Genomic DNA, 55,886 nt, shown 5'->3' with positions numbered 1-55,886 from the left:
GGCATGATGATCGGCGCCGTCGTGCGCGGCGAGGAGGTCTTGTTCCCCACGGGCGCGTTCCAGGTGACGCCTGATGATCGCGTCATCGCCATCGTCACCTACGATGCGCTGCGCAAGGCCGAAGACATCCTGGCCGGAGCGTAGGCCACGATGCGCATGCAGGGTCCTGTCCGAACCTGGTCGCCGGCCTATCTGCGTCCGGTGTTCTACCTGATCGGCGGCATGCTGGCGGTGCTCGCCGTGGCAATGCTGTTGCCGGCCGCCGTCGATGCGGCAACCGGCCACCCGCAATGGCGTGCCTTCGCGCTGTCGGCCGCCGTGACACTGGTCTGCGGCGGCTTGCTGCTCTACGGGGCGAAAAGCAACCTGTCCGACGGTTTGACCTTGCGCCAGGCATTCATGCTGACGCCGTTCGCCTGGGTCACGATCGCGCTGTTCAGCGCCCTGCCGCTCTATCTCAGCGATTACGCCCAGTTGCGCGGCGACGTCACCAACGCCTTCTTCGAGGCCATCTCGGGGCTGACGACCACGGGCGCCACGGTGATCGTGGGCCTCGACAAGGCACCACCCGGCGTCCTGCTGTGGCGTGCGCTGCTGCAGTGGATGGGTGGCATCGGCATCATCGCGGTTGCCATCGCCATCCTGCCGGCGCTGGGTGTCGGCGGCATGCAGCTGTTCCGCACCGAATCGTCGGACCGGTCCGAGAAAGTGCTGCCCCGCGCACGTGCCATCGTGTCCACGATCGGTCTCGTCTATGTCGGCTTCACGATCGCCTGCGCCATCGCCTACGCGCTGGCCGGCATGACGCCCTTCGATGCCGTGGCTCATGCGCTGACGACCGTGGCGACCGGCGGCTTCTCGACATCCGACGCCTCGCTGGGCCACTGGCAGAGCCCGGCGATCGAATGGATCGCCGTCGTGTTCATGATCCTGGGCGCCCTGCCCTTTGTCGTCTATGTCGGCCTGGTGCGCGGCAACCGCCAGGCATTGCGCAACAGCCAGGTCTGGACCCTGCTCGCGTTCTGCGCCGCGGTGATCGTCCTGCTGACCGCCTACCTCGCGCTGACAGGCCGCTACGGCATCACCGACGCCGTGCGGCACGCCGCATTCAACGTTGTCTCCGTGGTGACGACGGCGGGCTTTGCCTCGGCCGACTATACGCTGTGGGGCAACGTGGCGATCGGCATCTTCTTCGGCCTGCTTTTCGTCGGCGGCTGCACCGGTTCGACCACAGGCGGCATCAAGATCTTCCGTTTCGAGGTGATGGCCCGCCTGCTGCGCAGCTACTTCCTGCAGCTGATCTATCCGCGCGGTGTCTTCCCGCGCGTGTACGGCGGCAAGCCGCTGTCGGACGAAGTGGTCGGCTCGGTGGTGGTGTTCTTTTCGCTCTATTTCGTCTGCTACGGCGTGCTCACCATCGCGCTGATGGCCTTCGACCTCGACTTCCTCACCAGCGCCAGCGCCGCCGTGGCGACCTTGTCCAATGTCGGGCCGGGACTGGGCCCGATGATCGGCCCGGCCGGCACGTTCGCCGCCATGCCCGACGCCGCCAAATGGCTGCTGTGCTTCGCCATGCTGCTCGGCCGGCTCGAGCTGTTTGCCGTACTGATCCTGTTCGTCCCCAGCTTCTGGCGCGGCTGACGCCAACTTTTTGGCATCATGGCCGGAAGCTTGACGGCACCAGGCTGTTCATCCCTCGCGCGCACTCGCATCGGATGCCACCCCCCATCCCGGCGCCGCACCTGCCACGGCACGCTATCAGGCTGGCCGGGCAGGCGATCGACCAACCCCACGTCGATCGCGCGAGTGTCGCGCGCCGTTGTACGGACAAGGCAGGCGGAGGCAGATGATGGCCATCACGGTCGAGACGATCCACCACGTCGGTATCGGCGTCACCGATCTTGTCCGTGCCCGCGCCTTCTATATCGACACGCTGGGTTTCCGACCACATCACCAGGTTCCGACCTGGCTGATCCTGAACAATGCCAGTGCGTTGCATCTGGTCCCGCTCGCCGCAGGCGGTCCCCCGAGGCACCATCCGGTGCAGCATGTCGCGCTCCAGGTACCGGACCTGCGCTCGACCCTCGCATCGCTGCTGGATTGCGGCTGCACGCCCTTTCAGATCGATTTCGCCGGCAACACCCACGCCGTGACGCAACCTCTTGATCCGCTCGACTTCGGCATCGGAACACTGTTCGTACGCGATCCCGACGGTAACCTGGTCGAATTCCTGCAACTCGGGCACGGCCTGTTCGCCAGTGCCATGGATAGAATTCACTGACCGAGATAGCTCTTGCGCAACGCCGGCGCGTCGGCGAGTTCACTGGCTTTGCCGGCAAGCGTGATCAGGCCGTTTTCCAGCACGTAGGCGCGGTGCGCGATCGCCAGTGATTGCACGACGTTCTGCTCGACCAGCAGGATGGCCAACCCGTCGGCGTTGAGGCGGCCGATCAGGGTGAACATGTCCTCGACCAGCAGCGGTGAGAGGCCTAGCGACGGCTCGTCGAGGATCAGCAGCCGCGGCTCGCTCATCAGGCCGCGGCCGATGGCCAGCATCTGCTGCTCGCCGCCCGATAGCGTCCCGGCCAGCTGATGCCAGCGCTCCTTCAGGCGCGGAAAGATCGCGACCACGCGCTCGAGATTGCCCGTCCGCCCGCTGCCGCCACGGCGGTAGCTGCCCAGTTCCAGGTTGTCGCGCACCGAGAGATTGGGAAAGACACGGCGCCCCTCGGGTACCTGCACCAGGCCGCGCGCGACGATGCGGGCACTGGGCCAGCCGGTGATGTCGGTACCGTCGAACGTGACCCTCCCGGCAAACGGACGCTGCAGGCCGCTCAGCGTGTTGTTCAAGGTCGACTTGCCGGCGCCGTTGCTGCCCAGCAGCGCCACGATCTCGCCGGCGCCCACGCTCACGTCGATGCCGTGCAGGATCTCGACAGGCGCGTAACCCGCACGCAGGCCGGCCACATCAAGCATGCTGCCCACCCAGTCGGGCCGCGGCGCCATGGCCGAGATACGCCTCGACGACGACGGGATCGGCGGCGATCGCCGCCGGCGTGCCCTCGGCGATCACACGGCCCTGGTTGAGCACGTAAACGCGATCGGCCAGGCTGGTGACGGCCTGCATGACGTGCTCGATCAGCAGGATGGTAACGCCATCGGCGCGAATGGCCTTGATCACGTCGACGATCTCGGTGATCTCGGTCGGGTTGAGGCCCGCCATCACCTCGTCCAGCAGCAGCAGGCGCGGGCCGGTTGCGAGCGCACGCGCCAGTTCCAGCCGCTTGCGGCCGGCCACCGTCAGATCGGCGCCGCGCTGATCGAGCTGGCGGCCCATGCCGACCCGCCGTGCGATCGCCTCGGCGCGCGATGCCGCCGCCGTGCGATCGGCGATGCGTGCGTAGGCACCGACCATGATGTTGTCGCGCACGCTGATCTTGGCGAACGGCTGCGTGATCTGGAACGTGCGCACCATGCCGGCGGCGCAGATGCGGTGCGGCGCCTGGCCCGTGATGTCGACGCCGTCGAAGCGCACGACACCGGCGTCGGGCCGGTGGAAGCCGGCGATGGCGGCAAACAGCGTGGTCTTGCCTGCCCCGTTGGGTCCGATCAGCGCGACGATCTCGCCGGCCCGCGCGTCGAGCGACGCATCATCAACCGCCTTCAGACCGCTGAACGCCTTGCTAAGCTGGCGCACCTCAAGCACGTCCCGCCTCCCCGCGCCGGCGCCCGAACAGGCTGGCGAGCCCATCGGGCAGGCGTGCCACGATCAGGATCAACATGGCGCCGTAGACGATCAGACTGAGCGGTTGCACATTCTTCAGGGCCGGCACGACACTGGCCAGCATGCGCGTGATCTCGTTGATCGCGGTCAACGCGCCAGCCCCGATCAACGGGCCGACGATGGTGCCGGCGCCGCCCACCATGCTGACCAGCAGCATTTCGACCGACTTGTCGACGCCGAAGGCAATCCATGGATCGACGTAGAGATACTTCTGGACGTAGAACGCGCCGCCGGCGGCGCCCATCGCACCCGACAGCGCCAGCACCTTCACCTTCTCGGCATAGACGTCGATGCCGAGCGCCCGGGCGGCGTCCTCGTTCTCGCGGATCGCCACCAGCCGCGCACCGAAGCGTGTGCGGGTGAGCCGCCAGGCGATCAGCAGCCCGGCCACGCACAACAGCAGCGCGAGATAATAGACCCAGATCGGGTCCCTGAACTGCAGGTTGGCCATACCCGGATCAGCCTTGATCAGCAGGCCGAGGCCGCCGCGCGTGAAAGGCACCGAGTTGGCGAGGATGCGGAAGACCTCAGCCACCGCCAACGTGATCAGGGCAAAGTACGAGCCCTTGAGGCCGGCGCGAAATGCCAGCGCACCGATCAGCCAGCCGACACCGGCGCCCAGCGCAGCGGCAACAGGCCAGGCGAGCCACGGATTCCAGCCGTAGGTGACCTGCAGGATGGCCATGCCGTAGGCACCGGTGCCGAAGAACACGACATGGCCGAACGACATCTGTCCGGCAAAACCGCCGGAGATGTTCCAGGACTGGCCGATGAACGCGGTGAAGCACACCAGCATCCCGACATTGATCAGGTAGTTCGGCGCCACCGGCAGGCCCGCGGCACCGGCAGCGCGCACCAGCCACGGATAGAGGATGGCGAGCACCAATCCGCCGGCAACGAACACGAGGCCGCGGCGGCTCATCGGCCGACTCCGAACAGGCCGGTGGGTCGCAGCAGCAGGATCAGGATGAAGATCAGCGAGATGCCGATCTGGCCCAGTTGCTCGCCCAGCAGCAGGCCGCCCAGCGACTCGGTGATGCCGATGATCAGCCCGCCCGCCGCGGCGCCCACGAAGCTGCCCATGCCGCCCAGCACCACGGTGGTGAAGGCGATCAGGACGAAGGCATGGCCCGACGTCGGCGAGACGTAGAAGGTCGGCATCAGCAGGCACGCCGCGGCGCCCAGACAGGCGATGCCGATCCCATAGGCGATCGCGAACACATGCTCGACGTCGATGCCGACCAGCCGCGCCCCCTGCCGCTCGCGCGCGACGGCGCGGATCGCCTTGCCGAGCTGCGATCGCGCCATGACCACGCCGAGCACGCCGCACAGTGCGATCGCGGCCAGGAACGATATGATCTTGGGCAGCGGCAGAAAGGCGGCGCCGACCTGCACGATAGTGCCGGCGTAGGCGACGTCGATGGTCTGGCTGTCGCCGGTGAACAGCAGCAGCGCGACGTTGTCGAAGACGATGGCCAGTCCCAGGGTGATCAGCAGGATGTTCTCGTCGCGGCCGTGGCTCAGCCGGCCGATCAGCCCACGATAGAGCACGTAGCCGAAGGCGAAGCTGCCGGCGATCACGATCGGCAACGCGACGTAGGGATCAATGCCCAGCAGCCGCCACAGGAAGAAGACAGCGTACATCGCCAGCATCAGCAGGCTGCCGTGGGCGAAGTTGATGATGTGCAACACGCCGTAGATCAACGTCAACCCGACCGCGACCAGCACATAGATGCCGCCAGCCAACAGGCCGTTCAGCACGCCGGCGAAGATGATCGCGGGATCGAGCACCGGTTCACCCCGAGAAAGAAGAAAAGATTCACCACAGAGGCACAGAGACACAGAGGAACACAGAGAGAAGAGTTCTTCGCGCGCCAAAGGCGCGCAATCTTTTCTCCTCTGTGTTCCTCTGTGTCTCTGTGCCTCTGTGGTGAGTCTTCTTCGACAGGCCTACCGCAGACCCTATTGGCAATCGACGCACCGATCACCCGAACTTCGGCTTGGGGAATACCGCCTTGGCCGAGGCGACGTCGGCGGGGGCGATCACCTCGATGTCGCCCTTCAAGGCCTGCATGATCGCAGCGCGCCCACCCTGGTTCTGGCCATTCACGAACTTCGTCGGCCCGTACGGCATCAGCTCGGCGTTGAAGGTCGAGGACTCGAGCGCGGCGGTGAGCTTCGCCTTGTCGGCCGAGCCGGCGCGCTCGAGGGCGTCGGCCAGCAGCATCACCGACGAATACGCCAGGTACACCTCGAAGGTGAACAGCGCGCCGCCCGCCTCGACCCGCTTCTTCAGCGCCTGCGCCTTGTCCGATTTGGGGTTGAACCAGTGGTTGGTGTCCATCATGTACTGCGCCACGTCGGGCAGCTCCTTGACGAACTTGTAGTTGAAGCCGCCGCCCAGCACCGAGAACAGGCCGGCCAGGTTCACCTTCTGCTGATGGAGCGTGCGCGCCAGCAGCACGTATTCGTTCTGGTAGTTCGACATGATCACCAGATCAGGCGCCATCGAGCGGATACGCAGCGCCACGTTGTCGAAGTTGCGTGTCGGATTGTCGTGCGCGATCAACTCCTTGGCCTCGATGCCCACCGATGGCAGCTTGCCGGCCAGCAGCTTGGCCGTGCCGGTGCCGAATTCGCCGCTCTCGTGCACGATCGCCGCGGTCTTGGCCGGCTTGCCGGCGGCCTCGTTAAGCGCACCCAGGGCCGCGATGCCCTGGTCGACACAGGCGCCGAAGCCGGGCTTGAGCCGGAACACGTTCTTGAGGCCGCGCGTGACCAGCAGGTCCGAGGCGCCGACATCGATCAGGAACGGCGTGTTGTACTTGGCCGCTGCCTGGCTGGCGGCGATCCCCACCGGGCTCTGGAAGCAGCCGATATAGGCGGCCACCCCGGCCTCGTTCATCTTCTCGACTTCGCTGACACCGACCTCGACCTTGGACTGGCTGTCGCCCAGCAGCGCCTCCAGCCTGGCGCCGCCCATCGCCTTGATGCCGCCGGCCTTGTTCACGTCCTCCACCGCCATCGTGGCGCCCAGCCGGCCCTGCTGCCCGTTGTAGGCAACGAAGCCGGTAACGGGATGGATGATACCGACCTTCACCGCGGCAGCCTGCGCGCCACCGATGGCCGGCAGGCCCAGCGCACCGACGGCGGCGGCCGTCCCGGCCATGACGCCGCGACGCGACAGGCGGATCTTGCGAGACATCGACATGCATTTCTCCCCGACATTTTCATTGAGGTTACGATGGTCACGCCGACCCTGTCATCCCAAGCAATACAGCTGTCATCCCGAGCGCAGCGAGGGATCTTTCGATGCAGGCCCACCCGTGCGTCACTTTCAGAAGATCCCTCGCTGCGCTCGGGATGACAGCAGTATCACTGACGAGTGATTCCGGGCACTAGGATGATCGCCGACCCAGCGTATGCTCGCGCTTTTCCAGCCACCAGCCGTATTCCGGGTTCCACAATGCGAAGTCCGGATCGCAGCCCAGCGCCTGCGCCGCGTGCACGGCCCAGAACGGCTCGTAGAGCGCCTGGCGGCCGATGGCGATGAGATCGGCGTCGCCGGCCTGCAGGATCGCCTCGGCCTGCGGCCCGTCGAGGATCAAACCCACGGCCATGCTCATCACGCCAGCCTCGCGCCGTACACGGGCGGCAAACGGCACCTGGAACCCCGGCATGCGCTTGATCGGCGACGCAGTGGCGGCGCCCGTCAGACCGCCCGACGAGCAGTCGACGACATCAACGCCGGCAGCCTTCAATTCCGTCGCCAGCGCCACGGTGTCGTCGAGGTTCCAGCCGTCGGCGCCGTCGAGCGACGAGACGCGGAAGAACAGCGGTTTGTGCGCCGGCCAGGCGGCACGCACGGCGCGCGTCACCTCGAGCGGAAAGCGCATGCGCCCTGCCCGGTCGCCGCCATAGGCATCGTTGCGCGTGTTGCTGACCGGCGACAGGAAGGACGCCAGCAGGTAGCCGTGGGCACCGTGGATTTCCAGCACGTCGAAGCCGGCGGCATCGGCCCGCCGGGCGGCGACGGCGAAACGCGACACCAGGTCGCCGATGTCCGCTGCCGTGAGCTGGCGCGGCCGCAGCCATCCGGGCGCCGCCGGATCGGACGTCGGCCCCACCACCTCCCAGGGATGCCAGCCGCGGGCGGCGTGCGTCTCGTTCAGCACCGCGCCCTCGAACGCTTTCGGTGTCGATCCCTTGCGGCCGGAATGGGTGATCTGCGTCGCCGCCAGCGCGCCTTCCGCCTTGATAAAGGATGCAACGCGTTTCAGACCGTCGATGTGATCATCGCTCCACAGACCGAGGTCGCCCTGCGTCACCCGCCCGCGCGGCTCGACGGCGACGTTCTCGGTGAACACCACGCCGGCCTTGCCCAGGGCGAACTTGCCCAGATGCACCAGATGGTAGTCGTTGGCGAACCCGTCCGTGGCGCGATACTGCACCATGGGCGAGATCACGACGCGGTTGGGTGCGACGACGCTGCGCAACGGCAGCGGCATGAACAACAGAGGCTGGACCAAGAGCGTCATTCCTTCCACGTGATGACACAGGCAAGTCAGCGATACTGACGGCATTTCGCAGTCATTTCGAATCCCCCGTGCGGAAATTGCGCAAAGGCCGCCGCGCTGTCGAATCGCGCTGCGTGACAGATACGACAAAAAAGCGATTTCGTCGTGATCGCAACCGGCTGAACGGCTTTGCTGCACTGACAGAAAAGCGACAGAAAGCGACAGAAAAGGCTGATCGGTCCGTCTTCAGCCAGCGCACGGTGGGCCGGCTGAAGACCCGCAGCGATGACGCGTGACAAAGGCTGGCACCGATGGCCATGGACATCCCTCATGGTGTTGCGTGCCATCTGGGGGCCGCCACGACCGGCCGCTAGCGGTACAAATACGTTTGTTTTTGCCGCAGGGGGTCACAGCCGCCGCGCAAAGCTGAGCTCGTGGCCATCGGGATCGGTCAGGTGGAAATAGCGCTCGCCCCATTCGGCATCGCGGGGTGCCGCGTGCGGCCGGAAGCCGGCGGCGACGGCGCGCGCGTGCAGCGCATCGACGTCGGTGACGTACAGGATGACACGCCCCCACCACGACCAGGTTCGATCGTCAGGCTGGGTGATGAGGTTGAGGTGACCAGCGCCGACGCGCAGACTGGTAAACGACGCGCTCTCGCCGCCGTGGCCGACGTCGAAGCCCAGCGAACGATAAAACTGTACGGCGCGCCGCATATCGTGCGTGGCCAGCGTGATGGCGCTGATAGACTCGATCATCCCGGCCTCCGCGTGAAGATGCTGCGTGAATCATGATAACGACGCCGCCGTCGCGTGCGAAGCGGCTCCATGCTCCGGCTGGCGCACCCCGACGCTGAGGGCTATTGTTCGGCCTCGGACAAGACCTTGCCGTCAACGGTCAAAACTCGAGGAGGCGTCGATGAAGGCGCTTCTGGTTGCGTTCATCTATTTCACGCCGTTCATCGTCATCGGCGTTGTCGTGAAGATGATCATGAAGCAGCGCATGAAAGGGTCCAGCCTCAGCGACATCCAGCAGATGGCAGGGCCCAACCGGCGCCGACGCCGGCTGTTCCTGCTGGGGATCTGGCGCAACGAGGACTGACCCGCGGCGATACGTGGGGGCTGTTCACCCCTCGTATCTGGAATCGCTGGTCTCTGACACATCTGTCATCCCGAGCGCAGCGAGGGATCTTCCGCGAATGGCGCACCGTGCGCCGCTTGCCAAAGATCCCTCGCTCCGCTCGGGATGACAGCCGCGACTCACCTTCCACCGATGGCCGATACTAGCGCCGTGTGCCACTGCGCCGTTGCGCGGCACCGGTTTTCTCACGATCGTCGATCGCCTGGGCGCATCGGGGATTGTCGCTTCGCTCAGGACGACAGCGCCCGAATGATGCTAGACTGCGGAATTGTTCCATTTCCTGGCCTGCTCACAGCATGGAAGACCCCGTCGTCCGACCGACAATCAAACGACGATTCACAATACGGGGACGCATCGGGCGGACGATCGGCGCCATCCTGATCGGCTTGGTCGTCGGCGGCGGCTTCACGGCGATGATCACGCACTTCGGCAAGGACGAGTTGCGGCACCCGCTGGTCGGTACGCTGGTCTGTGGCGGCGACTTGATCGTCGACATCAAATCGGCGGGTCGTGGCAATCGGGTGGCCTGCGTCGACGCTGCCGGCGTTGAAATCGGTCAGGCCAGTCAGTTCGCGGGCCTGAAGCTGATGGCGCCGGCATGGATCATCTTCGCCGGCATTGGCCTGTATCTGCTCTCGCTCAGAGCCCGCAAAAGCGCGCCCTGAGCTGACACCCGCGCGATTTCATCCCACGCCCTTCGAAACAGGCTGCCACTGCATGTCGGGACTCTTCTTCGGACCACGGGAACGGTTGCTCTCGCCGCTTCCTCCGGCGGAATGCGTCGCCCGGTTGCGCACGGTCGTGATCTCGCCCGTGGCGCTCATCGCCAGCGGCACCCTGCAGGACTGGGCATTCACCGGCGCCGTCGACGACGACCGGCTTCACGTCCGCAGATCGCATCGGTTTTCCCGCGCCAACGCACAGAACGCGTTCTACGGACGCATCATCCCCGACCAGGGCGGCACGCGCATCGAGGGCCGCTTCCGCCCGTCGATCGGCGGCCTGGTCTTCCTTGCCCTGTGGACGCTCGTGGTCGGCGGGTTCGGCGTCGCGGTCCTGACGACCGACCTGTTTGCGCCGTCGGATCGGCCGAAAGTCGCGCTGGGCTGCGCCGCCATGGTGCTGGCCGTCCTCGCGTTCCAGTATCTCGGCCGCCGCCTGTCCCGCGCGCACGATGCCGATGTCCTGCGCATGCTGGGCGCGACGACCGAGGCACGGCGCCTCGATTGAAAGGATGTCCACGGCCGCCGATCCCTGCTCAGTCACCGTCGATCAGGCGTCCCAGCAAGCGGGCCAGGGCCTGCGCTTCCGAATCCGATCGAAGCTTGGCGCCGACGTCGCAGCCGCTCCCCTGGGAGCGCGGGCGTCTCGTCCGCTCTTGATCACACGAAATATAACCTTAGGAGTCTCATGCTGAGTCGCGCGCATTGGTCACCGCGCGGACGTTGGCGGGTTGAGACATGTTTGAAGCGTATCTCGAACGGTGGAATCTGGTCGCCGATGGCGAGCCGATCGTGACTCACGGCAGCCTGCTGCTGCCGGTGCGCCGGGGCACCACGCCCGCGATGCTGAAGATCGCGATCGAGGCCGAGGAGAAGTTCGGCGCCAGGCTCATGACATGGTGGAACGGCGATGGTGCCGCGCGCGTGCTGGCGCACGACGATGATGCGCTGCTGCTGGAGCGGGCCCAAGGCTTGCAGTCGCTGGCCGATCTCGCGCGCGATGACCATGATGACGAGGCCTGCCGCATCATCTGCCGCGTCGCGGCTCACCTGCATGCGCCACGCGCGCCGGCGCCACCGGACCTCATTCCCCTCACCCGCTGGTTCCGCGATCTGGCGCCAGCGGCGGCGCAACACGGCGGGCTGCTGGCACGTGCAGCCGACGCCGCGCAGGCACTGCTGAGCGCGCCGCAGGACGAGGTCGTCCTTCACGGCGACATTCATCACGGCAACATCCTGGATTTTGGCGCTCGCGGCTGGCTTGCCATCGATCCCAAGGGCCTGCGCGGCGAACGCGGTTTCGACTACGCCAACCTGTTCTGCAATCCCGATGCGTCAACAGCCTTGGCCCCGGGACGCCTGGCACGCCGGGTCAGCGTCGTCGCTGAGGCCGCCGGCTTGGATCGCCAGCGCCTGCTGCACTGGATCCTGGCATGGGGAGGCCTGTCGGCGGTGTGGATGGTGAATGACGGCATGGCCGACGACGTGGATCTCACCATCGTGGCGGCTGCGGCCGCGGCTCTGGATCAATGAGTCTGCGAGCGTAGGCGTCACCTTCACGCTGACGAGTGGCCTGCGGGGTCGCGTCTCGGCGCGCCGTCAACAAAGCGGCCACGCCTCCGGAAAAAAACAGCCTTTACCTCCGCCAATCTCTCATTATGATATATCATAACATTTCCACGGGAGAGACGGATGGTTTGGGGGCGGTTGGCCGCAGGGGCTGTGGTGTGCATTGTGTTGCCGGCGACCGTGTTCGCGCGTGACCTTACCCTTCGTGACGACAAGGGTCCGGTGGCTGGTGCGCAGGTGTCCATCCGCGGCCAGAGCGGTTCTTATGTCACCGACGCCGCCGGTGTCGCCCGCCTGCCCGACCGGCCGGCCGCCAGTACCGTGCTCGATATCATTACGCCTGCCGGCACCCGGCTGGAGCGCACGATCAGCGCCGGCACCACGATCGTCGACGTCGCCGAACCGCCGCCGCTGATACCCGGGACCTTGCCGCCGCTGCGGGTGACGGCAAGCCCGCTGTCGCGCGGCATCGACGATATCGCGACGCCGGCCACCGTGCTGGCCGGCGACTCGTTGAACCAGCGCCGGCAGTCGAGCCTCGGCGAGACGATCAAGGATGTCCCCGGCGTCGCCTCGACGCAGTTCGGTCCCGGCGCCAGCCGTCCCATCATCCGCGGCATGGACGGCCCGCGCGTGCGCGTGCTGTCGGACGGCGTCGACACACTCGATGCCGCGACCGTCAGTCCCGACCACGCCGTCACCAGCGATCCGTTCCTGGCCAAACAGATCGAGATCCTGAAGGGCCCGGCAACCTTGCTCTATGGCGGCGGTGCGATCGGCGGCGTCGTGAACGTGATCGACAGCCGCATTCCCACATCCGCGCCCACCAAGGGCTACGAAGGCGAAGGCCAGCTGCTGTGGGATCCCAACGCGACGGCGATGACCGGCATGCTGGGCTTCACCGTCGGCGTGCCCAACGTCGCACTGCGGCTGGAGGGCACGCACCGGCTGAGCGACGACTACTTCACCGCCCGGAAGTTCGGCGACCCGCCCTCGCGCCGCGTGCGCAACTCGTTCAACGACACCACGAGCTGGAGCGCCGGCGGGTCGTGGATCGGCGACTGGGGCTATCTCGGCGCCGCCTTCTCGGATCAGAAAAAGGAATACGGCATCCCCAGCGAGGAGACGACGTTCATCCGCATGCACAGCCAGCGCGTCGACGTGCGTGGCGAGCTCCGCGAGCCGTTCACGGGCATCGAGGCCGTGCGCTTCCGGCTGGGCCATGTGAACTACCGCCACAAGGAAATCGAGGACGGCGAGGTCGGCACCACGTTCAAGAACAACGCCACCGACACGCGGCTGGAGATCGTCCACAACCCGATCGGCGGCCTGAAGGGCGTGTTCGGCGTATCGAGCTTCTGGCGCGACTTCAAGGCCCAGGGCGAGGAAGCCTTCATCGCGCCGACCAAGACGCGCAATCACGCGCTGTTCCTGCTCGAACGCTACAGCTGGGACAGCTTCTACATCGAAGGCGGCCTGCGCTACGAATGGCAAAGCATCAATGTCAGGAGCGATCAGCCCGACCGCAAGCATGACGGCCTCTCCGCCTCGCTGGGCGCGATGTGGGACTTTGCGCCGGGCTACACCGTCGGCCTGACCTTCTCCCGCTCGCAGCGCCTGCCGACGGCCGAGGAATTGTTCGCCAGCGGACCCCATGTCGCCACCGGGCAGTTCGAGGTCGGCGATCCGCGCCTGAAGGTCGAAACCGCGCACAATCTCGAACTCAGCCTGCGCAAGAAGACCGGCACCTTCCAGTTCGGCGTCAGCCTCTATCGCAACGCGGTGCGCGACTTCATCTTCGCCGCCGAGACCGGCGATGTGATCGACGACCTGCGCGTGGTGAACTTCCGTCAGCAGAACGCCGTGTTCTATGGCCTCGAAGCCGACGCCAAGTATGCCGTCACCGAGTATCTCGATGCCTCGGTCTTCGGCGACTATGTGCGCGCCAAGCTCAACCGTAGCGGCGGCAACCTGCCCCGCATCCCGCCCGGTCGCCTCGGCGGCCGCCTCGATGCGCGCTGGGAGCAGTGGAAGGCGTACCTGCAGTTCTATCACGTCTTCAAGCAGGGCGACGTGGCGGCGTTCGAGACCAAGACTGGCGGCTACAACATGCTGAACGCCGGCATTTCCTTCACCAGCGCGCTGGGGCCGCTGACGGCGTACGAGTTCTTCGTGCGCGCCAACAACCTGCTGAACGAGAAGGCTATCGTGCACACGTCCTTCATCAAGGACTCCGTCCCCCTGCCCGGCATCAACGTCACCGTCGGCGCCCGCTTCACGTTCTAAGACCGGACGCGGCGATACCCGGCTGTTCGGCCAGTTGCGAAGCGCGGGCTGGTGACGGCTGGGACCGCGCCGCTCCAGCGGCGCATCTCAGGGCGACAGCAGACACTGTCGCCTCTGCACGGAAGGGCCCGCTTATGAGCGCCGCTGGAGCGGCGCGGTCCCAGCCGTCACCAGCAGCATCGCGTCTTGCTCCGACATCCCAGGGTCTCCGCGACGCTCTCGCGGGGAGAGGTTGTTTGCGCGTATCCTGGCATCGGTAGCCCGCCCGGAGGCCGTGATGCTGACGCTCTATTTCTCGCCGGGTTCGAGCTCGATGGCGCCGCACATCGCGCTGCATGAGATCGGCACGCCGTTCGAGCAGCGCGCCGTGTCGTTCGCCCGCCAGGAGCAGCGTGATCCGGCCTTTCTCGCCATCAACCCCGAAGGCAAGGTCCCCGTCCTGCTGATCGATGGGCGGCCGCTGACCGAAGTGGCGGGTATCCTCTACTACCTCGCCCGACGCTTCCCTCAAGCGGCGCTGTTGCCCGTCGACGATCCGCACGCCGAGGCGCAGGTGGTGGCGTGGATGTCATTCATCGCCGCGACCCTGCATCCGTCGCGCCGCCGCGGCCTGGAAGCGGCGAACAAGGCCTGGGCGCTCGCCGAGCTGCGGCTGGCCGGCCGTGATTGGGCTGTCGATCGCTACTCGATCGCCGACATCCACCTCTTCCGCTTGTTCTGGCGCCTGGCCGGATCGCTCAAGCCCGAGCGCGCCGCCTTCCCCGGCCTCTATGCCCACCACGAGCGCATGATGGCGCGGCCGGCCGTCCAGCGCACGATCGCGGTCGAATCAGCCATCGGCTACGAACTGCCGGCCTGACGTCGCCACGGGCGATTGGCGACTTTCCCCTAGCCAAACCTTTCATTCCCATGTATGGTAAATATGTGAGTGTTCGCTCCAGTAGGGGCAGGAGTCGATATGCCACAGATGCCGGCGGCGCGATTGACGGACATGCACGCCTGCCCGATGTCGAACGGGCCGGTGCCGCATGTCGGCGGGCCCGTGATGCCGACATGCGCGATCACCGTCCTGACGGGAAAGCTGCCGCAGGCACGCATCACGGATAAAGCGATCTGCGTGGGCCCACCGGATATCCTGCTGAAGGGCTCGCCGGTGGTCCTCGTCAACAACCTGATGGCGGTGCGAATCCTCGTCGACACGACGTCCCACGGCGGCTTTGTCGTCATGGGCTGCTTCACGGTGCTGATCGGCGACGGCACGTCGGGCGGCCCGGCCTTCGATCCGGCCGCAGCCCAGGCCCAGGCGGATCAACTCTCCAAGGACGCTGAAAAGGCTCAGGCCGAGCAGAAGAAGATCGACGAGGCCAAGAAGAACAGCGCTTGAAGCCTCGGGAACGCAGGCGTCTGCCCGCGGCGACGCAGCACGCCGCATCATGGGCGAGACGCCCGCGCTCCCAGGAGCTTGACGTCGACAACGGCCATCGCGCTATATGGGCGCGTCATGCCGCATGTGCTTCGATGAAGGCCGCCAAGATCGCAGCCCGCTGAGCCGCAACAACCCGTTCGTGTTGTTGCGGCGTTCCGCTTCCAAGGTGCTTTGCCGTCCAGGATGACGAGCGCCGCCGAATCCTTTTCGTGCGGAGTTTTGTCGTGCCTGCTTCCAGGACCTGGACCTATTCCCTGCCCGCGGCGCTGCTGCTGATGGCGCCCTTCGACCTGCTCGCCTCGCTGGGCATGGACGTCTATCTGCCGGTGGTGCCGCGCATGCCGGCGATCCTCGACACGACGCCGGCCGTCGTTCAGCTGACGCTCAGCCTCTATCTGGTCGTGCTCGGCTGCGGCCAGCTTCTGTTCGGCCCACTGTGTGATCGCATCGGCCGCCGTCCGGTTCTGCTGGGCGGCGGCCTGTTGTTCATCGCGACATCCGCCGGCCTTGCGCTCGCGACCTGGGCACCGGCGTTCGTGGCCTTGCGTGTGCTGCAAGCCGCCGGCGCCGCAGCGACACTGGTGGCAACATTCGCCACCGTGCGCGACGTCTACGCGCAACGACCTGAGTCAGTCGTCATCTACGGGTTGCTCGGCTCGATACTGGCCTTCGTGCCGGCGATCGGTCCCGTGCTGGGTGCCGTGATCGACCACGGCCTGGGCTGGCGCGGCATTTTCCTGACGCTGGCACTGCTGGGCGCGGCCGCCGGACTGCAGGCAAGCTGGCGCTGGCCCGAGACACGGCCGACCGGCACCCGTCCACGACTGGCGCGGGTCGGTGCCATTCTGCGTCACGCGCCGTTCTGGACCTATACCGTGGGCTTCAGTGCGGCGATGGGAGCGTTCTTTGTCTACTTCTCCACCGCGCCGCGCCTGCTGATCGACCGTGGGGGCCTGTCGACCCTGACGTTCAGCCTGCTGTTTGCCACCGTGGCGGTGGTGATGATCATCGTCAGCCGCTTCAGCGGCCGTCTGGCGCGACGCTGGGGTGAACGCGGCTGCCTCGTGCGCGGCATGGCCCTGCTGCTGGCCGGCGCGGTGCTGCTCGCGTCGGGGCATGTGGTCGGCATTCCCGCGACCTGGGCTTTGATCGCACCGATGTGGATCGTGGCGGCCGGCATCACCGTCACATGCGCGGTCACGGCGAACGGTGCGCTGCGGGCGTTCGGCGATGTCGCCGGCACCGCGGTCGCACTGCACTATTGCATCGAAGGCGTGATCGTCAGCAGCGCGGGTACGCTTGCCGTGCTGTGGCTACCGGCCGACACGGTCTGGCCGATCGCGGTGTTCTGCGCCGTGGCCGCGACGCTGACACTGCTCCTCGTCCGCTGGCTGCCGCGCTGAACAGGAGGGAGAGCGCCCTCTCCCAACGCAGTTGGGGCGCGGTGGCTGTTTCGGGCACCTCTCCAGCAAAGCTCTGTCGTATTCACACATCGCGCCCATAACCCGAAACGCAGCCGCTCGTCCCCCTCTCCCTCCGGGCAGGGCGATTCGCATATGACGCAAGCCGGTACGATCAGACGCTGGGGGCGCCGCTGCGTCCCATGTTCGATGTTTTGCCAGCGAAGCACGGCCAGATGGGCGAAATCGGGGCCGTCTTGGCGGATGCCATGAGCATGACGCGCCACGGAGTGGCGCGCCCCCAGCGTGTGTTGCTCGGCCTCAGCCAATCCCTTCGAGCCACGTTGCCATGGCGTGGCGCGCTCCCGACGGTGGGACGTCACGCCGCCTGCAGGATCCGCGCCAGCGGCGCGCGCGTGATGGCGCTGGGTTCCTCGTTGACGTCGAAATAGCGGATCGACACATCGCGGCCGCCGCCCTGCGCCAGGCGCGTGGCCAGCACGTCATCGCCCCAGGCCTTGGCGCTGGCCAGATCCTCGAACAGATAGATTCCGCCCCGCGTGTTGCTGACCTTGTCCTCGATCCACACCTTCCACAGCAGGCCCGGCAACCGTGCGATCGCCTTGGCGGACTCGAGCTTGTCCTGCGGGTTGGCGTTGGCCTGCGCCGCGCTGGGCGTGTAGTTCACCTGAAGAATGACCGGCACGATGAACCCCTCCTGTCGTCAATCAGCCAAGCGATACCGTCGTTACGGCAAGGCTGGCAAACAAACTTTTCCGCCGGCCGGCTCAACTGCCTGGACAGAATTGTTATAATGTAACATAATCCATTCGAAACTGAACGATCCAGGAGACTCGGGTGTCCTATCGCGTACGTGTTGGCCGGCGCGTAGTGCTGGCGGCCGGCGTGGCCTTGTTGGCCTCGACGCCGGCGGTGGCGCAGCAGCGGCTCAAGGTCGTGGCATCGTTCTCGATCATCGGCGACATGGTGCGCGAGATCGGCGGTGACCGCATCGAGGTGGCGACGGTGGTCGGCGCCGACCAGGATGCGCACACCTATCAACCGACACCCAGCGACGCCAAGGCGGTGGCGGCGGCCAAGGTGTTGTTCGTCAACGGGCTGGGTTTCGAGGGCTGGATCGACCGCCTGGCGCGCGCGGCCCCCTTCAAGGGCACGCGCGTGGTGTTGACCGATGGCATCGCCAATCCCTTGACCCTGGAATCGGGCGGATCGCACGGCGGGCACAAGCACGCGCATGGCGCATCCGACCCACACACCTGGCAGGACATCACCAATGCCCGCCTCTATGCCCGCAACATCGTGAAGGGACTGGCGGCGGCCGATCCGGCCAATGCGGAGGCCTATCGCCAGCGCGGCGCCGACTACGATCGACGTCTGGGCGAGCTCGATGCCTGGGTGAAGAGCCAGATCGCCACCGTGCCGGCCGACAAGCGCAAGGTGATCACCGGTCACGAAGCCTTCCGCTACTTTGCCCGCGCCTATGGCGTCGCCTTCCACGCGCCGATCGGCGTCAGCACCGACCAGGAGCCATCGGCGCAGCAGATCGCCGGCCTGATCCGGCTGATGAAGAGCACCGGCATCAAGGCGATCTTCATCGAGAACATGAGCAACCCCAAGCTGGTCGAGCAGATCGCGCGCGATGCCGGCGGCGTCGTGGGCCCGGCGCTCTATTCCGACGCCTTGTCCAAACCCGGCGGTCCCGCCGACACCTACGAGAAACTGTTCCGCTTCAATGTCCAGGCACTCGTCGCCGGCATGCAGAAGAATTGACGGGCGTGCTAACATCGCTGGAGCGACGTGAGGCCAACCGAGCTTGTTGCGGGCGTGATGCCGCTGGTGACGGGTCGGACCGCGTCGCTCCAGCGACGCCTCGGCGCGCAGCGCCGTGTCATGAGCGCCGCTGGAGCGGCGCGGTCCCAGCCGTCGCCAGCACTGCTTTCACTGGCCGAGGCACCGCAAGGTCTTCGCTCAGGAGGACGGGACGGATCAACCATGCTCTCAGCAACCGATCGGCAGTTCGTGGAAACGCGACGGGTTGCCCGGCTGGCGACGGCCGATCGCAACGGCGCGCCGCATGTCGTACCGGTCTGCTTCGCGCTGGCCGACGACACGCTCTACATCACGATCGACCAGAAGCCCAAGCGCGACGCCGGCCAACCCTTGAAGCGGCTGCGCAACATCGCCGACAACCCTGAAGTCGCGGTCGTCGTCGACCACTATGACGAGGACTGGACCCAGCTGGGCTGGGTGATGCTGCGCGGGCGCGCCGAGATCCTGGCGGACGGTGCCGAGCACGACCAGGCGCAGGCGCTGCTGCGCACCCGCTACCGGCAGCTCGCCGCGATGCACATCGAGTCGCTGCCGGTGATCGCCGTGCGCATCGCGCGGGTCACGCGCTGGGGCAATCTGGCACCTTGAGCGTCGCGGCCTGGCCGGCCTCCTCGGCGAGGCCATAGATCGCCTGCGTTTCACTGAAGCCCGGCAGCATGAAGTCGCCCACACCCGCCATTTCGGGCTGGCATTCCTGCGCGAACCGGCTCGATGCCAGCACGGTGCGCCCCAGGCTCGAGGCGAGTCTTTCGATGCGCGCCGCCATGTTCACCGCCGGCCCGATGCAGGTGAAATCCAGCCGCTCGCCGCCACCGATATTGCCGTACTGCACCTCGCCCAGGTGCAGGGCCAGCCCGAAACGCGGGCCGTTGGTGCCGCTCTCCCAGCCGTCGAGGTCAGCGATGTTGTCCCGCGCCAGCCGCGCCGCATCGAGCGCGCGCCGGCAGACCGCGTCGGTATCGCGTCCCTCGACGGGGAAGATCGCCAGCAGACCGTCGCCCATGAACTTCAGAACCTCGCCGCCATGCTCGGCGATGGCCGGGATCTGGCAGTCGAAGTAGCGGTTCAGCAGGTCGATGGTGGTCTTGGGCGGCAGCCGGTCGGCCATCATCGTGAAGCCGCGCATGTCCGACAGCCAGATCGCCGCCGCGATCGCCTCCGAATCGCCGCGCCGGATATGGCCGGACAGGATGCGCTCGCCGGCCTGGTGGCCGACATAGGTATCGAGCAGGTTGCCGGCCAGGCGGCGCAACGCACGCACCTCGGCGACCCGTGCCAGCGGCGGCGTCACGCTGTCGATGGCCGCGATATGCGCATCGCTGAAGCCGCCGGGCACGCGCGTGGTCCAGGTCACCGCGTGCACCGAACCATCGGTGAAGATCAAGGGCATCGCCACGTAGTCGGTGACGCCCTCCTCGCGCAGCTCGGCCAGGGTGTTGAGGTCGATCGGACAGGCCGGATCGGCCAGCCGGCGGCGCAGGGCCTGTCCGCTGATGCAGACCCGGGCAACCGGGCTGTCGCGGTAGGTCGGCGTGGCCAGCAGGTCATGCGGCGCTTCGGACACCGTGACGCCGACATCCTGCACCCACAGGAAGCGGCGGCCCATGATCTGTGGATGCAGCGTGCGCACGAAGGCGGCGCCACGCCACAGTGGGACGCCGGCGTCGACCATCCGTTCGCACAACTCGAGCACGACCTGCTGTGCCGTCGCCGCGCTGCGCGCGCCGTCGGCGAGCCAATCGACAATCGTCTTGATGGGGCCGTCGTCCATGGCCTTGATTGTAGGCGCGCCGCTGCCGTCCATGAAAGGCCATTGCCGTCCCGGGCGAGGCGCGATACCGTGTGATTGTGCCGCGAACATGCATTCGGGCGCACCTTCCCACACAGTGACAGGATGTCGATTTGGACGACCGATTCGTCGTGCTGTCCGGCTGTTCGGGCGGCGGAAAATCAACCCTGCTGGCCGAGCTTCGCGCCCGCGGCCACCATACGGTCGAAGAACCCGGGCGCCGCATCGTGAGCGAGGAGCAGGCCACCGGCGGCACTGCCCTGCCCTGGGTCGACCTGGCGGCATTCGCGCGGCGTGCCATCGCGATGGCGTTGGCCGACCGGGACGCCGCCCGGGCCTTGTCGGGATGGGTGTTCTTCGACCGCGGTCTGATCGACGCCGCATCGGCGCTCGAGACCGTCACAGGGGAATCGGCGCTGGCGCCCCTGGGGATACCGCATCGCTATCACCGGCGTGTCTTCATGACGCCGCCATGGCCCGAGATCTACGGAACGGACGCCGAGCGCCGGCATGATTTCGAGGCGGGCCTGGCCGAGTATCATCGGCTGGAGAAAGCGTATCCGGCCTTGGGGTACGAGGTGATCATCCTGCCCAAGATCCCGGTATCCGATCGCGCCGATCTCGTCCTGGCCACGCTTTCGGGCACTGCCGCGTAGCGCCGCAGGCCGTGATCACGGTGTTGCGACTGCAGACTCGAGGGATGTGAGCGACGGTGATCCCGCAACCCGGTATCCTGCTCCCAGGACGACAAACACAAGGAGTCCTGCATGTTTCGTTTGCGGCTTGCCGTCGTCGCCTGTCTGTTGGCACTCGCAACGACAGCATCGTCGTTTGCCCAGACGCCCGCCAAGGCGGTCGCGATTTTCGCCGGCGGCTGCTTCTGGTGCATGGAGCCGCCGTTCGACAAGCTCGACGGCGTCACGGCAACCGTCTCGGGATACACCGGCGGGGTCAAACCCAACCCGACCTACGAGCAGGTCTCGGCCGGCGACTCCGGTCACCTCGAAGTGGTGCGGATCGAGTACGATCCGGCGCGCATCACCTACGCGCGCCTGCTGGAGGTGTTCTGGCGCAACATCGACCCGCTCGATGCGCAGGGCCAGTTCTGCGACAAGGGCGAGCAGTATCTCTCGGCCATCTTCGTCGCCAACGACCAGGAGCGCGCGGCCGCCGAAGCGTCCAAGACTGCGCTCGAGCGCAGCGGCAAGCTGCCCGGCCCCGTCGTCACCCGCATCCTGCCGGCGAGCCCCTTCTATCCGGCCGAGGAATACCACCAGGACTACTACCGCAAGAATCCGCTGAAATATTCCTATTACCGCTGGGGCTGTGGCCGCGACGCACGCCTGGAACGCCTATGGGGCCCGGCGCCGAAGGAGTAGCTGAACACCGCAGCAGGAGCGGGTCACGTTTTGATCAGCCGATCCTGTCGTCCTGAGCGAAGCGAAGGACCCTGCGGTGGATCGAGCGATGACTGTCGGCACTGTTGATCATCAGTGCCGACAGTGTTGATACCGGCACCGCAAGATCCTTCGCTGCGCTCAGGATGACGACGGCGGTCGACCATACTTGATTTACGGTGGCGGTACGCCGAGCTTCTCCGCGATCTTCACCAGGTCGGCCAGCGATTTCGCCTTCATCTTGCGCATCACCTGGCCGCGACGGACCTTCACCGTGATCTCGCTGATGTCGAGAGCAGCGGCGATCTGCTTGTTCATCAAGCCGCTGACGACGCGCGCCATCACGGCGCGCTCGCCCGTGGTCAGGCTGGCGTGACGCGCCTGCAGGTCGGCCGCCAGCGCGGCATCACGGCGCCGGACGCGATCCTTCTCGATGCCGTTCTGGATGGCATCCAGCAGATCCTGGTCGCGAAACGGCTTGGTCAGGAACTCGATGGCGCCCGCCTTCATGGCGCGCACCGACATCGCGATGTCGCCGTGGCCGGTGATGAAGATCACCGGCAGATGAATGTCGGCGTCGGCCATCGCGCGCTGGAAATCGAGTCCGCTCTGGCCCGGCATGCGCACGTCGAGCACCAGGCAGCCCGGCGCATCGATCCGTTCGCTGTGCAGAAACTCCTGCGGTGAGCCGAACAGCCGCGCCTGCAGACCGACCGATCCCAGCAGGTCGGCGAGCGCCGCCCGCACCGACGGATCGTCGTCGATGACGATGACGACCGGCGCCTGCGTGTCGTTCGCCGCGGGGTTCATGCCATCTCCGCCCGGCTGGTCGGCAACGTGAACGCCACGACGGCACCGCCGTCGGCTTGCGGCTCGGCCCATATGCGCCCGCCGTGATCCTCGATGATCGAGCGGCTGATCGCCAGCCCGATACCCATGCCGTCCTTCTTGGTCGTGTAGAAGGCATCGAAAATATGCGGCAGGCCGGCCGGATCCAAACCGGCGCCACGATCGCGCACCGTCACGCGCACCGCCTGGGCGCCGTCGCGCGCCGAGCTGATCACCAGGTCGCGCGGTCGACGGCCGCGGACGGCCGCCATGGCCTCGATGGCGTTCATCACGAGGTTCAGAATGACCTGCTGCACCAGGACACGATCCATGAGGACGGGCGGCAGGTCATCGGCGACGGTCACGCGCGCGGTGATGTCGTGCGTCGCGATCTCGCTGCGCGCCAATACAAGGGCATCCTGGATGGTTTCATTGAGGTTCAGCCACTCCTTGCGCGGCGGGGCCGGCCGCGCCAGGCGTCGCACGCGACCGATGATATCGCTGGCGCGGTTGGCGTCGCCGATCATGCGTTCGACCGCCTGCCGGGCCTTCTCGACGTTGGGCGGCTCGGCCCCTAGCCAGCGCTGGCAGGCGTTGCCGCTGGTCACGATCGCCGCCAGCGGCTGGTTGACCTCGTGCGCGATCGACGCCGTGAGCTCGCCCAGCGTGGTGATCCGCGCGATATGCGCGAGCTGGGCGCGCGCCTCATGCGCGGCAACCTCGGCCGAAGCGATCTTCATCGCCAGGTAGGTGGTGACGCCGATCGCGGCCAGGCTGATCAGGCTGTTGATCAGGCCCGATTTGGGCGCACCGGTCGGCGTCAGGAAATAGCTGATCACCGTGAGCGCCATGCAAGCAGCCGACACCAGGATCACGCCGCGGCGCTGAAAAGCGCCGACCGCGACCAGAACCACCGCGACGTAGAAGACCGCGACAGCCACCTCCAGTTCGGTGACCGTGTCGGCGATGAAAATGCCCAGCGCCAGCACGACGATGACGATGGCCAGGAAGGTCGATGACGCCCGGGGCAGGACACGCGGCTCGGTTTTCATCGATGTCCCGCCTTTCGGCCCCCTATTCCGCCGCCACCAACCGCCAGCGCGCCGAGGTGACAAGCGGCTCCAAACTAAGGCGGCCGACGATCTGTTCCAAGAGACGATCCTGGTTTTCATCGGCGCTCATCGCCGCATTCACCGTCACCCGGTTGCTGTCCTCGATATTGGTGCTTTCCAGTTCCTGGATGTGCAACGTCGTTCCCAGTTCCCGCAGCAGCAAGGCGCGCACGTGGGCCTCGGCCTCGCCATGGCAGACGACGCTGATGACATAGCGGGTCTTCAGCTCGGTCGTGCGCAGCGGCTGGCGTTCGATCAACTGCACCAGGGGGCGCAGCAGCAGGTTGACGCCGACGATGAAAGCCGTCGCCACCGCGGCGTGCGGATAGAAACCGGCGCCGCACAGCGTGCCGACAGCGGCCGAGCACCACAAGGTGGCGGCGGTGTTGAGGCCACGCACGTTCAGCCCTTCCTTGAAGATGATGCCGGCGCCGAGGAAACCGATGCCCGACACGATCTGGGCCGCAACCCGGGTCGGGCTGGCCTCGCCGGGAAACAGGCCGGCGAAGACCACGAAGCTTGCCGCCCCGAGTGCGACCAGCGTGTTGGTCCGCAGCCCGGCCAGGCGCTGCCGCCACTGGCGCTCGAAGCCGATCAGGCCGCCCAGCAGCAGCGCCATGCCCAGGCTCAGGGCGGTGTGGATCAGGTTATCGATGGCCATGATTCTCGCCGCTCCCGGAGACTAGAAGCGAACGGTAAGTCCCAGTGTCATCGACCACGGCGTCACACCGTCGGTGCGCCAGCCCGACAGCAGGTCGACGTCCCACCTGCCGCCACCCGGCGTCCATCGCACACCGATCTGGGCGCCGGGCCGGCCACGGTCACGTCCGAAGACCTCGCCCATCAGCATCACGTCGGCGGCGATGGCGGCTTCAACCTGAGCACCCAGGAACGCTTCGTTGCGCTGCGCGCCGGAGCGGCTGTAGAGCCATCCGGCATTGAAGTTCACCCGCAGCCGCTCGTGCAAGGAGATCGACACCGGCACGATCAGGCTTGCCGTCTCCCAGTGACCGGCCCGCACGCTCCAGGCCGTGGCGCCGGCCAACCCGACACCGAAGCCCGACTCCACGGGCCAGAGGTTGAGCTTCAGCGTCGGGCCCACCAAGGTATCGCTGGTGTGCGCGCCGCGCGCCCAGGTACGCTGCACGGTGGCGCCCACCTCCAGCCGCGGTAGCGCTTCGAAGGTGCAGGCCGGCGAGGCGTTGACCAATCCCGACCTCGGCCCGCCACGCGTGAGCCAGGTCTCGAGGTGGCACAGGCCGGGCGTTTCGACGCCGGCATCATCCACGACATGGGCGCCGCCTGCCGCATGGGCCGGCGACTGCCAGACCGGCAGGGCGAACGACAACAGGAAGGCGACACGAACATCGCTGCGGATGACGCACATAATGGGATCAGGCCGGGTTGTCGAGGCTGAAGAGGTCGGCCGTTTCGTCGAAGGCGTAGAGCTCGCCGTAGCGGCCCCACTGCGTGACGGCCTTGAGGGTCTGGGCGGCGTACTCGGGCGACATGACGTCCTCGAGTTCGTCGCGGAAGCGGCGCGCCGGAGCCGTGTGCGCGGCGCGCTCGTCCAGGACGCGACGGATGTGGGCGGCCAGCGGCACGTGGTTCAGCAGGTGCTGGGCAAAGAGCTGCTTGCGGGCATCCACGTCGGCCCCGGCATAGCGGCGCGCCGCCGGCAGCAGCCGCAGGTCGCCGCCCACAAGCTCGGCGAAGCGCAGCAGTTGCAGCACCTCGGCGATCGGGAACAGGTCGTCGGCCTCGTAATGCAGGTCCTGGGCCAGCTGCGGCAGATCGGCCTGGCCGTTATGCGGTGCCGCAGTGACGGCCTCGATGAGTCCCGCCATTGCATTGGTCGACACACGCGGCAGCGCCATGCCGATGCCGGTACCCGGGAACAGGCCCTCGCGGACCTCCGATGGTGCCTTCTCGGTCATGCGCACGTAGATGTCCTCGACCAGCGCCCGGAAGGCCGGATCCTGACGGTCGCGCGGCCGCAGCAGGTCGACCTTGATCTCGGCCACGACGCGGCCGGGATTGGACGAAAACAGCAGGATGCGGTCACACATCAGCACCGCCTCCTCGATGTTGTGGGTCACCATCAGGATCGACTTGATCGGCATGCGCCCTTCCGACCACAGGTCCAGCAGGTCGGTGCGCAGGGTCTCGGCCGTCAGCACGTCGAGCGCAGAGAACGGTTCGTCCATCAGCAGGATGTCAGGGTCGACCACCAGCGCGCGCGCCAGGCCGACCCGCTGGCGCATGCCGCCCGACAGCTCCTTGGGATAGGCACTCTCGAAGCCGTCCAGTCCGATCAGGTCGATGGCGGCCAGCGCGCGGCGGCGCCGCTCCTCTGGCCGCACGCGCCTGGCCTCGAGCCCGACCTCGACGTTCTGCAGCACCGTGAGCCAGGGAAACAGCGCGAAGCTCTGGAACACCATGCTGACGCGCGCCGGCGGCCCGCCCGGGTCGGGCGGCAGCCAGGCCACGGTGCCTTCGCTCGGCGTGATAAGGCCGGCGATGGAGCGCAGCAGCGTCGACTTGCCCGAGCCGGAGCGGCCCAGCAGGCCCACGATCTCGTTGTCGTTCAGGCTGAGGTCGACATCGTCGAGCACCAGAAGGCTGGTGCCGCCCGGCTTGCCGTAGAGGTGCCGTACATGGCTGACCTTGACGAGACAGCGGTGGTCCTGGGTGGCGATCATGGCGAGGCTCCTGTCAGTCGAGGCGAAGGCGGCGCTCGGCGAAGCGGTAGAGCGGTCGCCACAGGGCGCGGTTGAAGGCGATGACGAAGACCGACATCACGGCGATGCCCAAGGCCACGCGCGGAAAGTCGCCGGCTTGCGTGGCGTTGGCGATGAACGAGCCCAGCCCCGCCGCCTGCAGATGCGTGTCGCCCCACGACACCGCCTCGGCCACGATGCTGGCGTTCCACGATCCACCCGACGCGGTGAGCGCGCCGGTGACGTAGTACGGGAAGATCCCGGGCAGCACGAGCTGGCGCCACCACTGCCAGCCGCGGATACCGAAGATGCGCGCCGCGTCCTTCATGTCGGTGGGCAGCGCGCTGGTGCCGGCGATGACGTTGAACAGGATGTACCATTGCGTGCCCAGCACCATCAGCGGCGACAGCCAGATGTCGGGATCGAGCTGCAGGGTCGCGATGGCGATCACGACGACCGGGAACAGCACGTTGGCGGGAAACGCGGCGAGGAACTGCGCAACCGGCTGCAGGCGCTCGGTCCAGGCTGGCCGCAGCCCGATCCAGACTCCGATCGGCACCCAGATCAGGCTCGCGACCGCGATCAGCAGCGCCACGCGCGCCATGGTGGCGAGCCCCAGGCCGAACGCCGCCAGCACGTCACCCCAGCGCAGGCTGATGGCGATGAAGTTGCCCACCAGCCAGGTCGCACCGATGCAGCCGAGGCCCATCAGACCGATCCAGGCCACGTCCAGCAGGCGTGCCGCGCGTGCCCCCAGGCGCACCCGCGGCGCGCGCGCAATCGGCGGCCAGTCGATCGCCGCCAACGCCCGGCCGGGCCAGGCCAGCACCGACATCAGCAACCGCATCAACCGCGTGCGGCGCACCAGTTCATAGAGCCAGGAGCGCGAGCGCACCGGCGCCGCCGTCTGTTCGACGCGGAATTTGTCGGCCCACGCCACGACGGGGCGGAACACGAGCTGGTCGTACAGCGCGATCACGACCGCCATCGCCGCCACCGCCCAGCCCACGGCCGCGAAATCCTTCGCGTCGATGGCGGTGGCCAGCCACGAGCCGATGCCCGGCAGGCTGACGGTGGTGTCGCCGACGGTGATGGCCTCCGAAGCGACGACGAAGAACCAGCCGCCCGACATCGACATCATGGTGTTCCAGACCAGGCCCGGGGTTGCGAACGGCAGTTCCAGGCGCACGAAGCGCCGCCAGGGCGAGAAGCCGAACTGGCGGCTGACCTCGTCGAGGTCGGCCGGCACCGTGCGCAGCGACTGGTAGAAGCTGAACGCCATGTTCCAGGCCTGGCTGGTGAAGATGGCGAAGATCGACGCGCACTCGACGCCCAGTTGTCGCCCGGGGAACAGGCCCATGAAGAACGTGACGGTGAAGGTCAGGAAGCCCAGCACCGGCACCGACTGCAGGATGTCGAGCGCCGGGATGATCACCAGCTCCGCCTTGCGGCTCTTGGCGGCCAACGTGGCGACGGTGACGGTGAACAGCAGCGATGCCGCCAGCGCCGCGAACATGCGCAACGTGGTGCGCAACGCGTACTCGGGCAGGCGCGCCGGATCGAGCACGATCGGCGCCGTATCGAGCTGCGCCAGCGGTTGCCCCATCTGCATCGCGCCATGCACGACCAGAACGCCGATGGCAGCCAGCAGCAGCAACGCGATCAGATCGGCGCGGTTGGGCACCATGTCGGCACGCACGAAGCGCGTGACCGGGCGTGCACCTCCGTGGTCTCCGGAAAGAAAGGCCATGGCTCACCTCGCCCCCAGCCGCGACCGACGCCAACGACGGGCGTTCCGAGCGGCGTCTGCCGACCAGTATCGGGCATGGTGTTTCGTGGATCGTCCGAGGGCCGGCGCCACCGGACGGCGTGGCCAAGATCTATGGCCGCGCCCGCCGATACGCCACCGCGCATGGGGTCATCGGCGATATACCAAGGTATAGTCCGCCGCCTTATCCAGCGGAGTGGTCATGGCGGTCTTCATCGCGCTGTTGCGCGCCATCAATGTCACCGGCACCGGCACGCTGCCGATGAAGGACCTCAAGGCGGCCTGCGAAGCGGCCGGGCTGAAACAGGTGTCGACCTATATCGCCAGCGGCAACGTCGTGTTCAGCAGCGGCAAATCGGCGGCGGCCGTCAAGGACGTGATCGCCGGCATCCTGCGTGACCGTTTCGGCCTCACCAAGAACCACACCATGATCCGCACGCCCAGCGATCTGGCCAAGGTCATCGCCCGCAATCCGTTCGCCGATGCCGCGGCCGACCATCCCAACTGGGTGCTGGTGAACTTCCTCGAGGCCCGTCCGCCGGCCGGCGCCGCGAGTGCACTGGCCGGCTACAGCGGGCCCGAGCGCCTGCACCTCGACGGCACGCACCTCTACATCGACTACACGCAGGGCGTCGGCCGCTCGAAGGTGACACCGGCCTTCCTGGAAAAGGCGCTGTCGGTGCCATCGACCGGCCGCAACTGGAACACCACGCTGAAGCTGCTGGAGATGGCCCGCGCGATCGAGTCGTAGAGACCGGGTCGCCCGCGACTACCCGCTGCCGTACGGGCGCGTGATGACCTCGAGCAGATGGCCGTCGGGATCCTCGAAATAGACACCGCGGCCGCCGTCATGGTGGTTGATCGCACCGGCCTGCCGCTGACCGGGATCGGCCCAGTGGCGTACACCGCGGTCGCGGATGCGGCCGTAGACCTGGTCGAACTCCTCCTCGCTGATCAGGAACGCATAATGCTGCGAGCGGATCGCGCCGTCGGTCTCGTGGAAATCGAGCGATACGCCGTTGGCCGTCTCGACCACCAGGAACGGCCCGAACGGCGACGGCGCCGGCTGGCCCAGCATGTCGGCCAGGAACGTGGCCGACGCCTGCTTATCGCGGCACCAGACGATGGTGTGGTTCAATTGCACACTCACGAGTGCCTCCCGCCCCGCATGGGGCTCTGGCTCACGCTGCCTAATATAGAAGTTCAAGTGAACTTGAGATCAAGGGGGTAGCCGTGTTTTATTCGCGGTCATGGACAACCTGCTCACCATCGGCGAGACGGCGCGGCGCAGCGGCGTAGCCCCCTCGGCCCTGCGCTTCTACGAGGAACGCGGCCTGATCACGTCGCTGCGCGCCGGCTCCGGCCACCGCCGCTACCCGCGCGCCGTGCTGCGGCGGCTGGCCTTCATCGTGTTCGCCCAGCGCCTGGGGTTGACCCTGGAGGAGATCGGCGCCGAGCTTGCCAAGCTGCCGTCGGACCGCGTGCCCACCGGCCGCGACTGGTCACGCCTGTCGGGCCAGTGGGCCGGCCGCATCGACCAGCGCATCGCCGAACTGCAGCGCCTGAAGAGCGGGCTGACCAGCTGCATCGGCTGCGGCTGCCTGTCGCTGGAGCATTGCCAGCTTGCCAATCCCGGCGATCGCGCCGCGCGCATCGGCCCCGGCCCGCGCCTGTGGGTCGGGCGTTCATAGCCCAAGGGAATCAAACGCTCATGCCGCCATCGACGCGCAGCGTGCTGCCGGTGGTGAAGCTGCTTTGTGACGAGGCGAGATAGAGCGCCGAGCGCGCGATCTCGCGCGGCGTGGCGTGGCGGCCCAGCGGAATCAGTTCGTTGAACAGCTGCGTGGCATCGCGTCCGACGATCGTGCCCAGGCTGTTCTCGATGCCGGCCTGGAACGCGTTGTCGACCGGACCGGGATGCAGGGTGTTGACCCGGATGCGCCTGTGCGCCGCTTCCTTGGCGACGCAGCGCATCAGGCCGATCTGCGCATGCTTGGCGGTGATGTAGGCATAGACGCCCTCGTCGCCGCGGAAGGCCGCGACGCTCGACGTGATGATGATGCTGCCGCCATCGTTCATGCGCGGCAGGCCGTGCTTGCAGGCGTGGTAGGCCCCCTTCACATGCACGGCGTAGACCGAGTCGAAGACATCGTCGGGATACTCGGCGATCGGCGCGATGACACCGGCATTGCCGGCGTTGCTGAACAGCACATCGATCTTGCCGAACGCGGCAACCGCCTGGTCGAGATAGCGCTGGGTATCCTCGGCGCGGCTGACATCGGCGGCGACGCAGACCAGGTCGGCGGCGCCGAGGCTGTGGGCGGCGCGCTGCAGATCGGCTTCCCGCAGGTCGACCAGCACCACGCGGCCGCCCTCCTCCAGGAACAGCCGCGCCGTCTCGCAGCCGATGCTGCCAGCACCGCCGGTGATCACGCAGACCTTGTCACGCAGTTCGCCCATGACCTCCCCCCCACTGTCATCCCGAGCGCAGCGAGGGATCTTTCGATGCAGGCGCACCTGCGCGTCACCTGCAGAAGATCCCTCGCTGCGCTCGGGATGACAGCTGTATCAGGGACGCGTGATTGCGAGTACTAGCGTCTCGGCGTGGCGGTGACCGGTGTGACGGCTTCGGCGGCGCGTGGCGCCTTGCCCGACCAGATGTCGTTGGCGACCGAGCCGATCAGACCGAGTGCTGCCACGGCGAAGAGAGCGGCGATGATCCAGCACTGGTACCTGGTCGACATGTCCACAGATCCCCCTGGCCCTGTTCTTGTCCTGTGAACCCGAATCGTACGCCTTCGTTCCCTGGTTTGTGAATCTTTTTTAACGTGCAGTGGCCTGACGCTGGCGGGCGATCATATGCAGGCTGTTCAGCGCCACGGTCGCGGCCAGCAGCGCCGACATGCCGCCGACGTCATGGGGCGGGCTGACCGTGTTGATGCTGACGCCCACGAGATTGAGCCCGCCGCAGGCCGCCAACGCGGCCAGCCCCTCGCGCGCCGAGGCGCCGCCCCAGGTCGGCGTGCAGACGCCGGGCGCCACCGAGGGGTCGAAGAAATCCATGTCGTAGCAGAGATAGACCGGCCGATCGCCGATCCGGGCGCTGATGTCGGCGAACGTCGCGGCGATGCCGGTGGCCAGCAGCTGATCCATCGGGATGACGGTATAGCCCAGCTTCAGCCCGTGGTCGTGGACGCCCGGCACCATGGTCGAACCGCGCATGCCGACCTGGAACGAGCGCCGGGGATCGACCAGCCCCTCCTCCACCGCCCGCGCAAAGGGCGTCGCCGTATTGTAGCCCGGCACCGGGTAGGCATCGGTATGCGCATCGATGTGCACGGTCACCAGCTCGGGATAGATGCGATGGAGTGCACGCATCTCGGGCAGCGCGATCGCGCCGTCGCCGCCCAGGGTCACCGGCACCGCGCGCCGCGACGCGATGGCCTCGACGGCACGTTCGATCACCGGATAGGCGGCATCGACGTCGCTCGAGACCACCTGGGCATCGCCGACATCGATGACGCCGAGCGCCTCGATCGGGTTGATGCCGGTGGTCCAGTCGTAGGCGCGCAACAGATGCGACTGCTCGCGGATCGCGGCGGGCCCCAGCCGAGATCCCACGCGCTGCGGATGGGTACCGCAGTCGAACGGAATGCCGAGGATGGCGGCCTTGGCATCACCGATCTCGGTGCGATGCGGCACGCCCATGAAGCTGGGCGTGAAAGAGAACGGGGACATGGGCGATCCTGTTGCGGCTCAAACGCGAATGCCGAGAGCCACTTCATGGTGAGCCTGTCGAACCATGAAGTGGTCCGCACCACCAGGGTGCGACGCCTTCATGGTTCGACAGGCTCACCATGAAGGCTGGCGGCGGACTTACGACGCGATGGCGTCCATGTAGCGGTTCAGCGCCGTGGCGTAGTGTTCGGCATACCACTCGCTGTCGACGGCCACCTGCTTGGCGAAGTTCTCGGGCGAGCCGCAGTCGTTGACCTTGAGTTCGGCGGGCACCAGTGCCGCCGCCTCCGGATTGATCGGCCCGTTGCCGACGCGCTTCAAGAGCTCGACCTGGCTCCTGGGATCCTGGGCCGAGGCGATGAACTTCCAGGCCAGGTCCTTGCCGGGGTTGCCCTTGGGCACCAGCCAGGCGCCGGCGAACAGCACGCCCTGGTCGAAGGTGAACTGGATGCGATCGCCGACCTCCTTGGCCAGCAGCATGGAGCGCGTATGCCAGAGGTTGCCCATCACCACTTCCTTGTTGCGGAAGAGCTGCTGGCTCTCCGCACCGGTGGTCCAGAAGATGGTGTGCTGCTTGATCTGCTTGATCTTGTCGAGCGCGCGGTCGACGTTGATGGGATAGATCTTGTCCGGCGCCACGCCGTCGGCCATCAGGGCGGCTTCCAGCATGCCCTCGATGTTGTTGCGCAGGGTGCGCTTGCCGGGAAAGTCCTTCACGTTCCAGAAATCGGCCCAGGTCTTGGGCACGGCGCCACGCAGGGCCTGGCGGTCGTGGGTCAGCACGAAGGCGTAGAGATAGGCGCCGACGCCCCAGTCGGATCGGTGTGCCGGTCGCAGCTTGTCCTTGGCGACAATGCTCCAGTTGACCTTCTCCAACAGACCCTGGCGACCCAGTTCAACCGAGGCCGGCACGGTACGGTCGCAGACGTCCCAGGTCACGGCGCCGCTTTCGACCATCGCCTTGATCTTGCCCGAGGTCGGGCCGGCGCCGTTGATCATCGCCTTGACGCCGGCGTTGGCGGCGTTGAACGGCTTGGCCCAGATCTCGTCGTAGGCCGGCACGGCATCGCCGCCCCAGTTCACGATCACCAGTTCGCCGGCGGCTGCGTGCGCCACCGGTGTGAACCTCACCGCCGTCGGCACGATGCCCAGCGCTGCGATCGCCTGCAGGAAGCGGCGGCGGTGTACGCGCTTGCCTTCGGTCTGCCGGCGCAGGATTGCGAGGCAGTCATCGCGGAACTCTTGATGCTCTTGGCTCATGCAGTCCTCCTCTGCGTGCGAAGCGTGTTGATCACCACGGCGGCCACGGTGATGAGCACCATCAGCGTGCCCAGCGCGGCGATGGCGGGATCGATGTTGTCGGCCAGCCCTTCCCAGATGCGGCGCGGCAGGGTGACGACGCGGCGGCTGGTGACGAACAGCGCCACGATCGTCTCGTCCCACGAGGTGATGAAGGCGAACGCGGCGCCCGACACGACGCCGGTCGCGACCTGCGGCAGCACCACCCAGCGCATCGCCTGGCCCGGCGTGGCGCCCAGGCTGCGCGCCGCCTGCTCGAGCCGGTGATCAAGGTTAGCCAGCGACGCCGCCACCGTCAGCACCACGAACGGCAGGCCCTTCATGGCGTGGATCAGCACCAGGCCGAGGTAGCTGTCGAGCAGGCCGACGACAGCCCATGCCCGGTAGAAGGCGATGGCATGCACGATCGGCGGCACGATGATGGGCGCCAGCATCAAGAGCCGCAGGCGGCGCGCCAGCGGCACGCCCAGCCGCCAGGCGCCCACCGCGAAGGCGGTGCCCAGCGCCGTCGACAGCACCGTGGCGCCTGAAGCCACGATCAGGCTGTCGAGAATGCTCTTGGACCAGCGCGCATCGCCCACCAGGTTGGCGTAGTGGCCGAACGACATGCTGTTGGTGGGCAGCGACAGATAGCGCTCCGGCGTCACCGAAATCGGGATCACGACCAGGATCGGCAGGATCAGGAAGCAGGCCGTGGCCCAGGCCAGGACGTGGATGAAGGAGAAGCGCTGCATGGTCCGCGCCTAGTATCCCTGACACATCCTCCCCCAGCTTCGCTGGGGGAGGTGGCCGAAGGCCGGAGGGGGAGCCGACGTGGTCTCCGTTATCAAGATCTCGTCGGCTCCCCTCCGCCCCTTCGGGGCACCTCCCCAGCAAAGCTGGGGAGGACAACAGTACATCCGAGCGACCATCCTGATCCCCCCTACTTCCGCAGCGCCGCTTCGACGTCCATGAAGCGGCTGAGCCAGAAGACCAGCAGCAGGACGCTGGCCAGCAGGGTCGTGGCCAGCATGGCGGCCAGGCCCCAGCGCAAGGTCTCGGAGATCTGCACGCTGATGTACTCGGCCACCATGATGGTCTTGCCGCCGCCCAGGATGGCCGGCGTGATGTAGAAGCCCAGCGAGAAGATCAGCACGATGATGCCGGCGCCGATCAGGCCGGGCAGGCTCATGGGCAGGAACACCCAGCGGAACGCCTGCGCCGGCGTGGCGCCCAGCGCGCGCGCCGCCGGCACCAGGCTGCGATCGATGCCGCTCATGTTGGCGTAGAGCGGCAGGATGGCGTACGGCAGCATGTAGTGCACCATGCCGATCATGACGCCGACTTCGTTGCGCACCAGTTGCAGCGGGCTGTCGATCAGGCCCAGTCCCATCAGTGCACTATTGACCAGGCCCGCCGACTGCAGGATCGCCACCCAGGCGAAGGCGCGGATCAGCACGCTGATCCAGAAGCTCGCCACCACGATCGCCAGCAGGGTCTGGCGCTGGCGCGCGCTGGTGTGCACCAGCGCGTAGGCGACGATGTAGCCCAGCAGCAGGGTGATCGCCGTGGTGAGCACGCCGATACGCACCGTGGTCCACAGCACGCGTCGCACCGCGGGATTGGCGACCAGGTCGGCGTAGTTCGACAGGCCCAGGCGCGGCACCGTGACGCTCATCACCAGCACGTTGATGACCGGCACGACATAGAACAGGCCGAGGAACACGCAGGGCAGTACCAGCAACGCCCAGTACAGCCGCTCGCCGCGCGGCGTGCCGGACGACGCGACGGCGGCGGCGCTCATGCGCCCCGCTCCACGTCGGGCTCGACCAGGATCGCGGCGTCAGGCGCCCACGACGCGACCAGCGTCTCGCCTTCGCTCAGCGCGAGCGCGCCGGCGGGTATCGTCGCCGCCAGCGTCGTGCCATCGGCCAGCGCCAGGGTAACGTCGATCACCGAACCGAGATAGGTGATGTCGGCCACCTGCCCTGTCGCCGAGCATCCATCGGCCGGCGCTTCGCTGCGCTGCAGCTTGACCTTCTCGGGCCGCAGCGCCGCGACGGCGTTGGCGCCGATGGCCAGTGCATCCTGCCGACCGACAGACACGCGCGACGTCAGCGCCGGGCACTGCAGGTCGGCCATGCCGTCCGCGACGCGGGTGATCCTGCCGCGCAGGAAATTGCTCTTGCCCAGGAAGCGCGCCACGAACTCGGTGGCCGGGCGCTCGTAGAGCTCGCTGGGTGGCGCGCTCTGCAGGATGCGGCCGCGATCGAGGATCACGATGCGATCCGACATCGTGAGCGCTTCTTCCTGGTCGTGCGTCACGTAGATGAACGTGGTGCCGACCTGGCGATGGATCGCCTTGAACTCGGCCTGGAAGTCCTTGCGCAGCGCGCGGTCGAGCGCGCTCAGCGGCTCGTCCAACAGCAGGAGTTCGGGCTCGAAGACCAGCGCGCGGGCCAGCGCCACGCGCTGCTGCTGGCCGCCCGACAGCTGGCGCGGCAAGCGCCGCGCGAAGGCGCGCAGCTGCGCCATGTCCAGCACGGCGTCGATCTTGCGCTGCGCGTCGGCGCCGCGGATGCCGCGGGCGCGCAGCGGGAAGCCGACATTGTCGTTCACCGTCAGGTGCGGAAAGAGCGCGTAGCCCTGGAACACCACGCCGAAGTTGCGCCGCTCGGGCGGCAGGCCGGTGACATCCTGGCCGTCGAGCAGGATGCGGCCGGCCGACGGCGGCACGAAGCCCGCAATGCTCATCAGGATCGTGGTCTTGCCCGAGCCCGAGGGACCCAGCAGGGTCACGAACTCGCCGGCCTTGATCTCGAGATCGGTCGCCTGCAGCGCCACGGCATCGCCGTAGCGCTTCTCGATCCCCGCCAGGATGAGACTGTCCTTCACGCCGCCGTTCCGTTCCGCCCCGACCAACGCTTTTTCAGCGCCGCATCGATGGAGTCTCGGACGGGCCGGCGTTTCAGGTCAAAAACAAATATGGGTGAAACATATAACTTATGATTATAACGAAAATGACAGGCGATCCCGGGGACGGCAATGGACACGCGGCATCTGGAAGCTTTTCGCGCCGTGATCGAGACCGGCTCGATGAGCGGCGCCGCCGTCGTTCTCAGCAAGTCGCAGCCGGCCATCAGCAACCTGATCACCCGGCTGGAGGACGAACTGGGCGTTGCCCTCTTCAAACGCCGCAAGGGCAAACTGGAGGCGACGCCGGAGGCGGCCCTGTTCTTCGAGGAAGTGCGCCGCACCTTGGGCGTGCTGGAACGCACCGTCCAGGTCGCGCGCGACCTGAAGCGCTTGAAATCGGGAACCTTGTCGCTGGCCAGCCAGCCGGGCCTGGCGACCTACGTGCTGCCGCCGATCATCGCGCGCATTCTCAAGCGCTGGCCCGACGGCACGGCACGCTTCATCACGCGCTCCTCGCCCACGGTGCGCGACCTTGGCCGCATCGACGCCTTCGACATCGGCTTCGCCGAGTTGCCGATCGAAAGTCCCGCGTCGGTGATCGACATCTTCGAGATCGAGTGCGTCTGCGTTCTGCCCAAGGGCCATCCCGCCGCGCGGCACCGCGTCCTGACGCCGCAACTGCTCGACGGCGTGCCTTTCATCTCGCTCTATGCCGACCACTTCCTGCACGAAGCGATCGAACGCGCCTTCGCCGAAGCCGGGGCACAGTTGAAGATGGCGGCCCATGTCGAGTTCTTCGGCACCGCCTGCGCGCTGGTGATGGAGAGCGTCGGCGTCACCATCGTCGATCAGTCGACCGGCGCGCATTTCGAGAAGATCGGCCTGGTGGTGCGGCCGTTCGCGCCCAGGCTGTTCTACCGCTACGCCATGTTCCAGCCGACGCGCCGCCCGCTGTCGCGCATCGCCATCGACTTCGTCGCCGAGTTCAAGCGCGTGACCGCGGCCGCGCCGGGCGTCCGGGGCGACGCTTCTTCTCCAGGCCGTCGAGGATGACACCGAGCCCGTATTCGAACGCCGCCTCGGGGCCGGCATGGTGGAAGTGGGCCAGAACCTGGTCGAGCAGCGGCGGCAGCCGTGCGCCCGCGGTGCGGTCGGCGGCGTCGCTTTCGTACGCCTGCTGCTCCAGCACCGCACCCACGGTGTAGTGGCTGATGCTCACCAGCGCATAGGCCGCGTCGGTCACGCTGAAGCCGGCGTCGTTGAGAAAGCGGATCTGGGCCTCGGCGGTGCCGGACTGCCCGTCGCTCGGGCGTGTGCCGGCATGGATGCGCGCGCCGTCGCGATACGCCAGCAAGGCCTGGCGGAAGCTGCGGGCGTTCTCGGCGAGAAACGCGCGCCAGCCTTCCTCCGGCCGCGACAGGGCACGCGCATGCCGGTCGGCCAGCATCATCTCGGCCATCGCATCCAGCAGGGCCCGCTTGTTCTTGAAGTGCCAATAGAGCGCCGGCTGCTGCACACCCAGCCGCTCGGCCAGCTTGCGGGTCGTGAGCCCGTCCATGCCGACCTCATTCAGCAGATCAAGAGCCGCCTGAAGGACGGTGTCGCGCTGTAATTTCATGATGTTAGCCGCCGATCTCGCTTGACTATTTATCAGTGATAAATTTAAAAGCCAACCCGTCCTTATCTAAGATAAACAAACCACCTGCCATCTAAGGCCGCACGTGAACAAGGCCATCATCGTCATTTGCGCCACGGTCGCGCTCGATGCGGTCGGCATCGGGCTGATCATGCCGGTTCTGCCGGGCCTGCTGCGCAACCTCGTGCACAGCGATCATGTCGCAGGCCACTACGGCGTTCTGCTCTCGCTCTACGCGCTGATGCAGGTGCTGTGCGCGCCGATCCTGGGCGCACTGTCGGACCGCTTCGGGCGCCGGCCGGTGCTGCTGGCATCGCTGGCCGGCGCCGCCATCGACTATGCGGTCATGGCCAGCGCACCCGTGCTGTGGGTGCTCTATCTCGGCCGCATCGTGTCAGGCATCACCGGCGCCACCGCGACCGTGGCCGCCTCGTGCGTCGCCGACACCACGGCCGACGCCGCCCGTGCCCGCGTCTTCGGCATCGTGGGCGCCTGCACCGGCGGCGGCCTGATCGCGGGTCCCGCGATCGGCGGCGCGATGGGCAGCCTTTCGCCGCAGGCGCCGTTCGTGGCCGCGGCGGTGCTCAACGCGCTGGCGTTCCTGGTGGCCTGCATCCTGCTGCCGGAGACCCGAGCCGGGGCTCGTCGGGGCTTCTCCCTGGCCGCCATGAACCCGCTGGCGCCATTTCGCTGGTCCGGCAATCTCGCGGCGGCGAAGGCGTTGATCGGTGTCTATTTCCTGGTCGCGCTCGCCGGCCAGGTGCCTGCGGCACTCTGGGTGATCTTCACCGAGGATCGCTTCCACTGGAGCGCGGCCACCGTCGGTCAGTCGCTAGCCGTCTTCGGTGCCCTGCACGTGATCGCCATGGCCGTCGTCACCGGCCCGTTGACGGCGTGGCTGGGCGAACGGCGGGCGTTAATCCTCAGCATTGTCGCCGATGGCGTGGGGTACGTCCTGCTCGCCTTCACCATGCGAGGATGGCTGCTGATGGTGGTGCTGGTGCTGCCGGCCCTGGGCAGTATCGGTAACCCTGCCCTGCAGGCCCTGCTCTCCCAGCGCACCAGCCCGCAAACGCAAGGCGCCTTGCAGGGCATGCTCTCCAGCCTCGCCGGCATGGCCTCGATCATCGGGCCGCTGGCGTTCACGGCGCTCTATGCCGCCACGGCAGTACCCTGGAACGGCTGGCCCTGGATCGCGGGCGCCCTGCTCTGCGCCATCAGCCTGCTTCTGCTCGGCCGTCCGCCGGGACCGCAGCCGCGATCGCCCGGCGCGCCGCTTCATCCAAGCGGGGAACAACGGTAAGCGCATCGAGATTGTGCGCCAGTTGCGCGCGGCTCGATGCGCCCAGCACGACCGTCGTGACAGCCGGGTTCAGCAGGCACCAGGCGATCGCCAATTGCGCGCGCGATATGCCCAGCGCGTCGGCGATGGGCTGCAACCGCCGTGACGCGGCGATCATCGCGTCCTGCCGGCCGGCGAACACGAAATCCTGGAGCCAGGTGAAGCCCTCGGTCGTCATCCGGGTTCCAGGCGAAATGCCGGTGTCATAGCGTCCCGCCAGCACGCCCGACGCCAGCGGCGACCACGTCGTCAATCCGATGCCGTGCGCCTGCGTCAGCGCACGGTATTCGGTCTCGACCCGATGGCGATGAAACAGGTTGTACTGCGGCTGTTCGACCTGTGGCGGTACCAGCCGGTGGGCGGCAGCGAATGCGATCAGCGCCGCGATATCCTCCGCCGGCCACTCCGACGTGCCCCAGTACAGGATCTTTCCCTGCTGGACCAGGCTGTGCATGGTCCAGGCGATCTCGGCGATCGACATGTCCGGGTCGGGCCGATGGCACAGGTAGAGATCAAGGTAGTCCAGGCCAAAGCGCTGCAAGGCCTGATCGCACGCCTCGACGAGATGCTTGCGGCTCAATCCCCGGGCGGTCGGGCGGCCGCCCTCGCCACCCGTGCCGTACAGCACCTTGCTGGAGACGCAGAACGTATCGCGTGGCCAGCGCAGCGCCTTGATGGCTCGACCCAGCATGCGCTCCGCCTCGCCGTTCAGGTAAACCTCGGCACTGTCGAAGAAGTTCACACCGCGATCGTACGCCAGGGCCAGGCAGTCGCGCGCGCCGGCGTCATCCAGGATGGTGCCGAACGTTACCCAGCTGCCGTAGGACAAGGCGGACAGCTTAAGGCCGGACCGGCCCAGACGACGATACTCCATGGCATGCTCCTGTGTGCTGGCGGCGGCACCGTCGCCGCCCGCGGAGCGCAGGTAAAATACATTGTCGCGCCATCATTGAGATGTCGCCCATATCAGCATCGGCGGTTTTCGCTGCCTAGACCGTGGTTGTGGGCACGGTGAAACACAGAAAGGTTTGGTTGATGCGCTTCTTGACGGGCGCCGGATCGATGACCCTCTCACCGCTAATATCAAGCAGTATCGAATCACTTCCGTCCAGTAATACGGCATCGTCGTAGCCTGCTTTCACAAAGGCGTTCCTGAGTTCATTCGGGGTTCGACGCCCAGCCCCCTTCCAGCGCTGGCAGTAAAGGGAGAGCACATTCCACGCTTTGTGAATGCCGACGACCGTCCAGCCTGTCGCACCGTAGCCCGATACCTCCTTCCACAGGTCGTCGTTTGCGCTGGGCTTGCCGTCGACAATCACCGGTATCAGGCTGCCAAGCCCGTGCGCACAGCCGCTCGCCGGAACGCCGGACGGTGCGGCCGTCACCTGGAAGCGCCCGGGGGATTCGAAGAAGCTCAGCGCTGCGCGGTTCGGACGCGTCTGGTCGTCAGCGGTGACCCGGGCGCTCTTGTGGTCGATCACCAAGCGTCCGAAAAGGAAACCCTTGCTCCCCGGAAATCTAGGCATGAATTGAAACGCGGCCTGTGTCATCACACAATTCGGCCGCCCACGACGGATGGTCCGCAGGGTCGTTTCGAAATCCGGCTGGCCATCGATGCCAGACAAATAGTCCGTCACGCCCCAGGTGACATCGCCGGGGCTCCTCTTGTGGACTTCCATTTTGACAAGAGACAGGTTGAGCACGACGTGCTCCCACGCGTTCTCCGATGGGTCGGAGACTCGCGTTATGCCCTGGCGCACGCCATCCGTACCGACGACACGTATGATATCGAGAGGGTCGGGCGATACGGATCCGGGTTCGTCCGGGATGATCAGGCGATCGCCTGGATATATCCGATCAGGGTTCGGTCGGCGGCGCCGGAACTCGGCATTTTCGGGTGCGTCGTAGATGACACGCCATGACGCTTTTCCAAATTTCTGGGCAATCTTGGTGAGAGTATCACCTGCTAGAACGACATACGCCTGCGACATCCTACCCTCGTGAACAACGCCTCCTCGACGTGCGTCGCCTTGGGGTTGCGGCGCTTCACCGAGGTTCAAGGCAGACACGCCGTAGTGCCGTCTCATTCCCTGTGATGCTGCCATGAACAGCACTGGGGCCCCTGCTCGCGGGTCAGTGCCGTCATCGGAACGCAATAGCCGCATGCTGTGCTGCCGGCATCCTTGGCAAAGGAGAGCGCCGTGCCGCAGACTGGATTGCGCCTGTTCACCACCCTGGCGGCCCTGCTCATGAGCCTGTCTGTCGTCCCTGCCCGCGCCGATGATCCCGTCGGCAAGACGTTGAGCGCCAAGGCCGGCGTGCCCTGGCCCGCCGCCATCGCGCATCGTGGCGCCTCCCATGATGCGCCGGAAGAGACCGCGCCGGCCTATCTGCTGGCCCGCGACCTGGGCGCCGACTATCTCGAGCTCGACCTGCAGCGCACCAAGGACGGTGTGCTGATCGCCTTCCACGACGACAAGCTCAAGCGCACGACCAACGTCGCGCAGGTCTTTCCCGATCGCGCCGACCAGCCCATCAGCGCCTTCACCCTGGCCGAGCTCAAGCAGCTCGATGCCGGCTCCTGGTTCAACGCCGCGTTCCCTGATCGCGCCCGGCCCTCATTCGCCGGCCTGAAGATCCTGACCCTCGACGAGGTGATCGACATCGCCGAGGGCGGCACGCACAAGCCCGGCCTCTATATCGAGACCAAGGTGCCGGCGCAGTTTCCCGGGATCGAGAAGGACCTGAAGGCGAAGCTCGACCAGCGCGGCTGGCTGGCGGCGCGTCCGGCGCCGGCCGGCTTCGATGCATCGAAGACCGTGGGGATCGCCTATACGCCGGGCCGGGTCATCCTGCAGACCTTCGACAAGAGCAGCCTGGAGCTGCTGCAGAAGGAAATGCCCACGACGCCCAAAATCCTGCTGCTGTGGCTGGGCGAAGACGGCATCACGCCCAAGGACACCACGACCAAGGCGCCCCCCGGCGGTCCCGAACTCGCCGCCTACTACGCCCGCCAGGAAGTGAAATCGCGCGATGAATTCGCCGACTGGGTGCGCTTCGGCCAGCAACACGGCGCCATCGGCACCGGCCCGTCCGCCGCGCTCGCCAACGGCGGCGACCAGAGCTACGCCGACCTGGTGCAGCCGTGGATGAACGAACTCACGCACACCGCGGGCCTCGTCATCCACGTCTACACCGTCGACGAGCCGGCCGATTTCAAAGCGGTGATGGCCCGCGGCGTCGACGGCATCTTCACCAACCGCATCGCCGAACTGCTCGCCTTCCAGGGCCGTGCACCGGCAACGCCATCGAAGGCCGACATCCTCGCCCGACACAAATACTGACGGCGACGGAATCACGCGTCCCTGATACAGCTGTCATCCCGAGCGCAGCGAGGGATCTTGTGAAAGTGACGCACGCGTGCGCCTGCATCGAAAGATCCCTCGCTGCGCTCGGGATGACAGCGGGCAGCGAATCCTAGTCTGTCGCCGGCACTGAATGGTGCTCGTGCTGGATGCGCCAGGCCCCGTCGACCTTGCAAAGCCCGATGGTCAGTCGAAACTGGAAGCCGTCCGGCACGGGAGGGCCACTGACCGTGGCCGACCCGCAACGCATGACGGCAGCCGCAAAGGCCGCGGTGTCGCCGGCCCATATGTGCAGCTCTTCGATGTCGAAGGCTTGACCGGGTTGATGATAGGCGAAGAACAGATCCCAGGTGCTCCGGTACGCCGCCAAGCCCAGCGACCGCAGCGGCGGTGGCACATCGAACATCACGATATGGTCGTCGTGATGCGCCACTATGGCCGGCAGGTCATGTCGCCGGACGGCGTCCGCCCAACCTTCGATGAGCGCCCTGATCTCGGCTTCCGCGGTTCCATCCCGTTGCGACATCGTGCTTGCGCCTACGAATAGCCGCCCCGAGGACGAACGAGGCGTTTTCAATCCTACATGGGCTGACGGACGCTCCGCCACCACGCGTCGATCCGATCGGCGTCAGCGGGAACGACGGTGAACAACGGCGCGGCAAACGCTTCCCAGGCCGCGAAACAGGCCGCAGAGACGGACGTCAGCAAGGGTGTTCCTGCCTCGATGGCCGCGCCGAACGCATCGCGCAACCCGCTGCCGCCCGCTTCGAGCTTGCCGAACTTGCTCAGCATCACCAGATCGCAGCCGCCGGCGACATCGCGCCGAACGGCAGCGGCGGCCGCGAGCACGCCATCGCTCGCCAGATGGCAGCCTGTCGACCCCGGCCCGAGATCCTGGAACATCGCAAAGCGCTCGCCGCTGCTCAGGCTGCGCAGGTAGCCGGCACTGCAGGCACGATCGGGCAGATCGTGATCCTCGGCGATCACGCCCGCCAGGCGGCCGGACGCTTGCCAGCGCTGCGCCAGGCCCCGGAACAGATCCTGGACCCGCGCGCCCGGTGCGCCCTGCACCACGGCGATCTTCTTCATGAGCTCAGCCCATCCGTGACGACGCTGTATATGCGGAACTATAGCGAATGGACATGACAGGTCCAGGGTCATGCTCGTACAAGCGCCTCACAGCAGGCATAGAGTCAGGTCGGCCTGACGCGTCGTCCACAGGAGGATCATGTGAAGACCTATCAGCACTTCATCGGCGGCCAGTATGTCGATCCGCTCGGCGGCAAGTGGATCGACAGCATGGACCCCTATCGCGGCGAGGCATGGGCGAAGATCCCGCAGGGCTGCGCCCGCGACGTCGATCGTGCCGTCAGCGCGGCGGCCCAGGCCATGCAGGGCCCGTGGTCGAAGCTGACGCCCTCGGCGCGCGGCAAGCTGATGCTGAAGCTGGCCGATCTTGTCGCCGCCAACGTCGATCGCCTGGCCGAGGTCGAGGTGCGCGACAACGGCAAACTGCTGGCCGAGATGCGCGGCCAGCTCGCCTATCATCCCGAATGGTGGCGCTACTTCGGCGGGCTGGCCGACAAGATCGAGGGCGCCGTCGTGCCGATCGACAAGCCCGACACGTTCGCCTTCACGCGGCACGAGCCGATGGGCGTTGTGGCGGCGCTGACGGCGTGGAACTCGCCGCTGCTGTTCATCGCCTGGAAATGCGCGCCGGCGATCGCCGCCGGTTGCACCGTCGTGGTCAAGCCGTCGGAGTTCGCCTCGGCCTCGACCTTGGAATTCGCCGCCCTCACCAAGGAAGCCGGCTTTCCCGACGGCGTCTTCAACGTCGTGACGGGCCTGGGCCAGGAGGCCGGCGCCGCGCTGGTCGATCATCCAGGTGTCGCCAAGATCACCTTCACCGGCTCGGACGCGACGGGCGCCAAGATCTACGCGCAGGCGGCCAAAACGATGAAACGCGTCTCGCTGGAGTTGGGCGGCAAGTCGCCCAACATCGTGTTCGCGGACTGCGACCTGGGCGCAGCGGCGGCCGGTGCCATCTCCGGCATCTTCGCCGCCACCGGCCAGACCTGCATCGCGGGCTCGCGGCTTCTGGTGCAGAACTCGATCAAGGACGAATTCAGCAAGAAGGTCGTCGAACTCGGCCGCACCGCCCGCAAGGGCGATCCGATGAAGCCGGACACCAATATCGGACCGGTCACGACGACACCGCAGTATCGCAAAATCCTCGACTACATGGAGATCGCCAAGGCCGAGGGCGCACGCTGCATCCTGGGCGGCGGCGCCGCGAGCGACCTGCCGGGCGGCCAGTTCGTCGAGCCGACCATCTTCACGGACGTGAAGCCCGAGATGCGCATCGCCCGCGAGGAGGTCTTCGGACCGGTGCTCTCGATCATCGGCTTCGAGGACGAAGCCGAAGCGGTGAAGCTCGCCAACGACACGATCTACGGCCTGGCCGCGGGCGTCTGGACCAAGGACATGAACCGGGCGCTGCGCATGTCGGCGGCGCTCAAGGCCGGCACCGTCTGGGTCAACACCTATCGGGCGATCAGCTACATGATGCCGTTCGGCGGCATGAAGCATTCCGGCATCGGCCGTGAAAGCGGCATCGAGGCGATCCGCGAGTATCTCGAGACCAAGAGCGTGTGGATCTCCATGGCCGAAGGCTCGCCCGCCAACCCGTTCGTCATGCGCTGAGGCGCGGGATGGCGCCAGCGTGCTGGCAGCCCGGCGATCAACGTCGCCGGGCTGCTGATCGTGGGCGCGTGCCACGGCGCAATCAGGGCGCCGTCAATGAGAACATCTGGACGGATTGCACGTCGTCGGCGTACTCGGCGTGGATTGCCAGGCTACCGAGCACAAAACGATCCCAGGGCGGTTTCTTTCCCAGGATCGGCAGCACGGTCGCCTCGCCTGTGCGGCCGGGCGGACCAAGAAGGCGTCGAATCGCGACCCGTGACATCATGAATGTCAGACCACCTGGGATGGGATGCGCAAAACCGCTGTAGCCATCCTTTCCGGCCGCGTAGAGCTGTACCGTGTCGATGTGCTTGTTGTCGGGCAGGACGAAGGAGAGACCCGCGTCGCGGACACTCACATAGGTGCAATCGCCGATCGACTGGACAACCGGATGCTGCGCCTTGAGCACGTCAAGAAGGTCCTCGATCGACCGGCCGAGGAGCGTCTCCACATTGTTCATGAGCGCGGCCGCCACAGGAGCGCACCGCAGCGGCCGTACGCTACGCGCCGACGTTCAATCCTGTTCATAGATCAACCATGCCCGATCGAAGCGACGATCGCGGATGTCCTGCTCCCGCATGAGCACATAGAAAGCGCCCGGCAGGTCGAGCCCGACGGCCTGGTCGCGGCCGATCTGCAACACCAGCTTCCAGTCCTTCGCGTCGGCCAGCAGGCGCTTGGCGGCATCGCTCTGGTAGGCTTCCGGCCGGCCGGCATCGATGCCGTTGGATGCCAGCTGGCTGGTCGACTGCATCCCGTTCTGGATCGCACGCGGCCAACCGCCCAGTTGGTGGTTGCGGTTGCCGTCATCCGTCGGCCATCCCAGCGACGCAATCCAGTCGCCGTACATCGACGCCGCCTCCTGGTCGATCTGCAGCATGTCCCACGATGCATCGCCGACCGGGATCGTCGTGACGACGGATCGCGGCGACACGGCCGCCGGCTTGAACACCGTCCACGGCGACAGCCTGGCCACGTCAGCGAGCTTCGCCGGCAGCGGCGCGCGCGCCAGCGACGATACCGGTGTCTGGTCCCAGATCAGCCGGACGCCCACGGCCGACCGTGGCTCGAAGGTCGCCGGGTTCTGCCAGTAGTCGTGAAACAGCAACAGGCGACCGTGATCGGGCAGGCTCTTGTCGAAGCCGGGTGCTTTGGACAGCGTCGCCAGATCGAACTGGCCGATGAAACTCAGCGGGAATGCCGACGACACCGCGTCGGCCATCGCCAGACGTTCCTGGCTGTATTTGGCCGCATGCTCCGGCGATGTCGGGGCGGTCAGGGCGTCAAAATCGACACCCTTGTCCGCACCCGCCTTCTCCATGATCTCGCGTGTCGCCTTGGCCGCTTCCGCGCGCTGCCGGCGCCGCTCCTCGACATGCTTTCGTCCCTCCTCGGCCGGCAGCCACGGCGGGACCACGCCGGCATCGGCGAGCGCGTCGGCGGCCTCCTTGCGGTAGGCTTCGGCAAGCGATGTGGCGCCGTCATACGGCGGCCGGGTCGGCCATGCGACATCCTTCGCCAAATCCGGCAGGCCGCCGATCTTGCTGGCGCCGGCCGGAATGGACGCCTCGTCGCGTACCGTTGTCTCCAGGACCAGCGCCGGCAACGACCGGTCGGCGATGCGCCGAGCGGCGCCCCGCGACATGCCCGTTTCGTGCAATCGCGCGATGAGTTCGCCCTTGCTCGTCGGCAGTGTCGCCTGCTGCTGGTCGCCCTGCTGCGCGTGACTGGATACGTCGATCGCACTGAGCGCACCCACCATGACGGCGACCCCGGCGATGGTCCTGATGGTCTTGTTCATCCCGGTTCAACCCCGCGATCCAAGTCCATCATTACTACTCGCCTCCGGCGCCCTGGTCGATGCAGGCCCATCGACGCCGATGGGCACCGCTCTTTGCCAGTAGCAACTGATCTTTTCTCACCGGCGAGAACGAACGCGACGGTAGAGCTGCCGGAAGGGCCGTCCCCGGTTCAGGCCGTCGCTCGCTTCCGATTGAGCCAGAGGCCGGTCACGATCAGGAGCACGGTCACCACCTGCAGGCCCAGCCCCTGCGCGGTGGGATGGATGCCCAGCAACGGCAACGAGATGAAGCGCACCGCGGTGGCGTCCAGCACACCGGCCTCCTGCAGCGCCGCCACACCGTTGCCCACGAACACCACCGCCATCACCGCCAGCAAGCCCCCAGTGACCGCGAAGAACGGGCCGATCGGCAGCCGCACGCCATAGCGCAGGATCGCGCCGCCGATGATCACCAACAACAGCGCACCGGCCGCCATGCCGCCAAGTACCGCACCATGCCCTTCCGATCCCGCCTGGGCCCACAGCGTCTCATAGAACAGGATCACCTCGAACAGCTCGCGATAGACGGCGAGGAACGAGATGCCGGCCATCGCCCACAGCGTTCGCTTGCCGAGTGCCGTATCCACCTGCTCGCGGATGAATTTGTTCCACGCCTGCGCACTCGATCGACTGTGCAGCCACCATCCGACATACAGCAGCATTACGGCCGCCAGCAGCGCGGTGACGCCCTCCGTCACCTCGCGGTCGGCACCCGAGATACTGATCACGTAGCTCGCCACGGCCCATGTCGCGGCACCCAGCACCACGGCGCCCATCCAGCCGAAGTGAATGTAGCGCAAGGCGTCGCGCCGGCCGGTCTTCACGACGAAGGCGATGATGGCCGCCAGCACCAGGATGGCTTCGAGGCCTTCGCGCAGCAGGATCAGCAGCGAGCTGACGAACGCCGCCGTCGTCGACAGGTTTCCGCTGCCGAGCTTCTCGTCAGCCCGATCGAGCAGCGCCTTGATCTTGTCGACCTGTGCCGTCACCGCCTCGGCTGGTTTGCCATCGCCGATGGCCGAACGCAGGGCCATCATCTCTCGTTCGGTCTCGGTGCGCAGCGCCGCATCCACGTTGTCCAGAGCCGCCTCGACCAGTTCAAAGCCCTCGAGATAGGCGGCGATGGCCAGGCGTCGTGCCCCCTCGCGGTCGCCGCGGGCGTAGGCTTGCGCCGCCTCGTCAAGCTTGGCGCGCGAGAAGTCCAGCGGCGCCGGCGCCGCCGACTGCACGGCCTGGGGCTCCTGCGTCAGGTAGGCGCGCACGGCGTCCAGATCGGAGCCAGCCTGCGCCACTTCCCCCGGCGCCTTGGTCACGAGCGGTCGCAGACCATCGAAGACCGTCTTGCCCTCGCCGCGCCGCCATGCGGCTGCGCCCTTGGCGACAGTGTCGGAATCCGCCCGCAGGCCGGCGGCGAAGAAGGTCAGTGCCCAGCGGTCGGCCTCGGAAAGCTCGGAGAAGGCGCGCATCGACGTGCCGTCGACGCCGAGCGTAATGGTATTGTACAAGCCATAGAGGCTGCGCTGCCGCATGCGCGCCTCATCGTGGAAGTTGCTGGGGGCGGGTTCCATGCCCTTGGCCAGTTGCCCGTCGCCGCGTCCCTGCGCACCATGGCACGCAGCGCAATGCTCCGCGAACAACTTGCCGCCCGCCGCCACATCCGGCGCCTTGCGCGGCGCCACGCTCACCCGCCACGCCTGGATCACACCATTGCGCAGCGCGGTGGCAAGCGTCGACACCTCATCACCCGGCGCCTTGGCATCGATACGCTCCAGCAGGGTCTTCGCCTGCTGCAGCAACGCCGGCTGCGCCGGCTGCGACGGCAACTGGCCGAGCAGTTCGATCACCTGCGTCGCAAACTCGCGCTGCTCCTGGAATTCCTCGGCATTGAGAATTTTGCCGTCCTGCACGAACTCGGGATAGTCGACACTCACGTAGTCGAGCATATGGACGATCGTCTGCGCCTTGGCATCGTCGGTCGGCGCTGCAAATGCGGGGCCGTGCAGGCCCAACGCGAGTACGGCACACAACAACCACCGTCCGGCGGCCGCGGCCATCAACCTGCGAGGCCAATCGATCATTCTCATTTGCCAGCCCTCTACGCCCCTCATGCCTCGCACCTGATCGGCTTTCGCCGCCGCGATCGGCGCACAACCCCCGCGTTCAGCGGCTGCATCGCGGGACCATCACTGGCGCCGCATATTCACCGCCACGCAAACGTCTGCTGCTGATCAGGCATCTTGGTCCACTTTAGTGCAACTACGAACGAGTCGCAACTCGCCGCATGCGGCCTTTTCGGTAGAAAAGGCGTCAGAGTGGCGTCAGAAGGCACCTCAACCACATTGCCCGTGTGGATGACCGTGACGAGTCGCGCGGATGAACGAAACGCGCCGCTATGCGGATACCGCTGATGCGTTCGTCACGGCTCTCGGTGTGCCCGCTTCCGGTTCACCACCAGCGCCAGCAAGGTACAGGCTGCGCCGGACAGAAGATAAGCGCCGGCAGACATGAGGCCAAATTGGCTGGCCAGCAGAAGCGCGGCAAGCGGTGCAAATCCCGCACCGATCAGCCACGCGAAATCGGCCGTCAGCGCCGATGCCGTGTAGCGATAGATCTGGGCGAACCGCGATGCGATCGCACCTGACGACTGCCCGAAGGACAGCCCCAGCAGGATGAAGCCGAGAACCATGTAGACGGTCTCGCCGACAATGCCGGCATCGAGCAGTTGTGGCGCAAAGCCGCTATAGGCCGCGATCGCCATCGCCGATCCGAGCAGCAGCGCATCGCGTCCCACGCGGTCGGCAATGACACCTGACGCGACAATCGCCGCGACGCCGAACACCGCGCCGATCGCTTCGATCACCAGGAAGCGTGCGGGGCCGTCCTCGGTGTAGAGGAACACCCACGAGAGCGGAAACACCGTGACCATGTGGAACAAGGCAAAGCTTGCCAGGGGCGCGAAAGCGCCGATGGCGATGTTGCGTCCCTCGCGCCCGATCGTTTCGATCGCGGAAACAGGCTGAAGCGAACGGCTTTCGAACAAGCCCATGTAGTCCGGCGTTGCGACCATCCGCAGCCGGGCGAACAACGCAACGACGTTGATCGCGAAAGCGACAAAGAACGGATAGCGCCAGCCCCAGCCGAAGAAATCCTCGGCCGAGAGATTGCCGGCGAAGAACGCAAACAGGCCGCTCGCCACGATGAGTCCCAACGGCGCACCGAGTTGGGGAATCATGGCATACCAGCCGCGACGATGCGCCGGCGCATTGAGCGCCAGCAGAGATGCGAGGCCATCCCACGTGCCGCCCCAGGCGAGTCCTTGGCCGATGCGGGCCAGGGCCAGAAGCCAGGCGGACGCTGCGCCGATCGTGTCGTAGCCCGGCAGGAAGGCGATCGCGACTGTCGAGGTCCCCAGCAGAAACAGCGCGAGCGTCAGCTTCACCCCTTTGCCGTGGCGGCGATGAAGGGCTGTGAAGATCACCGTGCCAAAGGGTCGCGCCACGAAGGCGAGTGCGAAGATGGCGAACGCGTACAGGGTTGCGGTCAGCGCATCCGCGTACGGGAACACCAGCCGCGGAAAGACGATGACCGAGGCAATCGCATAGACGAAAAAATCGAAGAACTCCGATGTCCGGCCGATAACGACGCCCACGGCAATCTCGCCCGGGCTCGCCGTCTCATGGCTGCCGCCGTGTCGCACGTCTTGTTCGGCCATTGCCGGTGATCGCGTCATGATCGTTCAAGCCATCCAGAAGCATTCGCCGCGCGGCATTATCAGCCTCATGTTCTCGCGCTTTGGTCGGCCGAGACATTGGACAAAATGTCCAATGTCTTCCCTGCTGCGCCGCCGTTAGGGCTGTCTGCCGACCGGAGACCGTCGACAGGTTCCATCGTGCGACTCGTGAAGACCCTTGCGTTGCTGTCGCTCTGCGCCGCCGTGGGCGGCTGCAACTTCGTGGTGCTCAACCCATCCGGCGATGTGGCGGCACAGCAGCGCGATCTCATCGTCATCTCGACCGGGTTGATGCTGCTGATCATCGTGCCGGTCATGGTGCTGACCGGGCTGTTCGCCTGGCGTTACCGCCACGCCAATACCGCGGCACGCTACGAGCCGGACTGGGATCACTCGACCCATCTCGAGCTTGTCATCTGGGCAGCGCCGCTGCTGATCATCATCTGCCTCGGTGCGTTGACATGGATGGGCACGCACCTGCTCGACCCCTATCGCACGTTGGGACGTATCGATGCCGGACGCCCGGTGCCCGCGGCGGTGAAGCCGCTCGAGGTGCGGGTCGTCGCGCTCGACTGGAAGTGGCTGTTCATCTATCCGGACCACGGCATCGCCACCGTCAACGAACTCGCCGCGCCGGTCGACCGGCCCATCCATTTCCGCATCACCTCGTCATCGGTGATGAACTCCTTCTACATTCCGGCGCTGGCGGGACAGATCTATGCCATGGCCGGGATGGAGACCAAGCTCCACGCGGTCATCAACAAGCCTGGTGTCTATCCAGGTTTCTCAGCCAACTACAGCGGCGCCGGTTTCTCCGGCATGCGGTTCGCCTTCCATGGCATGACGGCGCAGGCCTTCGATGCCTGGGTGGCCAAGGCCAAGGCCGGCGGCGGCGCGCTCGGAAGATCGGACTATCTCGAGCTCGAACGGCCGAGCGAAAACGAACCCGCGCGCCGCTACGCCAGCGTCGATCCAACCCTCTACAAGGCCATCCTCAACATGTGCGTCGAGCCCGGCAAGATGTGCATGGGCGAGATGATGTCGATCGACGCCCGCGGCGGACTGGGACTCGCCGGCACGTACAACACCCTGCCGCTGACCTATGACAAGCACACCCGGCGCGGTGCCGTGTTCGGTCCCGGACCGTCCTACGTCGTGGGCATCTGCACCATCGACGAGCTCGACGTGGAGATGCCCCAACCCCTCGCCGCTCCGCGCCGGCTGACGCCGATCACCGGCCGAGGACTGGAACGCCCCATGTTCACGCCGGCACGACCCTCGGCGACGCCGCCCTTGGCCGGAACACGATCACAATCCTGACGGGAACGGCATGTTCGACGATCCGAACCTGACGAAAGCCATCTTCGGCCGCCTCACATGGGAGTCGCTGCCGCTGCATGAGCCGATCGTGGTTGCCACCTTTGCCGCCGTGGCGCTCGGGGGCGCGGTGCTGCTCGGTGCGATCACCTATTTCCGCCTCTGGGGCTACCTGTGGCGCGAATGGTTCACGACCGTCGACCACAAGAAGATCGGCATCATGTACATGGTGCTGGGCATCGTCATGCTGCTGCGCGGTTTCGCCGACGCGATCATGATGCGCCTGCAGCAGGCGATCGCGTTCAACGGGTCGGAAGGCTATCTCAACGCGCATCACTATGACCAGATCTTCACTGCCCACGGCGTGATCATGATCTTCTTCGTGGCCATGCCGCTGGTCACCGGTCTGATGAACTATGTCGTGCCGTTGCAGATCGGCGCGCGTGACGTCTCCTTCCCGTTCCTCAACAATTTCAGCTTCTGGATGACCGTCGGCGGCGCCGTGCTGGTGATGGTGTCGCTGTTTGTCGGCGAGTTCGCGCGCACCGGTTGGCTTGCCTATCCGCCGCTGTCGAATATCGGCTACAGCCCCGACGTCGGCGTCGACTACTACATCTGGGCGCTTCAGGTTGCCGGTGTCGGAACAACGCTGTCAGGCATCAACCTGATCTGCACGATCGTCAAGCTGCGCGCGCCGGGCATGACGATGATGAAAATGCCGGTCTTCACCTGGACGTCGCTCTGCACCAACGTCCTGATCGTCGCATCGTTTCCGGTGCTGACCGCGGTGCTCGCACTGCTGTCGCTCGACCGCTATGTCGGCACGAACTTCTTCACGAACGACTTCGGCGGCAACCCGATGATGTATGTCAACCTCATCTGGATCTGGGGCCATCCGGAAGTCTACATCCTCATCCTGCCGCTGTTCGGCGTCTTCTCCGAAGTAACCGCGACCTTCTCGGGCAAGCGCCTGTTCGGCTACACCTCCATGGTCTATGCGACCGTGGTCATCACGATCCTGTCCTATCTCGTCTGGCTCCACCACTTCTTCACCATGGGATCGGGCGCCAGCGTGAATTCCTTCTTCGGGATCACGACCATGATCATCTCGATCCCGACCGGCGCGAAGATGTTCAACTGGCTGTTCACGATGTATCGTGGCCGCATCCGGTTCGAACTGCCGATGATGTGGACGGTGGCTTTCATGCTGACCTTCGTCGTCGGCGGCATGACCGGCGTGCTGCTCGCCGTGCCTCCAGCCGATTTCGTGCTGCACAACAGCCTGTTCCTGGTCGCGCATTTCCACAACGTCATCATCGGCGGGGTGCTGTTCGGTCTCTTCGCCGGGATCGCCTACTGGTTCCCCAAGGCGTTTGGATTCAAGCTCGATCCGTTCTGGGGCAAGCTCTCCTTCTGGTTCTGGGTCGTGGGGTTCTGGTTCGCCTTCATGCCGCTCTACGTGCTCGGCCTGATGGGGGTCACCCGACGGCTGCGCGTCTTCGATGATCCTTCATTGCAGATCTGGTTCGTCATTGCGGGCTTCGGCGCCGTCCTGATCCTGCTGGGCATCGCCGCATTTCTCGTGCAGATCGCGGTCAGCGTGCGGCGCCGCGAGGCCTTGCGCGACACTACCGGCGATCCATGGGACGGGCGCACGCTCGAGTGGGCGACCGCCTCGCCACCACCGGACTACAATTTCGCCTTCACGCCGGTCGTCCACGACAACGATGCCTGGTGGGACATGAAACGGCGCGGCTACCGGCGGCCGGTCTCGGGTTTCGGTGCCATCCGCATGCCGAGCAACACCGGCGCGGGGATCATTCTCGCAGCGCTCAGCACGGCGCTCGGCTTCGGCCTGATCTGGTACATGTGGTGGCTGGCCGCCTTGAGCTTCGCGGCGCTGCTCGCGGTCGCCATCGGTCACACGTTCAACTACCACCGGGAATTCGATATCCCCGCCGGCGACGTCGAGCACGCGGAGACCGCGCGCACGCGCCGGCTTGCGGCGGAAGCCTGATCCATGAACGTCATCACCGCCCAGCCCGCGAACGCAGCCCCGGTGTTCCATCTGGAAGACGAGCACACGCATGCCGCAGGCGGCAGCACGATGCTCGGCTTCTGGGTCTACCTGATGAGCGATTGTCTGATCTTCGCCATCCTGTTCGCCACGTATGGCGTGCTCGGCGGCAACTACGCGGCGGGCCCCGCGCCGAAGGATCTGTTCGATCTCAATCTGGTCGCCCTCAACACGGCGATGCTGCTCCTGTCGTCGATCACCTACGGCTTCGCCATGCTGGCGATGGGGAGAAACCATATTGGCGAGACACAGGCATGGCTTGCCGCGACCGGCCTGTTCGGGCTCGCCTTCCTGGGAATCGAGGTCTACGAGTTCGCGCACCTGATCCACCAGGGGGCAACGCCGCAGCGCAGCGCGTTCCTCTCTTCTTTCTTCACGCTGGTTGGAACCCACGGCCTGCACGTGACTTTCGGCCTGATCTGGCTGACGACGCTGATGACGCAGGTCGCACAGCACGGCCTCACCGAGGCCAATCGCCGGCGGCTGACGTGCCTCAGCATGTTCTGGCACTTCCTCGATGTCGTCTGGATCGGCGTCTTCACGTTCGTCTATCTGATGGGAATGCTGCGATGACCGCACACGCCTCCCCTTCGAGTCCCGCCGCCGCCGGCCATTCCGAAGACCATGGGCATGGCTCGCTGCGCGGCTATCTGATCGGATTCGGTCTTTCGGTCCTGCTGACCGCAATCCCGTTCTGGCTCGTGATGGGCGATGCGCTGGGCAGCAAGCTGGTGACCGCGATCACCATCATGGTTCTCGCCGCGGCGCAGATCGTCGTGCACATGATCTACTTCCTGCACATGAACGCACGGGCGGAGGAAGGATGGACCATGATGGCGCTGATCTTCACCATCATCATGGTCGTCATCGCGCTGAGCGGCTCCCTGTGGGTCATGTATCATCTCAACACCAACATGATGCCGCTGCACGACATGAGCCGCATGCCATGATGGCTGGCACGACGACAACGCGTGCCAACAGCCACAACATCGCGGCGGCACATGACACGCACCCTGCAGGACCGACCGGACGCTCCGCGTGGACGCTCGGCTTCCTGGCCCTCGCGGCGGTGATCGCGATCGCCGGCTCTGCCGCGTTGGGCGTTTGGCAGCTTGAACGTCGTGCCTGGAAACTTGCTCTCATTGATCGAGTCGAACAGCGGATCCATGCCGTGGCGGCTCCCCTGCCGCAATCCAATGCCTGGTCACGGATCAATGCGAAGGACGACGCCTACAAGCGCGTCAGCGCCAGTGGCCGTTTCCTGCATGACCACGAGACGCTGGTGCGGGCTGTGACGGCGCGCGGCGCCGGCTTCTGGGTTCTTACGCCACTACGGACCGATGGCGGGCCGACGGTCCTGGTCAACCGCGGCTTCGTTCCGCCCGATCGGCGCGATCCGGCCAGCCGCCGGGAAGGCAACTCGGCCGGCGTGGTTCACGTCACAGGACTCCTGCGGACGACGGAACCGGGCGGGGCATTCCTGCGGGCGAACGATCCGGTCGTGGACCGCTGGTACTCGCGGGATGTCCCGGCCATCGCCGCAGCCCGAGGCCTTGCCGACGTCGCGCCCTTCTTCATCGACGCCGACGCCGC

Annotated in this window: 59 protein-coding genes (2 of these 59 cut by a window edge); 26 read left to right on the top strand and 33 right to left on the bottom strand. The window is 66.5% G+C overall.

Annotated elements, in window-relative coordinates; all coding sequences use genetic code 11:
• From trkA to FQU96_RS13245, 3 genes are all read left to right on the top strand, one after another.
• Positions 1–144: the end of a Trk system potassium transporter TrkA gene (gene trkA / locus FQU96_RS13255; RefSeq protein WP_146541751.1), read on the top strand. Its footprint begins 1,227 nt before the window's first position; the window shows 144 of its 1,371 coding nt (coding positions 1,228–1,371); its start codon lies off the left edge, out of view; it ends in the stop codon at positions 142–144.
• 6 nt (positions 145–150) lie between these two features.
• Positions 151–1,641: a TrkH family potassium uptake protein gene (locus FQU96_RS13250; protein ID WP_255468019.1), complete on the top strand. Its 1,491-nt coding sequence runs from the start codon at positions 151–153 to the stop codon at positions 1,639–1,641.
• Between the two features lie 208 nt (positions 1,642–1,849).
• Positions 1,850–2,281 carry a VOC family protein gene (locus FQU96_RS13245; RefSeq protein WP_178130490.1) on the top strand — a complete coding sequence of 144 codons (432 nt, stop codon included), beginning with the start codon at positions 1,850–1,852 and terminating at the stop codon, positions 2,279–2,281.
• Here FQU96_RS13245 and FQU96_RS13240 read toward each other — a convergent pair.
• The 8 genes from FQU96_RS13240 to FQU96_RS13205 form a co-directional block, all read right to left on the bottom strand.
• Positions 2,275–2,976 carry an ABC transporter ATP-binding protein gene (locus tag FQU96_RS13240; RefSeq protein ID WP_146541749.1) on the bottom strand — a complete coding sequence of 234 codons (702 nt, stop codon included), beginning with the start codon at positions 2,974–2,976 and terminating at the stop codon, positions 2,275–2,277. The genes FQU96_RS13245 and FQU96_RS13240 overlap by 7 nt on opposite strands.
• Positions 2,969–3,706: an ABC transporter ATP-binding protein gene (locus FQU96_RS13235; RefSeq protein WP_218574713.1), complete on the bottom strand. Its 738-nt coding sequence runs from the start codon at positions 3,704–3,706 to the stop codon at positions 2,969–2,971. The genes FQU96_RS13240 and FQU96_RS13235 overlap by 8 nt, the downstream gene beginning before the upstream one ends.
• The gene (locus FQU96_RS13230) at positions 3,699–4,706 is read right to left on the bottom strand and encodes a branched-chain amino acid ABC transporter permease (RefSeq protein WP_146541747.1); all 1,008 of its coding nucleotides are present in this window, start codon (positions 4,704–4,706) and stop codon (positions 3,699–3,701) included. Before FQU96_RS13230 ends, FQU96_RS13235 begins: the two co-directional genes overlap by 8 nt.
• Positions 4,703–5,575, bottom strand: a complete 873-nt coding sequence (locus FQU96_RS13225) for a branched-chain amino acid ABC transporter permease (RefSeq protein WP_146541746.1) — start codon at positions 5,573–5,575, stop codon at positions 4,703–4,705. The genes FQU96_RS13230 and FQU96_RS13225 overlap by 4 nt, the downstream gene beginning before the upstream one ends.
• Positions 5,576–5,768: 193 nt before the next feature.
• Complete coding sequence (locus FQU96_RS13220; protein ID WP_218574712.1) at positions 5,769–6,995, bottom strand: ABC transporter substrate-binding protein; 1,227 nt, start codon at positions 6,993–6,995, stop codon at positions 5,769–5,771.
• Positions 6,996–7,182: 187 nt separating this feature from the next.
• Positions 7,183–8,313, bottom strand: a complete 1,131-nt coding sequence (locus FQU96_RS13215; protein ID WP_146542161.1) for an NADH:flavin oxidoreductase/NADH oxidase — start codon at positions 8,311–8,313, stop codon at positions 7,183–7,185.
• A gap of 61 nt (positions 8,314–8,374) precedes the next feature.
• Entirely contained in the window at positions 8,375–8,620 is a 246-nt protein-coding gene (locus FQU96_RS13210) for a hypothetical protein (RefSeq protein WP_146541745.1), read from the bottom strand.
• An 88-nt stretch (positions 8,621–8,708) separates the two neighbouring features.
• A complete protein-coding gene (locus FQU96_RS13205; RefSeq protein WP_146541744.1) occupies positions 8,709–9,059 on the bottom strand; it encodes a VOC family protein in 351 nt (116 codons plus the stop codon).
• A 160-nt stretch (positions 9,060–9,219) separates the two neighbouring features.
• Between FQU96_RS13205 and FQU96_RS13200 the strand changes: the two genes are divergently transcribed.
• The 8 genes from FQU96_RS13200 (at position 9,220) to cml (ending at position 16,847) form a co-directional block, all read left to right on the top strand.
• On the top strand, positions 9,220–9,402 hold the full coding sequence (locus FQU96_RS13200; protein WP_146541743.1) for a hypothetical protein: 183 nt from the start codon (positions 9,220–9,222) through the stop codon (positions 9,400–9,402).
• A gap of 425 nt (positions 9,403–9,827) precedes the next feature.
• Positions 9,828–10,106, top strand: coding sequence for a hypothetical protein (locus FQU96_RS13195; RefSeq protein ID WP_146541742.1), 279 nt, complete (start codon positions 9,828–9,830; stop codon positions 10,104–10,106).
• Between the two features lie 52 nt (positions 10,107–10,158).
• Positions 10,159–10,671, top strand: coding sequence for a hypothetical protein (locus FQU96_RS13190; protein WP_146541741.1), 513 nt, complete (start codon positions 10,159–10,161; stop codon positions 10,669–10,671).
• Positions 10,672–10,901: 230 nt separating this feature from the next.
• Positions 10,902–11,696, top strand: coding sequence for an aminoglycoside phosphotransferase family protein (locus FQU96_RS13185; RefSeq protein WP_146541740.1), 795 nt, complete (start codon positions 10,902–10,904; stop codon positions 11,694–11,696).
• A gap of 159 nt (positions 11,697–11,855) precedes the next feature.
• Positions 11,856–14,018, top strand: coding sequence for a TonB-dependent receptor (locus FQU96_RS13180; RefSeq protein WP_146541739.1), 2,163 nt, complete (start codon positions 11,856–11,858; stop codon positions 14,016–14,018).
• A 277-nt stretch (positions 14,019–14,295) separates the two neighbouring features.
• Positions 14,296–14,877, top strand: a complete 582-nt coding sequence (locus tag FQU96_RS13175; protein ID WP_146541738.1) for a glutathione S-transferase family protein — start codon at positions 14,296–14,298, stop codon at positions 14,875–14,877.
• A 99-nt stretch (positions 14,878–14,976) separates the two neighbouring features.
• Positions 14,977–15,402: a PAAR domain-containing protein gene (locus tag FQU96_RS13170; RefSeq protein ID WP_146541737.1), complete on the top strand. Its 426-nt coding sequence runs from the start codon at positions 14,977–14,979 to the stop codon at positions 15,400–15,402.
• A 266-nt stretch (positions 15,403–15,668) separates the two neighbouring features.
• Positions 15,669–16,847 (top strand): CmlA/FloR family chloramphenicol efflux MFS transporter, encoded by a 1,179-nt coding sequence (gene cml, locus FQU96_RS13165; protein ID WP_146541736.1) that lies wholly within the window; start codon positions 15,669–15,671, stop codon positions 16,845–16,847.
• A gap of 376 nt (positions 16,848–17,223) precedes the next feature.
• Here the strand turns inward: cml and FQU96_RS13160 are convergent, their stop codons facing one another.
• The gene (locus FQU96_RS13160) at positions 17,224–17,550 is read right to left on the bottom strand and encodes a YdhR family protein (protein WP_178130489.1); all 327 of its coding nucleotides are present in this window, start codon (positions 17,548–17,550) and stop codon (positions 17,224–17,226) included.
• Between the two features lie 152 nt (positions 17,551–17,702).
• On the opposite strand from FQU96_RS13160, the gene FQU96_RS13155 reads away from it, so the two are divergent.
• Complete coding sequence (locus FQU96_RS13155) at positions 17,703–18,635, top strand: metal ABC transporter solute-binding protein, Zn/Mn family (RefSeq protein ID WP_146541734.1); 933 nt, start codon at positions 17,703–17,705, stop codon at positions 18,633–18,635.
• Positions 18,636–18,857: 222 nt separating this feature from the next.
• Complete coding sequence (locus FQU96_RS13150) at positions 18,858–19,283, top strand: TIGR03668 family PPOX class F420-dependent oxidoreductase (RefSeq protein WP_146541733.1); 426 nt, start codon at positions 18,858–18,860, stop codon at positions 19,281–19,283.
• Here the strand turns inward: FQU96_RS13150 and FQU96_RS13145 are convergent.
• Positions 19,255–20,466 (bottom strand): adenylate/guanylate cyclase domain-containing protein, encoded by a 1,212-nt coding sequence (locus FQU96_RS13145; protein WP_146541732.1) that lies wholly within the window; start codon positions 20,464–20,466, stop codon positions 19,255–19,257. The genes FQU96_RS13150 and FQU96_RS13145 overlap by 29 nt on opposite strands.
• A gap of 131 nt (positions 20,467–20,597) precedes the next feature.
• On the opposite strand from FQU96_RS13145, the gene FQU96_RS13140 reads away from it, so the two are divergent.
• Together FQU96_RS13140 and msrA are read left to right on the top strand one after the other, a co-directional pair.
• Complete coding sequence (locus FQU96_RS13140) at positions 20,598–21,140, top strand: AAA family ATPase (RefSeq protein ID WP_218574711.1); 543 nt, start codon at positions 20,598–20,600, stop codon at positions 21,138–21,140.
• 111 nt (positions 21,141–21,251) lie between these two features.
• Positions 21,252–21,863, top strand: a complete 612-nt coding sequence (gene msrA, locus FQU96_RS13135; RefSeq protein ID WP_146541731.1) for a peptide-methionine (S)-S-oxide reductase MsrA — start codon at positions 21,252–21,254, stop codon at positions 21,861–21,863.
• Positions 21,864–22,055: 192 nt separating this feature from the next.
• Here the strand turns inward: msrA and FQU96_RS13130 are convergent, their stop codons facing one another.
• From FQU96_RS13130 to FQU96_RS13105, 6 genes are read right to left on the bottom strand one after another with little or no spacing between them, the layout of a single operon-like run.
• Positions 22,056–22,691, bottom strand: a complete 636-nt coding sequence (locus FQU96_RS13130) for a response regulator transcription factor (RefSeq protein WP_146541730.1) — start codon at positions 22,689–22,691, stop codon at positions 22,056–22,058.
• The gene (locus FQU96_RS13125) at positions 22,688–23,761 is read right to left on the bottom strand and encodes a sensor histidine kinase (RefSeq protein ID WP_146541729.1); all 1,074 of its coding nucleotides are present in this window, start codon (positions 23,759–23,761) and stop codon (positions 22,688–22,690) included. The genes FQU96_RS13130 and FQU96_RS13125 overlap by 4 nt, the downstream gene beginning before the upstream one ends.
• Positions 23,762–23,783: 22 nt before the next feature.
• Positions 23,784–24,482 carry an MgtC/SapB family protein gene (locus tag FQU96_RS13120; RefSeq protein WP_146541728.1) on the bottom strand — a complete coding sequence of 233 codons (699 nt, stop codon included), beginning with the start codon at positions 24,480–24,482 and terminating at the stop codon, positions 23,784–23,786.
• 21 nt (positions 24,483–24,503) lie between these two features.
• Complete coding sequence (locus tag FQU96_RS13115; RefSeq protein ID WP_146541727.1) at positions 24,504–25,208, bottom strand: hypothetical protein; 705 nt, start codon at positions 25,206–25,208, stop codon at positions 24,504–24,506.
• A 7-nt stretch (positions 25,209–25,215) separates the two neighbouring features.
• Positions 25,216–26,523, bottom strand: a complete 1,308-nt coding sequence (locus FQU96_RS13110; RefSeq protein WP_146541726.1) for an AAA-associated domain-containing protein — start codon at positions 26,521–26,523, stop codon at positions 25,216–25,218.
• A 13-nt stretch (positions 26,524–26,536) separates the two neighbouring features.
• Positions 26,537–28,291 carry an ABC transporter permease subunit gene (locus FQU96_RS13105; protein WP_146541725.1) on the bottom strand — a complete coding sequence of 585 codons (1,755 nt, stop codon included), beginning with the start codon at positions 28,289–28,291 and terminating at the stop codon, positions 26,537–26,539.
• A 220-nt stretch (positions 28,292–28,511) separates the two neighbouring features.
• Here FQU96_RS13105 and FQU96_RS13100 point away from each other — a divergent pair, with 220 nt between their 5' ends.
• Positions 28,512–29,060, top strand: coding sequence for a DUF1697 domain-containing protein (locus FQU96_RS13100; protein ID WP_146541724.1), 549 nt, complete (start codon positions 28,512–28,514; stop codon positions 29,058–29,060).
• Between the two features lie 18 nt (positions 29,061–29,078).
• Here FQU96_RS13100 and FQU96_RS13095 read toward each other — a convergent pair whose 3' ends face one another.
• On the bottom strand, positions 29,079–29,459 hold the full coding sequence (locus FQU96_RS13095) for a VOC family protein (RefSeq protein ID WP_146541723.1): 381 nt from the start codon (positions 29,457–29,459) through the stop codon (positions 29,079–29,081).
• 100 nt (positions 29,460–29,559) lie between these two features.
• Here FQU96_RS13095 and soxR point away from each other — a divergent pair, with 100 nt between their 5' ends.
• The gene (gene soxR, locus FQU96_RS13090; protein ID WP_146541722.1) at positions 29,560–30,000 is read left to right on the top strand and encodes a redox-sensitive transcriptional activator SoxR; all 441 of its coding nucleotides are present in this window, start codon (positions 29,560–29,562) and stop codon (positions 29,998–30,000) included.
• 10 nt (positions 30,001–30,010) lie between these two features.
• On the opposite strand, the gene FQU96_RS13085 is transcribed toward soxR, so the two are convergent.
• The 7 genes from FQU96_RS13085 to FQU96_RS13060 form a co-directional block, all read right to left on the bottom strand.
• Positions 30,011–30,769, bottom strand: a complete 759-nt coding sequence (locus FQU96_RS13085; RefSeq protein ID WP_146541721.1) for an SDR family NAD(P)-dependent oxidoreductase — start codon at positions 30,767–30,769, stop codon at positions 30,011–30,013.
• 131 nt (positions 30,770–30,900) lie between these two features.
• The gene (locus FQU96_RS42190) at positions 30,901–31,053 is read right to left on the bottom strand and encodes a hypothetical protein (RefSeq protein ID WP_178130488.1); all 153 of its coding nucleotides are present in this window, start codon (positions 31,051–31,053) and stop codon (positions 30,901–30,903) included.
• 79 nt (positions 31,054–31,132) lie between these two features.
• Positions 31,133–32,047 carry an arginase family protein gene (locus FQU96_RS13080; protein ID WP_146541720.1) on the bottom strand — a complete coding sequence of 305 codons (915 nt, stop codon included), beginning with the start codon at positions 32,045–32,047 and terminating at the stop codon, positions 31,133–31,135.
• A gap of 138 nt (positions 32,048–32,185) precedes the next feature.
• Positions 32,186–33,307: an ABC transporter substrate-binding protein gene (locus tag FQU96_RS13075; protein WP_146541719.1), complete on the bottom strand. Its 1,122-nt coding sequence runs from the start codon at positions 33,305–33,307 to the stop codon at positions 32,186–32,188.
• Positions 33,304–34,080 carry an ABC transporter permease gene (locus FQU96_RS13070; RefSeq protein ID WP_146541718.1) on the bottom strand — a complete coding sequence of 259 codons (777 nt, stop codon included), beginning with the start codon at positions 34,078–34,080 and terminating at the stop codon, positions 33,304–33,306. Before FQU96_RS13070 ends, FQU96_RS13075 begins: the two co-directional genes overlap by 4 nt.
• Before the next feature lie 188 nt (positions 34,081–34,268).
• Positions 34,269–35,129: an ABC transporter permease gene (locus FQU96_RS13065; protein WP_146541717.1), complete on the bottom strand. Its 861-nt coding sequence runs from the start codon at positions 35,127–35,129 to the stop codon at positions 34,269–34,271.
• Complete coding sequence (locus FQU96_RS13060; RefSeq protein ID WP_218574710.1) at positions 35,126–36,220, bottom strand: ABC transporter ATP-binding protein; 1,095 nt, start codon at positions 36,218–36,220, stop codon at positions 35,126–35,128. Before FQU96_RS13060 ends, FQU96_RS13065 begins: the two co-directional genes overlap by 4 nt.
• A gap of 150 nt (positions 36,221–36,370) precedes the next feature.
• On the opposite strand from FQU96_RS13060, the gene FQU96_RS13055 reads away from it, so the two are divergent.
• On the top strand, positions 36,371–37,294 hold the full coding sequence (locus FQU96_RS13055) for a LysR substrate-binding domain-containing protein (RefSeq protein ID WP_146541715.1): 924 nt from the start codon (positions 36,371–36,373) through the stop codon (positions 37,292–37,294).
• On the opposite strand, the gene tetR is transcribed toward FQU96_RS13055, so the two are convergent.
• Positions 37,227–37,862, bottom strand: a complete 636-nt coding sequence (gene tetR, locus FQU96_RS13050) for a tetracycline resistance transcriptional repressor TetR (RefSeq protein WP_146541714.1) — start codon at positions 37,860–37,862, stop codon at positions 37,227–37,229. The two genes, FQU96_RS13055 and tetR, sit on opposite strands and share 68 nt — an antisense overlap.
• A gap of 100 nt (positions 37,863–37,962) precedes the next feature.
• Between tetR and tet the strand changes: the two genes are divergently transcribed.
• Positions 37,963–39,180: a Tet(A)/Tet(B)/Tet(C) family tetracycline efflux MFS transporter gene (gene tet / locus FQU96_RS13045; RefSeq protein WP_146541713.1), complete on the top strand. Its 1,218-nt coding sequence runs from the start codon at positions 37,963–37,965 to the stop codon at positions 39,178–39,180.
• On the opposite strand, the gene FQU96_RS13040 is transcribed toward tet, so the two are convergent.
• Both FQU96_RS13040 and FQU96_RS13035 read right to left on the bottom strand, forming a co-directional pair.
• The gene (locus tag FQU96_RS13040) at positions 39,095–40,093 is read right to left on the bottom strand and encodes an aldo/keto reductase (RefSeq protein WP_146541712.1); all 999 of its coding nucleotides are present in this window, start codon (positions 40,091–40,093) and stop codon (positions 39,095–39,097) included. The genes tet and FQU96_RS13040 overlap by 86 nt on opposite strands.
• Before the next feature lie 115 nt (positions 40,094–40,208).
• Positions 40,209–41,210, bottom strand: a complete 1,002-nt coding sequence (locus tag FQU96_RS13035; protein WP_178130487.1) for a LysM peptidoglycan-binding domain-containing protein — start codon at positions 41,208–41,210, stop codon at positions 40,209–40,211.
• A 210-nt stretch (positions 41,211–41,420) separates the two neighbouring features.
• Here FQU96_RS13035 and FQU96_RS13030 point away from each other — a divergent pair, with 210 nt between their 5' ends.
• A complete protein-coding gene (locus FQU96_RS13030) occupies positions 41,421–42,563 on the top strand; it encodes a glycerophosphodiester phosphodiesterase (protein WP_218574709.1) in 1,143 nt (380 codons plus the stop codon).
• 133 nt (positions 42,564–42,696) lie between these two features.
• Here FQU96_RS13030 and FQU96_RS13025 read toward each other — a convergent pair whose 3' ends face one another.
• Entirely contained in the window at positions 42,697–43,110 is a 414-nt protein-coding gene (locus FQU96_RS13025) for a nuclear transport factor 2 family protein (protein WP_146541710.1), read from the bottom strand.
• Positions 43,111–43,163: 53 nt separating this feature from the next.
• The gene (locus FQU96_RS13020) at positions 43,164–43,673 is read right to left on the bottom strand and encodes a DUF2478 domain-containing protein (RefSeq protein WP_178130486.1); all 510 of its coding nucleotides are present in this window, start codon (positions 43,671–43,673) and stop codon (positions 43,164–43,166) included.
• Between the two features lie 141 nt (positions 43,674–43,814).
• Between FQU96_RS13020 and FQU96_RS13015 the strand changes: the two genes are divergently transcribed.
• Entirely contained in the window at positions 43,815–45,287 is a 1,473-nt protein-coding gene (locus FQU96_RS13015; RefSeq protein ID WP_146541708.1) for an aldehyde dehydrogenase, read from the top strand.
• An 82-nt stretch (positions 45,288–45,369) separates the two neighbouring features.
• On the opposite strand, the gene FQU96_RS13010 is transcribed toward FQU96_RS13015, so the two are convergent.
• The 4 genes from FQU96_RS13010 to FQU96_RS12995 all read right to left on the bottom strand — a co-directional run bounded on the left by FQU96_RS13010 (position 45,370) and on the right by FQU96_RS12995 (position 50,881).
• Positions 45,370–45,789: a hypothetical protein gene (locus FQU96_RS13010; protein WP_146541707.1), complete on the bottom strand. Its 420-nt coding sequence runs from the start codon at positions 45,787–45,789 to the stop codon at positions 45,370–45,372.
• A gap of 54 nt (positions 45,790–45,843) precedes the next feature.
• Entirely contained in the window at positions 45,844–47,130 is a 1,287-nt protein-coding gene (locus FQU96_RS13005; protein ID WP_146541706.1) for a DUF1963 domain-containing protein, read from the bottom strand.
• Positions 47,131–47,300: 170 nt separating this feature from the next.
• Positions 47,301–49,247, bottom strand: coding sequence for a cytochrome c/FTR1 family iron permease (locus FQU96_RS13000; RefSeq protein ID WP_218574708.1), 1,947 nt, complete (start codon positions 49,245–49,247; stop codon positions 47,301–47,303).
• Between the two features lie 338 nt (positions 49,248–49,585).
• Entirely contained in the window at positions 49,586–50,881 is a 1,296-nt protein-coding gene (locus tag FQU96_RS12995) for an MFS transporter (RefSeq protein WP_255468018.1), read from the bottom strand.
• A 177-nt stretch (positions 50,882–51,058) separates the two neighbouring features.
• Here FQU96_RS12995 and cyoA point away from each other — a divergent pair, with 177 nt between their 5' ends.
• The 5 genes in view from cyoA to FQU96_RS12970 are tightly spaced (at most 10 nt apart) and all read left to right on the top strand, a layout consistent with a single transcriptional unit that may run on beyond the window.
• Positions 51,059–52,219 (top strand): ubiquinol oxidase subunit II, encoded by a 1,161-nt coding sequence (gene cyoA / locus FQU96_RS12990; RefSeq protein WP_146541704.1) that lies wholly within the window; start codon positions 51,059–51,061, stop codon positions 52,217–52,219.
• 10 nt (positions 52,220–52,229) lie between these two features.
• On the top strand, positions 52,230–54,233 hold the full coding sequence (gene cyoB / locus FQU96_RS12985; RefSeq protein ID WP_146541703.1) for a cytochrome o ubiquinol oxidase subunit I: 2,004 nt from the start codon (positions 52,230–52,232) through the stop codon (positions 54,231–54,233).
• A 3-nt stretch (positions 54,234–54,236) separates the two neighbouring features.
• The gene (gene cyoC, locus FQU96_RS12980; protein WP_146541702.1) at positions 54,237–54,866 is read left to right on the top strand and encodes a cytochrome o ubiquinol oxidase subunit III; all 630 of its coding nucleotides are present in this window, start codon (positions 54,237–54,239) and stop codon (positions 54,864–54,866) included.
• Complete coding sequence (cyoD, locus tag FQU96_RS12975; protein ID WP_146541701.1) at positions 54,863–55,243, top strand: cytochrome o ubiquinol oxidase subunit IV; 381 nt, start codon at positions 54,863–54,865, stop codon at positions 55,241–55,243. Before cyoC ends, cyoD begins: the two co-directional genes overlap by 4 nt.
• Positions 55,240–55,886: the 5' portion of an SURF1 family protein gene (locus tag FQU96_RS12970; protein ID WP_255468017.1), read on the top strand. Its footprint extends 235 nt past the window's final position; only the first 647 of its 882 coding nucleotides appear in the window; it begins with the start codon at positions 55,240–55,242; the stop codon falls past the right edge of the window. Before cyoD ends, FQU96_RS12970 begins: the two co-directional genes overlap by 4 nt.

Origin of the sequence: Reyranella sp. CPCC 100927, assembly GCF_007859315.1 — a bacterium.
Lineage (GTDB): Bacteria > Pseudomonadota > Alphaproteobacteria > Reyranellales > Reyranellaceae > Vineibacter.
This window is presented reverse-complemented; position numbering and strand designations above follow the sequence as displayed.

Excerpts from the sequence above, each read along its gene's own strand:
- FQU96_RS13250 (WP_255468019.1), top strand. The coding sequence starts at position 151 with ATGCGCATGCAGGGTCCTGTCCGAACCTGGTCGCCGGCCTATCTGCGT.
- FQU96_RS13245 (WP_178130490.1), top strand. The coding sequence starts at position 1,850 with ATGGCCATCACGGTCGAGACGATCCACCACGTCGGTATCGGCGTCACC.
- FQU96_RS13240 (WP_146541749.1), bottom strand. The coding sequence starts at position 2,976 with ATGCTTGATGTGGCCGGCCTGCGTGCGGGTTACGCGCCTGTCGAGATC.
- FQU96_RS13230 (WP_146541747.1), bottom strand. The coding sequence starts at position 4,706 with ATGAGCCGCCGCGGCCTCGTGTTCGTTGCCGGCGGATTGGTGCTCGCC.
- FQU96_RS13220 (WP_218574712.1), bottom strand. The coding sequence starts at position 6,995 with ATGTCGATGTCTCGCAAGATCCGCCTGTCGCGTCGCGGCGTCATGGCC.
- FQU96_RS13210 (WP_146541745.1), bottom strand. The coding sequence starts at position 8,620 with ATGGCCATCGGTGCCAGCCTTTGTCACGCGTCATCGCTGCGGGTCTTC.
- FQU96_RS13205 (WP_146541744.1), bottom strand. The coding sequence starts at position 9,059 with ATGATCGAGTCTATCAGCGCCATCACGCTGGCCACGCACGATATGCGG.
- FQU96_RS13200 (WP_146541743.1), top strand. The coding sequence starts at position 9,220 with ATGAAGGCGCTTCTGGTTGCGTTCATCTATTTCACGCCGTTCATCGTC.
- FQU96_RS13190 (WP_146541741.1), top strand. The coding sequence starts at position 10,159 with ATGTCGGGACTCTTCTTCGGACCACGGGAACGGTTGCTCTCGCCGCTT.
- FQU96_RS13185 (WP_146541740.1), top strand. The coding sequence starts at position 10,902 with ATGTTTGAAGCGTATCTCGAACGGTGGAATCTGGTCGCCGATGGCGAG.
- FQU96_RS13180 (WP_146541739.1), top strand. The coding sequence starts at position 11,856 with ATGGTTTGGGGGCGGTTGGCCGCAGGGGCTGTGGTGTGCATTGTGTTG.
- FQU96_RS13175 (WP_146541738.1), top strand. The coding sequence starts at position 14,296 with ATGCTGACGCTCTATTTCTCGCCGGGTTCGAGCTCGATGGCGCCGCAC.
- FQU96_RS13170 (WP_146541737.1), top strand. The coding sequence starts at position 14,977 with ATGCCACAGATGCCGGCGGCGCGATTGACGGACATGCACGCCTGCCCG.
- FQU96_RS13150 (WP_146541733.1), top strand. The coding sequence starts at position 18,858 with ATGCTCTCAGCAACCGATCGGCAGTTCGTGGAAACGCGACGGGTTGCC.
- FQU96_RS13145 (WP_146541732.1), bottom strand. The coding sequence starts at position 20,466 with ATGGACGACGGCCCCATCAAGACGATTGTCGATTGGCTCGCCGACGGC.
- msrA (WP_146541731.1), top strand. The coding sequence starts at position 21,252 with ATGTTTCGTTTGCGGCTTGCCGTCGTCGCCTGTCTGTTGGCACTCGCA.
- FQU96_RS13130 (WP_146541730.1), bottom strand. The coding sequence starts at position 22,691 with ATGAACCCCGCGGCGAACGACACGCAGGCGCCGGTCGTCATCGTCATC.
- FQU96_RS13125 (WP_146541729.1), bottom strand. The coding sequence starts at position 23,761 with ATGAAAACCGAGCCGCGTGTCCTGCCCCGGGCGTCATCGACCTTCCTG.
- FQU96_RS13120 (WP_146541728.1), bottom strand. The coding sequence starts at position 24,482 with ATGGCCATCGATAACCTGATCCACACCGCCCTGAGCCTGGGCATGGCG.
- FQU96_RS13115 (WP_146541727.1), bottom strand. The coding sequence starts at position 25,208 with ATGTGCGTCATCCGCAGCGATGTTCGTGTCGCCTTCCTGTTGTCGTTC.
- FQU96_RS13110 (WP_146541726.1), bottom strand. The coding sequence starts at position 26,523 with ATGATCGCCACCCAGGACCACCGCTGTCTCGTCAAGGTCAGCCATGTA.
- FQU96_RS13105 (WP_146541725.1), bottom strand. The coding sequence starts at position 28,291 with ATGGCCTTTCTTTCCGGAGACCACGGAGGTGCACGCCCGGTCACGCGC.
- FQU96_RS13100 (WP_146541724.1), top strand. The coding sequence starts at position 28,512 with ATGGCGGTCTTCATCGCGCTGTTGCGCGCCATCAATGTCACCGGCACC.
- soxR (WP_146541722.1), top strand. The coding sequence starts at position 29,560 with ATGGACAACCTGCTCACCATCGGCGAGACGGCGCGGCGCAGCGGCGTA.
- FQU96_RS13085 (WP_146541721.1), bottom strand. The coding sequence starts at position 30,769 with ATGGGCGAACTGCGTGACAAGGTCTGCGTGATCACCGGCGGTGCTGGC.
- FQU96_RS42190 (WP_178130488.1), bottom strand. The coding sequence starts at position 31,053 with ATGTCGACCAGGTACCAGTGCTGGATCATCGCCGCTCTCTTCGCCGTG.
- FQU96_RS13080 (WP_146541720.1), bottom strand. The coding sequence starts at position 32,047 with ATGTCCCCGTTCTCTTTCACGCCCAGCTTCATGGGCGTGCCGCATCGC.
- FQU96_RS13075 (WP_146541719.1), bottom strand. The coding sequence starts at position 33,307 with ATGAGCCAAGAGCATCAAGAGTTCCGCGATGACTGCCTCGCAATCCTG.
- FQU96_RS13070 (WP_146541718.1), bottom strand. The coding sequence starts at position 34,080 with ATGCAGCGCTTCTCCTTCATCCACGTCCTGGCCTGGGCCACGGCCTGC.
- FQU96_RS13065 (WP_146541717.1), bottom strand. The coding sequence starts at position 35,129 with ATGAGCGCCGCCGCCGTCGCGTCGTCCGGCACGCCGCGCGGCGAGCGG.
- FQU96_RS13055 (WP_146541715.1), top strand. The coding sequence starts at position 36,371 with ATGGACACGCGGCATCTGGAAGCTTTTCGCGCCGTGATCGAGACCGGC.
- FQU96_RS13040 (WP_146541712.1), bottom strand. The coding sequence starts at position 40,093 with ATGGAGTATCGTCGTCTGGGCCGGTCCGGCCTTAAGCTGTCCGCCTTG.
- FQU96_RS13035 (WP_178130487.1), bottom strand. The coding sequence starts at position 41,210 with ATGTCGCAGGCGTATGTCGTTCTAGCAGGTGATACTCTCACCAAGATT.
- FQU96_RS13025 (WP_146541710.1), bottom strand. The coding sequence starts at position 43,110 with ATGTCGCAACGGGATGGAACCGCGGAAGCCGAGATCAGGGCGCTCATC.
- FQU96_RS13020 (WP_178130486.1), bottom strand. The coding sequence starts at position 43,673 with ATGAAGAAGATCGCCGTGGTGCAGGGCGCACCGGGCGCGCGGGTCCAG.
- FQU96_RS13010 (WP_146541707.1), bottom strand. The coding sequence starts at position 45,789 with ATGAACAATGTGGAGACGCTCCTCGGCCGGTCGATCGAGGACCTTCTT.
- FQU96_RS13005 (WP_146541706.1), bottom strand. The coding sequence starts at position 47,130 with ATGAACAAGACCATCAGGACCATCGCCGGGGTCGCCGTCATGGTGGGT.
- FQU96_RS13000 (WP_218574708.1), bottom strand. The coding sequence starts at position 49,247 with ATGATCGATTGGCCTCGCAGGTTGATGGCCGCGGCCGCCGGACGGTGG.
- FQU96_RS12995 (WP_255468018.1), bottom strand. The coding sequence starts at position 50,881 with ATGGCCGAACAAGACGTGCGACACGGCGGCAGCCATGAGACGGCGAGC.
- cyoB (WP_146541703.1), top strand. The coding sequence starts at position 52,230 with ATGTTCGACGATCCGAACCTGACGAAAGCCATCTTCGGCCGCCTCACA.
- cyoC (WP_146541702.1), top strand. The coding sequence starts at position 54,237 with ATGAACGTCATCACCGCCCAGCCCGCGAACGCAGCCCCGGTGTTCCAT.
- cyoD (WP_146541701.1), top strand. The coding sequence starts at position 54,863 with ATGACCGCACACGCCTCCCCTTCGAGTCCCGCCGCCGCCGGCCATTCC.